Origin of the sequence: Bacillus sp. DB-2 (assembly GCF_003315125.1) — a bacterium.
Classification (GTDB): Bacteria; Bacillota; Bacilli; order Bacillales; family Bacillaceae_G; genus Bacillus_A; species Bacillus_A mycoides.
In genome coordinates this window covers 57,672-115,342 of the sequence record NZ_QNRN01000015.1, presented here as the reverse complement: position 1 = coordinate 115,342, position 57,671 = coordinate 57,672, and the positions used below count along the sequence as shown (strand labels likewise).

Annotated in this window: 48 protein-coding genes, 1 pseudogene, 3 riboswitches and 1 other annotated feature (2 of these 53 cut by a window edge); of the genes and pseudogenes, 36 read left to right on the top strand and 13 right to left on the bottom strand. The window is 35.5% G+C overall.

The features are described from left to right. The 4 genes from DET63_RS23415 to DET63_RS23400 form a co-directional block, all read left to right on the top strand. Positions 1-354, top strand: the end of a protein-coding gene (locus DET63_RS23415; RefSeq protein ID WP_113937999.1) for a glycoside hydrolase family 13 protein. The gene continues 1,311 nt to the left of window position 1, outside the view; the window shows 354 of its 1,665 coding nt (coding positions 1,312-1,665); its start codon lies beyond the left edge, outside the window; it ends in the stop codon at positions 352-354. A 202-nt stretch (positions 355-556) separates the two neighbouring features. Continuing rightward, positions 557-2,194: a PTS transporter subunit IIBC gene (locus DET63_RS23410; RefSeq protein ID WP_113937998.1), complete on the top strand. Its 1,638-nt coding sequence runs from the start codon at positions 557-559 to the stop codon at positions 2,192-2,194. Positions 2,195-2,198: 4 nt separating this feature from the next. Continuing rightward, positions 2,199-2,990, top strand: a complete 792-nt coding sequence (locus DET63_RS23405) for an endonuclease/exonuclease/phosphatase family protein (RefSeq protein ID WP_113937997.1) — start codon at positions 2,199-2,201, stop codon at positions 2,988-2,990. Between the two features lie 305 nt (positions 2,991-3,295). Further along, positions 3,296-6,121: a YhgE/Pip domain-containing protein gene (locus DET63_RS23400; RefSeq protein ID WP_113937996.1), complete on the top strand. Its 2,826-nt coding sequence runs from the start codon at positions 3,296-3,298 to the stop codon at positions 6,119-6,121. A gap of 41 nt (positions 6,122-6,162) precedes the next feature. Here DET63_RS23400 and topB read toward each other — a convergent pair whose 3' ends face one another. Beyond that, positions 6,163-8,352 carry a DNA topoisomerase III gene (gene topB, locus DET63_RS23395; RefSeq protein WP_113937995.1) on the bottom strand — a complete coding sequence of 730 codons (2,190 nt, stop codon included), beginning with the start codon at positions 8,350-8,352 and terminating at the stop codon, positions 6,163-6,165. 228 nt (positions 8,353-8,580) lie between these two features. Further along, positions 8,581-8,690, top strand: a riboswitch (TPP riboswitch). Positions 8,691-8,762: 72 nt separating this feature from the next. On the opposite strand from topB, the gene thiM reads away from it, so the two are divergent. Both thiM and thiE read left to right on the top strand, forming a co-directional pair. Beyond that, positions 8,763-9,572, top strand: coding sequence for a hydroxyethylthiazole kinase (gene thiM / locus DET63_RS23390; RefSeq protein WP_113937994.1), 810 nt, complete (start codon positions 8,763-8,765; stop codon positions 9,570-9,572). Between the two features lie 13 nt (positions 9,573-9,585). Continuing rightward, on the top strand, positions 9,586-10,245 hold the full coding sequence (thiE, locus tag DET63_RS23385; protein WP_113937993.1) for a thiamine phosphate synthase: 660 nt from the start codon (positions 9,586-9,588) through the stop codon (positions 10,243-10,245). 117 nt (positions 10,246-10,362) lie between these two features. Here thiE and DET63_RS23380 read toward each other — a convergent pair whose 3' ends face one another. Then, a complete protein-coding gene (locus DET63_RS23380; RefSeq protein WP_113937992.1) occupies positions 10,363-11,676 on the bottom strand; it encodes an anaerobic C4-dicarboxylate transporter family protein in 1,314 nt (437 codons plus the stop codon). A 282-nt stretch (positions 11,677-11,958) separates the two neighbouring features. Further along, a riboswitch (cyclic di-GMP riboswitch) is annotated at positions 11,959-12,043 on the top strand. 140 nt (positions 12,044-12,183) lie between these two features. On the opposite strand from DET63_RS23380, the gene DET63_RS23375 reads away from it, so the two are divergent. From DET63_RS23375 to DET63_RS23345, 7 genes are all read left to right on the top strand, one after another. Then, complete coding sequence (locus DET63_RS23375; protein ID WP_113937991.1) at positions 12,184-13,926, top strand: methyl-accepting chemotaxis protein; 1,743 nt, start codon at positions 12,184-12,186, stop codon at positions 13,924-13,926. A gap of 141 nt (positions 13,927-14,067) precedes the next feature. Next, on the top strand, positions 14,068-17,649 hold the full coding sequence (locus tag DET63_RS23370; protein WP_113937990.1) for a non-ribosomal peptide synthetase family protein: 3,582 nt from the start codon (positions 14,068-14,070) through the stop codon (positions 17,647-17,649). Between the two features lie 51 nt (positions 17,650-17,700). Next, positions 17,701-17,802, top strand: a riboswitch (TPP riboswitch). A 102-nt stretch (positions 17,803-17,904) separates the two neighbouring features. Beyond that, positions 17,905-18,225 (top strand): MTH1187 family thiamine-binding protein, encoded by a 321-nt coding sequence (locus DET63_RS23365; protein WP_000082898.1) that lies wholly within the window; start codon positions 17,905-17,907, stop codon positions 18,223-18,225. Next, positions 18,197-18,970, top strand: coding sequence for an ABC transporter permease (locus DET63_RS23360; protein WP_113937989.1), 774 nt, complete (start codon positions 18,197-18,199; stop codon positions 18,968-18,970). The genes DET63_RS23365 and DET63_RS23360 overlap by 29 nt, the downstream gene beginning before the upstream one ends. Beyond that, positions 18,967-19,965 carry an ABC transporter substrate-binding protein gene (locus tag DET63_RS23355; protein ID WP_002124979.1) on the top strand — a complete coding sequence of 333 codons (999 nt, stop codon included), beginning with the start codon at positions 18,967-18,969 and terminating at the stop codon, positions 19,963-19,965. The genes DET63_RS23360 and DET63_RS23355 overlap by 4 nt, the downstream gene beginning before the upstream one ends. Next, entirely contained in the window at positions 19,962-20,711 is a 750-nt protein-coding gene (locus tag DET63_RS23350; protein WP_002139487.1) for an ABC transporter ATP-binding protein, read from the top strand. The genes DET63_RS23355 and DET63_RS23350 overlap by 4 nt, the downstream gene beginning before the upstream one ends. A gap of 445 nt (positions 20,712-21,156) precedes the next feature. Next, entirely contained in the window at positions 21,157-22,689 is a 1,533-nt protein-coding gene (locus tag DET63_RS23345) for an ABC-F family ATP-binding cassette domain-containing protein (protein ID WP_113937988.1), read from the top strand. Positions 22,690-23,162: 473 nt separating this feature from the next. Here DET63_RS23345 and DET63_RS23340 read toward each other — a convergent pair whose 3' ends face one another. Further along, a complete protein-coding gene (locus DET63_RS23340) occupies positions 23,163-25,187 on the bottom strand; it encodes a glycosyl hydrolase family 18 protein (RefSeq protein ID WP_113937987.1) in 2,025 nt (674 codons plus the stop codon). Positions 25,188-25,708: 521 nt separating this feature from the next. Between DET63_RS23340 and DET63_RS23330 the strand changes: the two genes are divergently transcribed. From DET63_RS23330 to DET63_RS23310, 5 genes and pseudogenes are all read left to right on the top strand, one after another. Then, positions 25,709-26,080 (top strand): DnaJ family domain-containing protein, encoded by a 372-nt coding sequence (locus tag DET63_RS23330; protein WP_002140246.1) that lies wholly within the window; start codon positions 25,709-25,711, stop codon positions 26,078-26,080. Between the two features lie 10 nt (positions 26,081-26,090). After that, positions 26,091-26,405: a thioredoxin family protein gene (locus DET63_RS23325; protein ID WP_113937986.1), complete on the top strand. Its 315-nt coding sequence runs from the start codon at positions 26,091-26,093 to the stop codon at positions 26,403-26,405. Positions 26,406-26,418: 13 nt separating this feature from the next. Continuing rightward, a complete protein-coding gene (locus tag DET63_RS23320) occupies positions 26,419-26,673 on the top strand; it encodes a hypothetical protein (RefSeq protein ID WP_113937985.1) in 255 nt (84 codons plus the stop codon). 129 nt (positions 26,674-26,802) lie between these two features. After that, a pseudogene (locus DET63_RS23315) lies at positions 26,803-26,886 on the top strand (histidine kinase); the annotation flags it as partial. Positions 26,887-27,048: 162 nt separating this feature from the next. Continuing rightward, positions 27,049-27,300 (top strand): helix-turn-helix transcriptional regulator, encoded by a 252-nt coding sequence (locus DET63_RS23310; RefSeq protein ID WP_088031697.1) that lies wholly within the window; start codon positions 27,049-27,051, stop codon positions 27,298-27,300. Between the two features lie 75 nt (positions 27,301-27,375). On the opposite strand, the gene DET63_RS23305 is transcribed toward DET63_RS23310, so the two are convergent. After that, positions 27,376-28,659, bottom strand: coding sequence for an MFS transporter (locus DET63_RS23305; protein WP_078204724.1), 1,284 nt, complete (start codon positions 28,657-28,659; stop codon positions 27,376-27,378). Between the two features lie 108 nt (positions 28,660-28,767). Next, positions 28,768-30,081, bottom strand: coding sequence for an alkaline phosphatase family protein (locus DET63_RS23300; protein ID WP_113937984.1), 1,314 nt, complete (start codon positions 30,079-30,081; stop codon positions 28,768-28,770). A gap of 154 nt (positions 30,082-30,235) precedes the next feature. Between DET63_RS23300 and DET63_RS23295 the strand changes: the two genes are divergently transcribed. Together DET63_RS23295 and proS are read left to right on the top strand one after the other, a co-directional pair. Then, a complete protein-coding gene (locus DET63_RS23295) occupies positions 30,236-30,529 on the top strand; it encodes a YesK-like family protein (protein ID WP_113937983.1) in 294 nt (97 codons plus the stop codon). A gap of 93 nt (positions 30,530-30,622) precedes the next feature. Further along, positions 30,623-30,830, top strand: a binding site (T-box leader). Positions 30,831-30,875: 45 nt separating this feature from the next. Beyond that, complete coding sequence (gene proS / locus DET63_RS23290; protein WP_044444318.1) at positions 30,876-32,306, top strand: proline--tRNA ligase; 1,431 nt, start codon at positions 30,876-30,878, stop codon at positions 32,304-32,306. 268 nt (positions 32,307-32,574) lie between these two features. On the opposite strand, the gene DET63_RS30805 is transcribed toward proS, so the two are convergent. Further along, positions 32,575-33,684, bottom strand: coding sequence for a cell wall anchor protein (locus tag DET63_RS30805; RefSeq protein WP_113937982.1), 1,110 nt, complete (start codon positions 33,682-33,684; stop codon positions 32,575-32,577). 207 nt (positions 33,685-33,891) lie between these two features. On the opposite strand from DET63_RS30805, the gene DET63_RS23280 reads away from it, so the two are divergent. The 7 genes from DET63_RS23280 (at position 33,892) to DET63_RS23250 (ending at position 40,473) form a co-directional block, all read left to right on the top strand. Beyond that, positions 33,892-34,770 (top strand): ROK family protein, encoded by an 879-nt coding sequence (locus tag DET63_RS23280; RefSeq protein WP_113937981.1) that lies wholly within the window; start codon positions 33,892-33,894, stop codon positions 34,768-34,770. Between the two features lie 128 nt (positions 34,771-34,898). Further along, positions 34,899-35,495: a TerD family protein gene (locus DET63_RS23275; RefSeq protein ID WP_113937980.1), complete on the top strand. Its 597-nt coding sequence runs from the start codon at positions 34,899-34,901 to the stop codon at positions 35,493-35,495. A gap of 26 nt (positions 35,496-35,521) precedes the next feature. Next, entirely contained in the window at positions 35,522-36,106 is a 585-nt protein-coding gene (locus DET63_RS23270) for a TerD family protein (protein WP_002010225.1), read from the top strand. A gap of 80 nt (positions 36,107-36,186) precedes the next feature. Continuing rightward, the gene (locus DET63_RS23265; protein ID WP_002091197.1) at positions 36,187-36,765 is read left to right on the top strand and encodes a TerD family protein; all 579 of its coding nucleotides are present in this window, start codon (positions 36,187-36,189) and stop codon (positions 36,763-36,765) included. 73 nt (positions 36,766-36,838) lie between these two features. Beyond that, positions 36,839-37,630 carry a TerC family protein gene (locus DET63_RS23260; RefSeq protein ID WP_113937979.1) on the top strand — a complete coding sequence of 264 codons (792 nt, stop codon included), beginning with the start codon at positions 36,839-36,841 and terminating at the stop codon, positions 37,628-37,630. 110 nt (positions 37,631-37,740) lie between these two features. Next, complete coding sequence (locus DET63_RS23255) at positions 37,741-39,372, top strand: YceG family protein (RefSeq protein WP_113937978.1); 1,632 nt, start codon at positions 37,741-37,743, stop codon at positions 39,370-39,372. 18 nt (positions 39,373-39,390) lie between these two features. Beyond that, positions 39,391-40,473 carry a toxic anion resistance protein gene (locus tag DET63_RS23250; RefSeq protein ID WP_002029585.1) on the top strand — a complete coding sequence of 361 codons (1,083 nt, stop codon included), beginning with the start codon at positions 39,391-39,393 and terminating at the stop codon, positions 40,471-40,473. Between the two features lie 138 nt (positions 40,474-40,611). On the opposite strand, the gene DET63_RS23245 is transcribed toward DET63_RS23250, so the two are convergent. Both DET63_RS23245 and DET63_RS23240 read right to left on the bottom strand, forming a co-directional pair. Beyond that, entirely contained in the window at positions 40,612-43,278 is a 2,667-nt protein-coding gene (locus DET63_RS23245) for a cation-translocating P-type ATPase (protein ID WP_113937977.1), read from the bottom strand. Between the two features lie 192 nt (positions 43,279-43,470). Next, positions 43,471-43,695 (bottom strand): DUF1128 domain-containing protein, encoded by a 225-nt coding sequence (locus tag DET63_RS23240; RefSeq protein WP_113937976.1) that lies wholly within the window; start codon positions 43,693-43,695, stop codon positions 43,471-43,473. A 175-nt stretch (positions 43,696-43,870) separates the two neighbouring features. Here DET63_RS23240 and DET63_RS23235 point away from each other — a divergent pair, with 175 nt between their 5' ends. The 3 genes from DET63_RS23235 to DET63_RS23225 are packed head-to-tail and all read left to right on the top strand — an operon-like array spanning position 43,871 to position 45,779. After that, a complete protein-coding gene (locus tag DET63_RS23235) occupies positions 43,871-44,335 on the top strand; it encodes a low molecular weight protein-tyrosine-phosphatase (protein WP_002139513.1) in 465 nt (154 codons plus the stop codon). Between the two features lie 53 nt (positions 44,336-44,388). Continuing rightward, positions 44,389-44,904 carry a DUF4075 domain-containing protein gene (locus tag DET63_RS23230; protein WP_002139514.1) on the top strand — a complete coding sequence of 172 codons (516 nt, stop codon included), beginning with the start codon at positions 44,389-44,391 and terminating at the stop codon, positions 44,902-44,904. A 5-nt stretch (positions 44,905-44,909) separates the two neighbouring features. Next, a complete protein-coding gene (locus DET63_RS23225) occupies positions 44,910-45,779 on the top strand; it encodes a YihY/virulence factor BrkB family protein (protein WP_002063656.1) in 870 nt (289 codons plus the stop codon). A gap of 182 nt (positions 45,780-45,961) precedes the next feature. Here the strand turns inward: DET63_RS23225 and DET63_RS23220 are convergent, their stop codons facing one another. After that, positions 45,962-47,887, bottom strand: a complete 1,926-nt coding sequence (locus DET63_RS23220) for a heavy metal translocating P-type ATPase (protein WP_113937975.1) — start codon at positions 47,885-47,887, stop codon at positions 45,962-45,964. A 426-nt stretch (positions 47,888-48,313) separates the two neighbouring features. On the opposite strand from DET63_RS23220, the gene DET63_RS23215 reads away from it, so the two are divergent. The 3 genes from DET63_RS23215 to lepB all read left to right on the top strand — a co-directional run bounded on the left by DET63_RS23215 (position 48,314) and on the right by lepB (position 50,892). Further along, positions 48,314-49,264, top strand: a complete 951-nt coding sequence (locus tag DET63_RS23215) for a DMT family transporter (protein WP_061676181.1) — start codon at positions 48,314-48,316, stop codon at positions 49,262-49,264. 123 nt (positions 49,265-49,387) lie between these two features. Beyond that, complete coding sequence (locus DET63_RS23210) at positions 49,388-50,068, top strand: lysoplasmalogenase (RefSeq protein ID WP_002063659.1); 681 nt, start codon at positions 49,388-49,390, stop codon at positions 50,066-50,068. A gap of 287 nt (positions 50,069-50,355) precedes the next feature. Beyond that, positions 50,356-50,892 (top strand): signal peptidase I, encoded by a 537-nt coding sequence (lepB, locus tag DET63_RS23205; protein WP_113937974.1) that lies wholly within the window; start codon positions 50,356-50,358, stop codon positions 50,890-50,892. A gap of 211 nt (positions 50,893-51,103) precedes the next feature. Here the strand turns inward: lepB and DET63_RS23200 are convergent, their stop codons facing one another. After that, entirely contained in the window at positions 51,104-53,872 is a 2,769-nt protein-coding gene (locus tag DET63_RS23200; RefSeq protein ID WP_113937973.1) for a tetratricopeptide repeat protein, read from the bottom strand. Between the two features lie 478 nt (positions 53,873-54,350). On the opposite strand from DET63_RS23200, the gene DET63_RS23195 reads away from it, so the two are divergent. Beyond that, complete coding sequence (locus DET63_RS23195) at positions 54,351-54,944, top strand: DedA family protein (RefSeq protein WP_002091181.1); 594 nt, start codon at positions 54,351-54,353, stop codon at positions 54,942-54,944. A 13-nt stretch (positions 54,945-54,957) separates the two neighbouring features. Here DET63_RS23195 and DET63_RS23190 read toward each other — a convergent pair whose 3' ends face one another. From DET63_RS23190 to DET63_RS23180, 3 genes are all read right to left on the bottom strand, one after another. Then, positions 54,958-55,386, bottom strand: a complete 429-nt coding sequence (locus tag DET63_RS23190; protein ID WP_002091176.1) for an EamA family transporter — start codon at positions 55,384-55,386, stop codon at positions 54,958-54,960. 108 nt (positions 55,387-55,494) lie between these two features. Next, positions 55,495-55,641: a BH0509 family protein gene (locus DET63_RS23185; protein ID WP_000817786.1), complete on the bottom strand. Its 147-nt coding sequence runs from the start codon at positions 55,639-55,641 to the stop codon at positions 55,495-55,497. 156 nt (positions 55,642-55,797) lie between these two features. Then, positions 55,798-56,214, bottom strand: coding sequence for a pyridoxamine 5'-phosphate oxidase family protein (locus tag DET63_RS23180; RefSeq protein ID WP_113937972.1), 417 nt, complete (start codon positions 56,212-56,214; stop codon positions 55,798-55,800). 177 nt (positions 56,215-56,391) lie between these two features. Between DET63_RS23180 and cax the strand changes: the two genes are divergently transcribed. After that, on the top strand, positions 56,392-57,447 hold the full coding sequence (gene cax / locus DET63_RS23175) for a calcium/proton exchanger (protein ID WP_113937971.1): 1,056 nt from the start codon (positions 56,392-56,394) through the stop codon (positions 57,445-57,447). An 81-nt stretch (positions 57,448-57,528) separates the two neighbouring features. Then, a protein-coding gene (locus tag DET63_RS23170; protein ID WP_002091172.1) for a YfkD famly protein crosses the window boundary here: on the top strand, positions 57,529-57,671 show its beginning. It continues 655 nt past the right edge of the window; only the first 143 of its 798 coding nucleotides appear in the window; it begins with the start codon at positions 57,529-57,531; its stop codon lies off the right edge, out of view.

Genomic DNA, 57,671 nt, shown 5'->3' with positions numbered 1-57,671 from the left:
AATCCAAATTACAAAGAAATTAATGTTGAAAAGCAAAAAAATGAAGAAAAGTCTATTTTCAATTTCTATAAGAAAATGATTGCCTTGAAAAAAGAGCACGATGTACTGAACTACGGTACGTACGATTTACTTTTAGAAGACGATCCACAAATTTATGCATATACACGTACGTTACAGGATGAAAAAGTCATTGTAATTAGTAATATCTCAAAAGAGGAAGCTGTGTATAATGCGAGTTTATTCGCATTAGAACGCAAACGTTTGCTTTTAAATAACTATAAAGTTGCGGAACATGAACAAATAACTACAATCACGTTAAAACCTTATGAAACAAGGGTTTATCGCATTTCATAATGAAAAAGGATGCTCCTTGAGCATCTTTTTTTATGAAAAAAAATAAATTTCTATTGCAATGTGAAAACGCTTTTATTAAAATAGATTTATGAAAACGGTTGCGTAAAGAGAAAAAAGTAACATAAGGAATCGTTTTCATAAGAGAAACAGAAATTATAATTTAAATCATTATGTTGTTATAAATAAAGGGGAGGAAGAACAGATGAAAATTACGTCTTTTGATTTTTGGCAAAAGTTCGGGAAAGCATTATTAGTGGTTGTAGCTGTAATGCCAGCAGCTGGTTTAATGATTTCGATCGGTAAGTTAATTGGGATGTCTGCTGGGGATATTAACGCAGTTCATACAATTGCTCGAGTAATGGAAGACATCGGTTGGGCAATTATTACAAATCTACACATCTTATTTGCAGTAGCAATTGGGGGATCTTGGGCGAAGGATCGTGCAGGTGGTGCATTTGCAGCACTGTTAGCATTCGTCTTAACAAACAGAATTACAGGAGCTATCTTTGGCGTAAACGCTCAAATGTTAGCGGATTCAAAAGCGACAGTTTCTTCATCATTAGCAGGTGATTTACTTGTAAAAGATTATTTCACTTCTGTACTTGGTGCACCAGCATTAAACATGGGAGTGTTCTTAGGGATTATTACAGGTTTCTTAGGAGCTACTTTATATAACAAATACTACAATTATAATAAACTGCCACAGGCACTAGCATTCTTTAATGGAAAACGATTCGTACCATTCGTTGTAATTGTTTGGTCTACAGTCACTGCGATTGTATTATCACTTGTATGGCCATTTATCCAAAGTGGATTAAATGAATTTGGTCGCTGGATTGCAGCATCTAAAGATAGTGCACCAGTTATTGCACCGTTTGTATATGGAACGTTAGAACGTTTATTATTACCATTTGGATTACATCATATGTTAACGATTCCGATGAACTACACAGAGCTAGGTGGAACATATACGATGTTAACTGGCTCAAAGGTTGGACAAATTGTAGCGGGACAAGATCCGTTATGGCTTGCATGGATTACAGATTTAAATAACTTATTAGCAAATGGAGATACGAAAGCATATAACGATTTATTAAATAACGTTGTACCAGCTCGTTTCAAAGCTGGACAAGTTATCGGCTCAACGGCAGCGTTAATGGGGATTGCGTTTGCGATGTTCCGTAATGTTGATAAAGAAAAACGTGCAAAATATAAACCAATGTTCTTATCAGCTGCATTAGCAGTATTCTTAACAGGTGTAACAGAACCAATTGAATTCATGTTCATGTTTATTGCACCAGTATTATATGTTGTGTATGCAATTACAACAGGACTTGCATTCGCATTAGCAGATTTAATTAATTTACGTGTTCATGCATTTGGATTTATTGAGTTAATTACACGTACACCAATGATGATCAATGCAGGTTTAACGAGAGATTTAATCAACTTTGTCATTGTTTCATTAGTGTTCTTCGGCCTTAACTTTACGTTATTCAACTTCTTAATTAAAAAATTCAATTTACCAACGCCAGGGCGTGCAGGTAACTATATTGATAATGAAGATGAGTCAACAGAAGGAACAGGAAATGTACAAGATGGTTCATTAGCAACAAAAGTTATTGATTTATTGGGCGGAAAAGATAATATTGCTGACGTGGATGCTTGTATGACACGTTTACGTATAACAGTAAAAGATTTAGATGTTGTTGCACCAGAAGCACAATGGAAACAAAATGGTGCTTTAGGACTTATTGTTAAAGATAAAGGTGTACAAGCCGTATATGGCCCGAAAGCTGACGTATTAAAGTCAGACATTCAAGATATGTTAGGTGCGTAATAATATGAATTTGCTAACTTTAAATTGTCACTCTTGGCAAGAAGAGAATCAAATTGAAAAAATAAAGTATCTTGCTAAAGCAATTCAAGAAGAAGATTATGATGTGATCGCATTGCAAGAAGTAAGTCAGTCTATACAAGCTGAAAATGTATGCGGTAACAAGAAAAAAGATAATTTTGGGCTTTTACTGCTAGAAGAGTTAAGAGCACTAAATGTAAAAGAATACAATATTATTTGGGATTTCTCTCATATTGGATATGATGTGTACGAAGAAGGATTAGCAATTATAACAAAGCACAACATTGTAAAGGAAGATACGTTCTTTGTCTCAGAAAATAAGGATACAACGTATTGGAAAACACGCAAAATTGTAAGTGCAACAATTGCTTATAATGATAAGAATATAACGCTTTATTCTTGCCATCTCGGTTGGTGGAATGATGAAGAAGAATCATTCAAAGACCAAGTTGATCGTTTAATGGAGCGTGTAAATAGCAATGAACTTTCCTTCTTAATGGGTGATTTTAATAACAATGCTCGTTTGGAAGGAGAGGGTTATGAGTATACGATGCAAAAAGGTTTATATGACACATATGAACTAGCGATAAAGAAGGATGAAGGAACAACTGTCCAAGGTGAGATTGCTGGTTGGGATGAAAATAAACAAAACTTACGAATCGACCTAATATTAAGCAATCAAAGTAAAACAGTTACTTCTTCAAAAGTCATTTTTAATGGAACAAATCGAAATGTAATTTCTGACCATTTCGGTGTAGAAGTACAATTAGATATATAATAGAAGAAACCCTCACAGATAATGAAAAGCTGGGAGGGTTTTTTGATAAATACAAGTATTCCCAAGAGAAAATACTTGTATTTTTTATGACATTTCCTATATATTTGTTATTATTGAATGTAAAACTAATTTGGTCATTTTGTATGCATACTTTTTTTACTTCGTTATATAATGAAGTAAGTGAAATATTTAATGGGAAAAATAGTATGTTTTCGTTTAATCCACGATGTAGAAAGTGATATAATTACAAAATGTATGTATCATTTTCTAAAGAAGGAAAAATATATAATTAGGTGATAACTTTTATGAAACAAATTTGGCGTATTTATAAGACAGATTTACGGAATGTAGCCAAACATTGGGCTGCAATTGTTATTGTTTTAGGGTTAATGATTTTACCATCGTTATATGCATGGTTTAACATTAAAGCTTCTTGGGATCCTTACGGAAATACGAAAGGAATCCAAATTGCAGTTTCTAACCAAGATGTTGGATCAAATTTAAGAGGGAAAGATATTAACATCGGGGAAGAAATTGTAGATTCACTTAAGAAGAACAAAAATTTCGGGTGGAAGTTTGTTGATGAAAAGCAAGCAATTTATGGAGTAGAGCGTGGAGATTATTCCGCAAGTATTACTATTCCAAAAGATTTTTCTGAAAAGATTGCAACGGTCTTGAATGAAAATCCACAGAAACCAGAACTTGATTACTATGTAAATGAAAAAGTAAATGCGATTGCACCGAAAATTACAGCTAAAGGTGCATCGGGTCTTACAGAAGAGGTTAGTAAAAACTTTGTTAAAACAGCAAACGGTGAGATTTTTAAAATCTTCAATGACCTTGGAATCGATTTAGAAACTAACTTACCGAGTATTGAGAAGGTCAAGGATCTCGTATTTAAGTTAGAAGCACAGTTCCCAGAAATGAATACACTTGTGGATAAGGCATTAGATGATGCGACTCGGGCAGAAGATGTTGTGAAAGTAGCGCAGAAAGAGTTGCCAGTTGTAGAAAGTGTTATTAATGATGGGCAAGAAGCGTTAGGGAATTTAGATAAGTTCTTTGCAAACAACGATCAAACATTGCAAAATGCACCTGGGACGATACGAAATCATTTAACAACGGCTAAAGATGTAATGGACAAAGCAAATGCTGTTACGAACTTTTTAATGAACCCAGGGGTAGACCTTTCTGGTATGAAGGGATTACCTGAGTTTCCAGCGCGTCCGGATCTTTCAAAGTTGAATGATGAAGGTTATAAAAATATTGCAAGAAATCTTAATCAAACAGTGAATAATGTTTTAAACTCGGCGCGTGCAGGAACATCATACGGGAAAAGTGTTGTAAACGGATTACAAAATGGCCAGTTCGATCCAGAAAAGGCAAAGCAAGATCTTAATGCGGTTTCTGAGAATCTTCAAGGTCGTACGGATAGTATTGTGTATCTTATTAATGTATTTACTGAACTTCAAAAATCAGCGACGACTGATTTTGGTCAAAGCTTCTTCCAAGGGCGAGTGGATCGCTTAACTAGTCTTAAAGGCAAAATGGAAAATGCAAACAACGGTATTAAAGATATTGTAAATGTTATTGGCACAGGACAAGAAGTAAAGAAAGATGTAACAGATGCAGCAAATCAAAAATTAGATGCAGCAAATGGATTAATTGATCAAGCTGAAAAAGATTATAATGAAACATTTGTAGCAGATTATAAAAAGGCAGTTAGCACAGTTGATCAAGCGAAAGCTGATGCAAATGAAACATACGATACTGTGAAAAATGAATATGATAAGGCAAAAAATACTTTTGAAGGTGTTATAGCAGACGTAAATAATAGAGGTGTTAATGGATTAGATAGCACAAAAGTAGCTTTAAACGATTTAAATGGTCAATTAAAAGCTACTAAGAATCTAATTGGTGATGCGATTCCGGTTCTAGAAAGCACAAATAAGGTATTAGCAGATGTAAATAGTGGCAAAAACCTTAATAATGGAATTGCAAAATTGAATAAAGCACAAAATACTGTTCAAAAAGGTATAGATGCAACGAATAAGGCAACTACACTAATTAACAATGGACAGAAGCCTACAAAAGAGGTTGTAGAAAGTATTAATGAAGCAACTAAAAATGCTTCAGCTCAATTAGGAGATTTCTTAGCAACATATGATTCAGAAATTGTTCCAAACTTTAACACAGCAATTGCTCGTACAAAAGAGATGTCTAAAAATACATCTCAAATTTTAGGCGAGGCAGATAAGAAGCTTCCAGATGTAAAAAAATTACTTGAAGATTCATCAAAAGGCTTAGTAGATGGTCAAAAGAAAATTGCAGACATTAAAGCTGAAATGCCGGAGACTGAGAAAAAGATTAAAGAATTAGCAGATAAAATTCGTGATTTTGAATCTGAAGAGGATATAAAAGACATCATACGCTTATTAAAGAATGATGTTGAAAAGCAAAGTGACTACTTTGCAAATCCAGTAAATTTAAAAGAGAATAAATTATTTGCAATGCCGAACTACGGTTCAGCAATGTCACCATTCTATACAGTGCTTGCATTATGGGTAGGCGCATTATTAATGGTTTCATTATTAACGGTAGAAGTACACGAAGAGGGCGCGAATTATAAGAGCCATGAAGTTTACTTCGGACGTTTATTAACATTCTTAACGATAGGTCTTTCACAAGCGTTTATCGTATCAATGGGAGATATATTCTTACTCGGTACGTACGTAGTCGATAAGTTCTGGTTTGTGTTATTTAGTTTATTTATTGGGGGAGTCTTTGTTTGTATCGTATACTCACTCGTTTCTATTTTCGGAAACGTTGGGAAATCGATGGCGATCATTTTACTTGTACTGCAAGTAGCAGGATCAGGCGGAACATTCCCAATTCAAATGACACCACCGTTCTTCCAAGCGATTTATCCGTTCTTACCATTCACATATGCAATTAGTGCAATTCGTGAAACAGTTGGCGGAATGCTTTGGGATATAGTAACTAGAGATTTACTTGTGTTAAGTGTTTTCGTAGTAGTTATGATTGTTGCTGCGTTATTACTGAAAACACCAATTAACAAATCAAGTGAAAAGTTTGTTGAGAACGCAAAAGGAAGTAAAATTATTCATTAAAAATAAAAGGTTCCTACCGATAGCGGTAGGAACCTTTTTGTTTAATCAAATTTTAATTTCTTTAAAGCTTCTGCGAACGGATTATTTAATGGTTCTTCTTCTTTGTTCTGCTGTTTCATATATTTTTGAACGTCGCGTTTATCAGCTTTGCTGCCGGATTCTTTTTTACGTCTCTCTTGGAATGTAGAAAGTTTCTCACGATAGCCACATTTACATGCGAAAATTTGGCCTGCTCCTTCACCACGAAGTTCTAGTTTCTTTTTACACTGAGGACAGCGTGCATTTGTAGTGCGGGATACATTTTTACGGTGACCACATTCGCGATCTTGGCATACAAGCATTTTACCTTTTTTACCGTTTACTTCTAACATTGGTTTACCACAGTCTGGACAAGACTTCGTTGAAATGTTGTCGTGTTTATATTTCTTATCACTCGATTTAATTTCAGCAACAATTTCTTTCGTATAGTTCTTCATTTCTGAAATGAATACTTCTTTCTTTAATTTTCCTTTAGCGATAGCTTCTAACTTTTGCTCCCATTCACCAGTTAGTGTAGGAGATTTCAGTTCTTCCGGCACTAAATCAAGTAACTGACGGCCTTTTGAAGTAATGTGAATATCTTTACCACGTTTTTCAAGCAAGAACGAATTGAATAACTTGTCGATAATATCAGCTCGTGTAGCTACAGTACCTAATCCACCAGTTGACTTTAACGTGTCAGCAAGTTGTTTGTTTTGCGTATCCATGTATTTTGTTGGGTTTTCCATCGCTGAAAGTAATGTTGCTTCATTAAAACGTGCAGGTGCTTTCGTTTGCCCTGATGTTTGGACAATTAGTTTTATGTTTAATGTATCGCCTTTTTCGATGCGAGGTAAGATTTGTTCTTTTACATCATCGCTTGCATCATCATCTTCAAATCGATTTTCATAAACCTCTTTCCAACCAGCATGTAAAATCGTTTTTCCGCGTGCGATGAACGTTTCATCACCAATTTTCGTGCGCAATGTTAGTTGTTCATATTCAAAGGCTGGGAATAAAACAGCTAAGAAACGTTTTACAACTAAGTCATAAATTTTACGTTCTTTATCTGTGAAAGCTGAGAAGTTTACATAGCTCTCTGTTGGAATAATTGCGTGATGATCGCTTACTTTACTATCATCAACAAATGATTTGTTAGATTTTACAGGTTTCTGCAATACTTTATGTGCTAAAGGACGGTATTCTCCAACTCCGCAAGCCTTCAGACGCTCTGGAAGTGTGCCGACAATATCAGATGAAATATAGCGTGAATCTGTACGAGGGTACGTTAAAACTTTATGCTGTTCATATAATTTTTGCATAATGTTTAATGTTTCTTTCGCAGAATAACCAAATATTTTATTCGCATCACGTTGTAGTTCAGTTAAATCGTAAAGACCAGGGGCGAACGATTTCTTTTGTTTTTTATCAATGTCTACAACAGTAGCATGTTGCTTACTAATTTTGTTCACGATTGCATCAGTTTTTTCTTTATTAAAGCTACGGCTATTTCCTTTTGTATCTTGCCAAGTTAGCTTTAATCTCTCAGCTGTTTGAGCTTCGATACCATAGTAAGTTTGAGCTTTGAAATGTTTGATTTCATCTTCACGGCTTGCAATCATGGCTACAGTAGGTGTTTGAACACGACCACAATTTAGTTGGGCATTAAAGCGAGTAGTTAATGCTCGAGTCGCATTAAGTCCGATATACCAGTCAGCCTCTGAACGTGCGACAGCTGAAGCGTATAGATTGTCATATGCTTTTCCTGGTTTTAAATTTGCGAAGCCATCTTTAATTGCTTTATCGGTAACAGATGAAATCCATAGACGTTTAATCGGTTTCTGCATTTTAACTTTATCGATAATCCAGCGTGCGACCAACTCCCCCTCACGACCGGCGTCAGTAGCTATAATGATTTCATTTACATCTTTTCTAAGAAGCTGACTTTTTACAGCGTTAAACTGTTTCCCTGTTTGTTTAATAACGGTTAGTTTTAAACGCTCCGGTAGCATTGGTAAATCTTCTAAATTCCACTGTTTATATTTCACATCATAGCTTTCTGGATCAGCTAATGTAACAAGGTGACCTAAAGCCCAAGTAACAATATATTTACTACCTTCAAGATAGCCGTTCCCTTTTTTATCACATTTCAGTACACGTGCGATATCACGTGCAACAGAAGGTTTTTCAGCAATTACAATACTTTTTGCCATGTTTAAAAACATCCTTTCAAATTTCCATACGTTAAATATAGCATACATCTTTGTTCTATTCAGTCTTGCTGACGGTTTGAGTTATTTGTGGTGAAATATACGTGTGAGAGTTTTACTTATATAAAGGCGAAGAATGGTTGAACCAGGAGAGTTATGATCTCTATCATTTTATAAAAGTAAAGAACTTGTTATTTTACTAGAATAAGAGTAGACTTTGAAGTAGATGAATAATAAACACATGGGAGTTTGTGGATGCAAACTGAGAGTATGACTAATCCGTCATTGACCATTTGAACCTGTTGGATAATGCCAGCGTAGGGAGAGTGTAAAAGCACATGTTCAGGCACTTTGCGTACGCGCAAAGTGCCTTTTTGTGTATCTCCCATCATTAAAGTTAGGAGATGAAAAGGATGAATATGAAAGAAATTAGTAAAGTAGTGGATTTGGTGAGAGAGTCTAATCCACTCGTGCATAATATTACAAATGCTGTTGTAACAAATTTTACAGCAAACGGTTTGTTAGCATTAGGAGCATCACCTGTAATGGCGTATGCAAAAGAAGAAGTAGCAGAAATGGCTAGCATTGCGGGAGCCCTTGTTTTAAATATGGGTACACTTCGTCCTGAAGAGGTAGAAGCGATGTTACTTGCTGGTAAATCAGCAAATACGAATGATGTACCAGTATTGTTTGATCCAGTTGGGGCAGGAGCAACTTCTTATCGAACAGAAGTCGCGAGATATATTCCAGCTGAAATCGATTTAGCTGTTATTCGCGGAAATGCAGCTGAAATAGCTAACGTTATTAATGAAAAATGGGAAATTAAAGGTGTAGATGCTGGTACTGGAAACGGTAATGTTGTAAATATTGCAAAACAGGCAGCGGATGAATTAAATACAGTTGCGGTAATTACTGGAGAAGAAGATGTTGTTACAGATGGAGAGCGAACTATTCTTATTCGAAATGGCCATCCTATTTTAACGAAAGTTACTGGAACAGGTTGTTTACTAACTTCTGTAATAGGAGCATTTGTAGCGGTAGAAAAGGATTATGTAAAGGCAGCAGTAGCCGCATTAACATTCTATGGAGTAGCAGCAGAAATAGCGGCTTCGAAAACAGTAGAGAATGGACCAGGAAGCTTTCAAATTGAATTTTTAAATCAGTTAGCGAATACAACTTCAGATGATATTGAGAAGTATGGAAAGATTGAGGTTATACAGTAAGGAGGGGAACTAGATGTCGCGCATTACAATGGATGAAATGTCTAGGTTATTACGAGTATATTTTATTATGGGAAGTAACAATTGTACGAAGGAGCGACTACAAGTATTGAGAGATGCACTTGAAGGCGGTATAACAATTTTTCAATTTCGTGAAAAGGGGGAAGGGGCTTTAACGGGAGAGAAACGTATTGATTTTGCGAAAGAACTGCAAGCGCTTTGCAAGGAGTACGATGTACCATTCATCGTAAATGATGATGTGGAACTAGCCCTCGAGTTAGATGCAGATGGCGTGCATGTTGGACAAGATGATGAAGGAATTACATCTGTTCGTAAAAAAATGGGAGATAAAATTATTGGAGTATCTACACATACAATTGAAGAAGCACGCTGGGCGATTGAAAATGGAGCCGATTATTTAGGAGTTGGTCCAATTTTTCCGACGAGTACGAAAAAAGATACAAAAGCGGTTCAAGGAACGAAAGGTCTAAAGTATTTTAGGGAACAAGAGATTACAATACCGATCGTTGGGATTGGTGGGATTACAATTGAAAATACAGCTTCTGTTATAGAAGCGGGTGCGGATGGTGTTTCAGTTATTTCAGCGATTAGCTTAGCGGAATCTGCGTATGAAAGTACGAAGAAATTAGTTGAGGAAGTAAATAAGAGTTTGTAGAAAAAGCCCATGTAATATTTTAAATGCTATATGGAGGAATAGACTGCCAAAAAAGTTTAAACAAACGTTTGATTAAAAAAGCACAAACCTTTTTAAATAAAGGTTTGTGCTTTTTCTTTAAAACATAATTGAAATTAAGAGCATTCCAATTCCAATAGAAGTAAAGGTTGCGATCAGGCCCGGAATCATAAAGCTATGATTTAAAACATATTTACCAATTCCTGTTGTACCAGTACGGTCAAAGTTAATTGCAGCAACGATTGTCCCGTAGTTTGGAATGAAGAAATATCCATTTACTGCAGGGAACATCGCAATAAGTAATGCCGGCGGAATACCAAGTGATAGTCCAAGTGGCACTAAAGCACGAACTGTTGCTGCTTGGCTATACAGTAAAATAGATAGAATGAATAGTGCAATAGCAAATAACCATGGTGTACTTGTCACTAAGTGTTGAATTGATCCTTGAATTATATTTAAGTTTCCGTTGAAGAAAGTATCTCCCATCCAAGCGATACCAAAAATAGCAACAACTGCTGTTGCGCCTGCTTTAAAGACGTTACCAGTTACAATGCTTTCCACATTTGGTTTACAGAAAATAATAATAAGAGCAGCAATGGTTAACATGACCATTTCAATTGTGTTTGGCATGGAAAGACGAGCTAATTTCCCGTCAACCATCCATCCCGGACGAAGGGCTTCAAATGAACCAAGAAGTACGACAAGGAAAGTTCCTACTAGGAAAAGGATAACTGATAATTTAGCGCCTTTTACACCCGAAAATTCTTTTTTCTCTTCAAGTTTAGGGATCATTCCCTCTTTTAATCGCTTCAAGTATTCAGGGTCTTCATTTAATTCTTTTCCCATTTTACTAGCAACGAATGCAGCTACCATACAAGCAATAAAAGTAGAAGGGATACTGACTTTTAAAATATCTAACAAGGTGATTTTATAGTCGGCTAACATTGCTAAAAGCGCAACTGTTGCAGCCGATATTGGACTAGCTGTAATTGCCTGCTGGGAAGCGATAACGGCAATTGACATTGGTCGTTCAGGTCTAATTCCTGATTCGCGAGATACTTCGGCGATAACGGGAAGTACAGAATAAGCGACATGACCAGTTCCCGCGCATAGCGTGAATAAATAAGTAACAATAGGAGCAAAAAATGTAATACGCTTTGGATTTTTTCGTAATGCTTTCTCAGCAAGGTAGACAAGGTAATCCATTCCTCCAGCAGCTTGCAAAGCACCGGCAGCTGTAATTACTGCTAAAATCATAAGCATTACATCAATAGGAGGAGCTGTAGGTTGTAAGTGGAAGACGAAAACAAGTATTGCCATACCAACGCCACCCATTACTCCTAGACCAACTCCGCCTAGGCGTGCACCGATAAAAATGCAGAGTAGTAACGTAAGAAATTGTAGCCAAAACATGATAAACTACCTCCGAAATTCGTAAGTTAAGATATATTCGAATAATTTAATTTGAATGAAAATTAAATAAACATCCGTAATAGTCCTTATTTTATATACATTTTTTATTATATAACACAAGAAATGTAACATTCACGTACTTTGTTAAATTATTTCGAAAAAATAATCCGTTAAAACTTTATATTTATATGTACAAATGGGTGGACATTTTAATTTTTATGTTGTAATCTTTGAAAGAGAATATTGTAATTCTCATAGAACTCCCATATCGTTCAACTCGTTCAGCGAGAAAGGCAAACTTATGGAAACATGAGGACGCAAAACTACAGGAGCTAAGGTCGAAAGGCTATGCTAGCCAGTTACCGGACGGATAGGGTTGGTCTTGGCCAATGTTTTTACATTGGTCTTTTTTTATTCTCGAACATATTGAGAATCATTTTCAAGCAAAATATTCTTATATTTTGTTTTTTTGCTTTTAATTTTGATAATTAAGGAAGGTGAATATTAGTGAAAAAGTATTGGCATAAGTTATCATTTCTTCAAAAGAACGTCCTATTAACTGTCTTAGTTATTTTGACGCTTGTTGGAAGTATGGGGGCATTAAGCTTCAACATGTTTCAAAATAGTATGATGTCTTTATTTGAAAGACAGTCTATTGAAACGGGAGAGATAGTGCTAAAAAAACTGGATGTAGAATTAGTTAGAGACATGACGAAAGATCCTACAGCCGAAAGAGTGAAAAAAGAAAAGTTAACAGAGCAATTAGATGAAGTGTCAAAAGAGTTGAAAAGTGTTGGACAAACGTATGTTACAGGAGCAAAAGCGAATGAAAAGCGAGAGCTACAACTCGTTGGTTTGACTACAGAGTTAACAAATGCAGTCCCTGTAAAGCCGGGAGATTATTATGAACAACCCGCTCATTGGATGAATGCATACGATAAAGTGATGGATACGAAAAAGGCTCAGATGACAGAAGTATATGAAGATGAATTAGGTTCGTGGGTGACAATATTAGAGCCAATTACAGATGGAGAAAACAATATTGTTGCAATTGTTGCGGCTGACTTAGACGCTTCTATCGTTCCTAGTACAAAGAAGAATTTTGTGCTACAGGGTATACTCTTTATTATTATTTCATTAGCAATTGCAACTATTACTCAATTCTTTATCGTACGTCACTCGTTAGCTCCATTAAAAGATTTACGAGAGGGATTACGTAAGATTGGTGAAGGTGATTTAAGTATTAAATTAAAAGAAAGACCAGATGATATTGGAATTATTAATGTATATTTCAATAATACGATTGATAAATTTAAAGGAATTATAGATAAAGTAAGGCAGACTGCTGAGCAAGTTTCTTCTTCTTCACAAGAATTGTCGGCAAGTACAGAGGAAAACAGTATGGCAGTTCAAGAGATTGCAAGTTCTATTGAAGGTTTAAGAGTAGGAGCGCAATCTCAAGAAACTTCAGTACAACAATGCCTAGGAATTGTACATGGAATGGAAAATAAGGTAGAAGAGATAACTGGGGCCGCGAAACAAGTTGCAGTTGCTTCAGAAGGTATGGAGCAACATTCAATTGAAGGTAATGAAGTCATTGGACAAATTATTAATCAAATGAGTTTAATCCAAAATGCAGTACAAGATTTATCTTCTATCATCTATTCGTTAGAAACAAGGTCAAAAGAAATTAGTGATATTGTAACTGTAATTACAGGTATTTCAAATCAAACAAATTTATTAGCCTTAAATGCTTCTATTGAAGCTTCACGTGCTGGAGCAGCTGGAAGAGGGTTTGCAGTTGTTGCTGATGAAGTGCGCAAATTAGCAGAACAAACTGAAACGTCAGCGAAAGATATAGCGAAATTAATTAGTGAAACGCAGGCTGAAACAGAAGAGGCTGTAGTTTCAATGCAGAAAGGTTCAAAAGAAGTAGAATCTGGAATTACTCTTGTTCAAAGTAGTGGTGCGTTCTTCGAGAAAATTTCAAAGTCAGCACAGTCTGTTACAGATCAAGTTAGGGCTGTTTCTAGCAACTCAGGTGATATTTTACAAAATAGCCAGAATATCGTTCTAGTCGTAAATGAATTATCACATATTGCGAATACTTATGCGAATAGCAGTAGTAATGTTGAAGAAAGTATGAAGGAGCAAGAAATATCAGTACAAGATATTGCAGAATTGGCGACTTCTTTAAGTTGGCTTTCTCAGGAATTACAAGAGCTAATTGGTGAGTTTAAAAGTGAATAAGGAGAAAGTGAAATTCTAATCAGGGGTTGGTTTATCCAGCCCTCTGATTATGAATTGAACCAATCTGCCTGTAAATACGGGATGAAAAAAGGTGTGGATTTTCACACCTTTATTATATTTAGGAAAGGAATTTACATAAATATGAAATTAACGATTTCTTATAATGAGATGGTAAAAGAATTTTTAGGAAAAGTAGAAGGAAGTATTAAAATACCTAAAGATGCGCAGGAGATGGAGTTTAGAATAAAAGGAAAAACTATGCCATTCCCAAAACTGACTCATATTGTAGATTTAATAGGAGCAACTGCAACGTGGTTATATCATATTTCTAAAGAAAAGCACATTATCGTGCTCTATCATACAAGAGGAAGTTTATTTCCTATTACTATTGAAGTTTCTAATTATCTCTCCTATGAAAGTTTGAATTTGCAGATTGTAGAGCAAGTGGAACAAATCCAAGAAATGAATGAGGAAGAAATAGGAGAGTTTCAAAACAGTAATAATTCATCTGAAATTTCACCTATTATTATTGGTGAAACGTATTATGATTTACAAGACAAGAATACGTTACAATTTGTATTGAATAAAAATATGCAAAGTGTAGAAGTGATATTTAATAGTGTTAATTGGAAAGAGACAACAATTATTCGTTATGCACAACAAATAAATGGTGTTTTAATTGATGCATTACAAAATACAAGTAAGTATATAAAGCATTTTAATATTATTACAGAGGCCGAGATGGCACTTTATAATCTAGTGAATGACACGACAGCAGTATACCCTGAGAAAAGTATTGTCGATATGTTCTACAAAACTGTTACTCAATTTCCGAATTGTACAGCTTTATCTTCAAAAGAGGGTACTTTAACATATGAGGAACTAAATAAAAAAAGTAATCAAATAGCCCATCTGTTAATTAAGAACGGTGTGCAGTTAGGCGACTATGTTGGAATATTTATGAAACGTAGCATAGACACAGTAGTAAGTATGGTGGCCATATTGAAAGCTGGTGCAGCGTATGTTCCAATTGATCCAGATTATCCAGAAGATAGAATTCAGTACATTATTCAAGATAGCCAAGCGAAAGTTATTTTAATGAAAGAAACACCTATAACATGTGATGAGGTTCAAACTGTCTCAATTTATGATAGTGAAACTTGTGAGGCTACAGATGTAAAGTTGTCTATTCATTGTGATGATGTAGCATATATGATCTATACATCTGGTTCAACAGGAAATCCAAAGGGAACGATGTTAGCACATAGAGGTGTTATTAACCTGTACACTTGGATGCAAAGGCAATATGAATTGACAGAAGAAGATGTATTTGCACAATTTCCTTCCTTTAGCTTTGATGCTTCTGTATGGGAGTCATTCGCTTCTTTATTTTGCGGAGGAAACTTGTATGTATTATTAGAGGAAGAGCGATTGTCTGTAGAAGCATTTGCAACTGCAATCCATAAAGTAAAAGCGAATTCAATCTTGGCGTTGCCGACAATTTTTGTTCGACAAGTAGCAACTTATTTAGCAAAAGAAGATGTATATAAGCTAGCTTCCTTAAAAAGAATTGCTATTGGCGGTGAAATGTTGCCTGTAGAGGTTATTAAAATGTGGAGAGAAAGAATAGGTACAAATGTTGAAATTCATAATGTATACGGACCAACAGAATGTACTGTAGTGACGACAACCTATCAAATACCTAGTCAGTTGAATGAGGATGATGCGAGTATCCCAATTGGTAAGCCATGTGCTAATTATCAAGTTATAATTTTGGATGAGAATATGAATCTTTGTCCAATTGGTGTACCTGGTGAATTGTATATAGATTCAGTAGGATTAGCAAAGGGGTATTTTAATAAGCCTGAAAAAACAGTTGAAGCTTTTATTCCAAACCCTTTTAATCCTATAGTCAATATATATAAAACAGGTGATATTGTTAAACTATTAGAAGATGGAAATATAGAGTTTTTACATCGGAAAGATGATCAAGTAAAGATTAGAGGACATCGTATTGAATTAGGAGAAATTCAAAGTAAAATTTCTCAAGATCATAATATAAAAGAAAATGCTGTTTTTGCTAAGAAGAGTAAGGAAGGTAGCCAATATTTAATTGCATTCTATACAACTTTAAACAAAAAGGAAATACCAGAATTAGTTTATCAGCTACAAGAGCAGTTACCGGATTATATGGTGCCATCTAAACTAATTTATATTAATGAACTACCACTTACACCAAATAAAAAGATTGATGTTAAGAAGTTAGCCCAGTTAGAAGAAAAGTACGAGCCGATTCGTCTACAAGAATATGTTGCGCCTTCTACTAAAGCAGAAAAACAGATAGCGAACGCTTGGGCGGAGGTATTAGGGGTTTCAAAAATTGGAGTGCATGATGATTTCTTTACAATTGGTGGACATTCATTGAAGGTATTACGAGTCTTAACATTGTTAAAAGAAGATTTTTCACACTTAACAATTCAGGATTTCTTTAAAGAAAGAACGATATATGGATTAGCTAGAATTGAGAGAGAAGTAAAAGTAGAGACAGAAGAAGTATTCCGTGAATATAAGGTGATTCATGAACCGGATACCATTACTTATTCAAATGCTTTGGAAGACATCCACATTTCAAATGTCTTTTTAACAGGAGCTACTGGTTATTTGGGGTCGCACATATTATATGAATTACTGAGAGATACATCTGCTACTATTTATTGTTTAGTAAGGCCGACAAAAGATGTGCAGCAAAGAATTATCGATACATTAGCAAGTTACTTTAATGATATATGTGAAGAGTGGTTACAGCGTATACAGGCTGTACCTGGTGATCTCGGAGAAGAGTATCTTGGGATGAGCGAAGAGGAATTCACTTTAATTAGTTCCAAGATTGATACGGTAATTCATTGTGGTGCAGATGTAAGACATTTTGGAGATGTAAAACAATTTGAAAATGTGAATGTCCAAGGCACGGGCCGTATGCTAGCATTAGCTGAGAATGGTGCTACATTCCACTTTATTTCTACAATTGGTATTCCAATAGATTTAGCGGTAGAGCAATGGGATACATATATGGAAACAGGTGATTTCAATTATAATGTAGAGTTAGAGAATGTGTATTCCGATAGTAAACTACAGGCGGAAAATCTTGTTCGTGAAGCTTTGAAGAGCGGCATACAAGGGAATATTTATCGTGCAGGTAACCTAGCATGTCATTCAGAAACGGGTTCGTTCCAACAAAACATTGAAGGAAATGCATTTTATCGTCTTATTAAAACGATGCTTCTAATTGGAAAGGCACCAAATGTGAAGTGGAAGGTTGATTTTACACCAATTGACTTTGCCAGTAAGTCGATTGTATCGTATTTACAAGATCAAAAAATTGTAGGAGAGACGTTACATATTTGTCATCCACATCAAATTGAATTTGAACATTTTATAAAGCTAATTGAGGAATGTGGATACAATCTTGAAATGGTTCCACTCTCGCAATATATAAATAGGGGGCTTATATTAGCGAAGGAAGATGAAGTAATAGCAGAGCTAATTGCTTCTCAAGTTGCAGGAGATGGAGCACAGCAATCTGAAATTGTAATGGGTACTCGTAGAACGAATGAATGGATTAAGAAAAAAGAACTGGTAGTGCCAGCGATTAATAAAGAATTTATTCAGCAATTATTAGCTCATGGTGAAGAAGTTGGATATTTTCCGAAAATAATGAAATGATATGTACGCTTTTGTTTGTTCAATAAAATAAATCATGCTACAATGAAAACGAATTAAGAACCGGGGAGCCAATTGGCTGAGAGGATGTAAGTATACATCGACCCTCAACCTGATCTGGATAATGCCAGCGTAGGGAGTTACTTTAAAGTGATGTAGCATAAGTTATTATAGAATAACTTGTATACAAGGCTTTCCTACATGGTAGGAAAGCCTTTTCTTTTTTTTGAAACCATATTTTGTAAGGGGGATTTTATTATGTCACAACAAGTTACAATTTCATTTTCAGTAGTACCACAAGCGAAGAACAAAGATGTGTATTCCGTTGTTGATAAAGCAATTGAAGTTGTACAACAGTCGGGAGTTCGTTATGAAGTAGGGGCAATGGAAACAACGTTGGAAGGAGAATTAGATGTACTTCTTGACGTCATTAAACGCGCGCAACAAGCTTGCGTCGATGCTGGAGCAGAAGAAGTAATCACTTCTATTAAAATTCACTATCGTCCAAGTACAGGCGTAACGATTGACGAAAAAGTTTGGAAGTACCGTGATGAATATGCAAAACCAGAAGCGATCTAAAATAATCACAACAATTTGGCTTATCCTTCTCATTGCTATATGGGAAGGATCTGTTTCACTATTTAAAATTGAGCCGTGGATTTTACCGAAGCCCTCTGCAATTGTGCAAGAGTTAATTGGAATGAAAGATTTACTATTACCGAATACAGTGCAAACGTTACAGGAAGTAATAATTGGGTTGTTTTTTGCAATTTTACTTGGGACGAGCATTGCTATCATTATGGATGTCATCCCTTTATTTCGGATTTTAATGAATCCGTTGCTCGTTATTTCGCAAACAATTCCAATCGTTGTGCTCGCACCATTATTTATTATTTGGTTTGGATACGGAATGTTGCCAAAAGTAATGGTTGTTATTCTTGTTTGTTTCTTCCCAATTGCGCTTAGCATTTTAGAAGGTTTCCAAACGGTAGATAAAAATATGCTGAAACTGTTACAAACAATGAAGGCAACGAAAGGGCAAGTTTACCAGAAAGTAAAGTTTCCAGCAGTACTCCCATACTTTTTCTCAGGTTTAAAAATTGCTGTTACATATAGTGTGATGGGGGCGATTATTGGGGAATGGCTTGGTGCCAGTGAAGGATTAGGAGTTATGCTTACAAGAGCAACAAAATCCTTTTTAACGGCTCGAGTATTTGGTGTTGCAGCGATTATCGTCATGGTGACATTATGTCTGTACTTTATTGTTGAATTTATGGCAAGAATAACAGCACCATGGATATACAGAAAGGGCGGCAGAAAATGAAAAAAGGTTTAAAAATTATGTTAGCTGCATTATTAGCAGTAACTGTTGCCGGATGTAATCCGGCGAAGAAAGAAGAAAGTTCAAGTAAAGATAAAAAAGTAAAAGTCGTTTTAGATTGGTTTCCAAATACGAATCATACTGGCTTATATGTAGCGCAAACGAAAGATTATTACAAAAAGCAAGGGCTTGATGTAGAAATTATCCAGCCTGGTGATAATGTAACGGCAGAGCAGATGATTGCTTCTGGGAAAGCAGACTTTGCGATAAGCGCACAAGAAAATGTAACATTAGCTCGTGTTGAAGGAATCCCAGTTGTTTCTGTTGGTGCAATTATTCAGCATAATACCTCTGCTTTTGCATCTCTAAAAAAAGATAATATGACGTCACCAAAAGATTTTGAAGGTAAACGTTACGGCGGCTGGGGGGGACCAGCAGAAGAAGCGACGTTAAAGACGATTATGGAGAAACATCAAGCTGATTTTAATAAAGTTGAAAAAATTATTCTTGGACAAACAGATTTCTTTAAATCAATTGGTCGTGATGCAGACTTTGAATGGATTTATTATGGATGGGATGGAATTGAAGCGAAGCGTCAAGGAAAAGAGTTAAATACAATTATGGTAAAAGACTTAGATCCAGCGCTTGATTTCTATAGTCCTGTTATTATTACAAGTGAAAAACATACGAAGCAAGATAAAGATTTTGTGAAAAAATTTATGACGGCAACGACAGAAGGTTATGATTTTGCAATTAAAGAACCGAAAGAAGCTGCGGATATTTTAATTAAAGCTGTTCCAGATGTGAATAAAGAATTAGTACAAGAAAGCCAAAAGTGGTTAAGTACAAAGTATCAAGATGATGCAAAAGCGTGGGGAGTACAGAAGGAAGAGATTTGGACAAATTACATGAATTTCTTATATGACAACAAAGTTATTAAAAAGAAAATCGATGTAAAAGATGCCTTTACAAATGAATTCCTTCCAAGTGAAAAATGAGTGGATTACAAATAAAAGATATTGTAAAAGCTTTCGATGGAAAGAATGTATTAGCAAATATTAGTGCTTCTATACAAGAGGGAGAGTTTGTCTCTTTTGTAGGTCCGAGTGGTTGTGGAAAAAGTACATTATTAAATATGATTGCAAGTGTTGAAGAGCCAACGAGCGGAGAAGTGTTTTATAACGAAGAGTATGTAAAAAAACAAGATGTTGTTAGTTATATGCCGCAACAAGATTTATTACTACCGTGGCGATCGGCTTTGCAAAATATCGTTCTTCCATTGGAAATTGAAGGGAAGCCTAAAAAACAAAGGCTGACAGAAGGAATGGAAGCATTAAAGCAGTTTGAGCTAGATGAATATGCGGACCATTATCCAGATGAGTTATCAGGTGGAATGCGTCAAAGAATTAGTTTCCTTCGCACATATTTATGTGAAAAGCCAATTATGCTACTTGATGAGCCTTTTGGAAAATTAGATGCATTTACAAAAATGGAAGTACATAGTTGGCTCTTAAATTCTTGGCATCAAGAAAAGCAAACAATTGTTATGGTTACACATGACTTAGATGAGGCAATTTTACTTTCTGATCGCGTATTTATTTTATCTCAAAGACCAGCATCAATAGTTGGCGAGGTCCAAGTGGAATTACCTAGGCCGCGAACGATGGATATGTTAACATCTCTTGAGTTAAAGAAGGATAAGGAAGAAATTTTAAGAGTATTGGCTCCTTACATGAAAAAATAGAAAAAAGTCTTTTAACAGTTTTTTGTATAATTGCTGTTAAGAGGCTTTTTTCTATTGAAGGAGAAAGATGAAATCTATAGGGGAAATAGTGGGTTCATTAACATCGGATAAATTGGAAGAAGGAACAAAAGAAAAAGTAGAGAATAGAATATAACAGAGTAGTTTATACTCTTAATATAACAAATGTTAAAGGAGTGAAAGGATAAAATGACTTTATCAACTGTTCTTCAAATGGTTTTAGCTTGATACGGGAGAAGTCTGCCCATTTTTAACAAATAAGCTAAATTGAAGACAGCAGGTAAAGAACCTTAATCCTTTTTTACGATAATATGTAATGGGTAAGGTGTATTCACCTTACCCATTTTTATATGTATAACTAAATAAGGCTTTATACTGTTGTTCTCTCTATTTAGCTTATGGATCATAAGAAAAGGAGAGAAAAAAGATGAGTATATTAACAGTAGAAAATGTAAGTCATTCATATGGTGAGAAAACCATTTTATATAATGCGTGCTTTCGATTATTAAAGGGCGAACATGTTGGGCTAGTAGGGAAAAATGGAATTGGAAAATCCACATTATTACGCTTGTTAACAGGAGAACTTATACATGATGATGGCAACATTGAATGGTTTTCACATGTGAAGATTGGCTTTTTACAACAGCATATAGATTTACAAGAAGGCATAACAATTGAAGAATACTTGCAAAGTGCGTTTTCTAACCTGTATGAGTTGGAACGTGACATGTTAAAACTTACAGAAGAGATGGCTGGAGCAGGAGAAGTAGGAAAATTGTTAGTAAGGTATGGAGAGTTACAAACTATATTGGAGAATTCTAATTTTTATCAAATTCATACAGAAATTGAGGAAGTAGCAACCGGCTTAGGCTTGTTTGAAATAGGATTGGAAAAGGATGTTTCAAAGTTAAGTGGTGGTCAGCGGACAAAGTTGTTACTTGGGAAACTCCTTTTAGAAAAAGCGGATGTTTTATTATTAGATGAGCCAACTAACTATTTAGATACAGCTCATATAGAATGGTTGCAATCGTATTTACAAATGTATGAAAAAGCTTATATTATCATTTCGCATGATGAAATATTTTTGAACAATATTACGAATGTTATTTATCATCTAGAAGAACGAAAGGTTAAGCGCTATGTAGGAGATTATGAAACCTTTTTGCAAAGTTATCAATTACAAAGGAAACAATTACAAGCGGCGTATGCGAAACAACAAAAAGAAATTGCACATTTAGAGGGTTTTATTCAAAAAAATAAAATTCGTAAAGCGAAACAAGCGAAAAGTCGTGAAAAAGTATTAGAGAAAATGAAAAAGGTTGAAAAGGTTAACGATGTACCTCGCGCCCGTTTTGATTTTAATGTTTATACTGAGCCAGTGAGTCGTATATTACAGGTAGAGAAACTGAAAATTGGTTATGGTGAACCGTTATTTCCGGAATTGGATTTTCAAGTGAAAAAAGGGGAAAAGATTGCGATTATTGGTCATAATGGGATTGGAAAAACAACAATGTTAAAAACATTACTAGGACAAATAAAACCGTTAGGCGGCTCAGTTTCTGTTGGGGAACGAGTAAAACCCGCTTATTTTGCACAAGAGGAATTTTCCTCAGAAATAACTGCACTAGAAAGAGTATGGGCAGGGAGACCAGATATGACAAGAAAAGAAATCCGACAAGCATTAGCAAAGTGCGGATTGAAAGAAGAACATGTATTAAAATCTATCCAGTTATTAAGTGGAGGAGAACAAACAAAAGTACGATTATGCGAACTTATCGTAACTAAAAGCAATGTTTTAATTTTAGATGAACCAACTAACCATTTGGATACAGAGACTAAGAAGGCTTTACAGAAAGCGTTAAAACAATATAAAGGTACAGTTTTAATTGTTTCACATGAGCCATCTTTCTATGAAGCATGGATAACGAAAATATGGAATATCGAAAAATGGAACGTTTAACAATACTCACAAAGAAAAGGCATTAGCTTTTATGAGCTAATGCCTTTTCTTTGTGAGTAACATGATTTTCAAGAACTCTTACGTGAGAATTTTAAGAAAAAGAACTCTTATGGTGCGCTTATAAGCGCACCATAAGAGTTCTTTTTCTTTGGTTATATTTATAATAATACTAGATGCCTTTCCCTAATAGGCCACTATCTTTGTATCTATATATAGATAGTTTGAAACGGAATGGAAATGATTCCTATATGTAAAGGATAATGTGATTAGTATGGGAAGACAATAGAACTTAAAGGGAATTCATGTGAAATTCAGATGAACTTCACATAAACTTCATATTAGAAATTAAATATAATTATAATAGGTTATTATAATATAAATTGTGATTTTTCATAAAATTAAAAGTTTGAATTTAGGATAGAGCACTCAAACCTAAATTCAAACTTTAGTGAAATAATTAATGGAGGTTACGTTTAGTTTTCATTAATGGATGCATTTACAAGTTCGGCGGGATTACCTGTTCCTGCCCCTCCGATTGTAACTGATCCACCAGGAGGAATTTCACCATTCCATCCTGCATTCGTAATTACGTAATGATTATTTATTTTACTACTAATTTTAGAATCCCAAACTTGTGTTAAATTGCCGTTATAATCAAATTCTAATTTCCAGTTTTTAATAGGGGTCGTTCCGCTATTTTTAAGTATAATTGAGAAGTTGTAACCACTTCCCCAATTTGAAGTGACTGAAAAGGTAGCATTGCCATTTCCACCAGGAGGTGTTGTGTTAGCATCATCTGTTTTTATAAGAATAGAAGTAGGTTGTGATTTGTTACCAGCAGCATCTTTTGCTAATACTGAAAATGTGTATTCTGTATTAGGTTTCAAGTTTTTAATTGTAATGCTATTTGTTGTTGTACTCCATTTCTCTTCTCCGGCAGTAATTTCATATTCAGTAACGCCTACGTTATCAGTAGATGCAGTCCAGTTTAATTGAACTGAGTTTGAATTTTTATTTGTAACAGTAATATTTTTTACGTTTGTTGGTGGTTCAGTATCTTTTTGAGTAATAGGTCCACCAAGTAATTCTTTTACTAGCGTATCAAGTAATTTTGGTCCACTACAACTATATTTTGGGCTTGTACGGCAATCCCCGCTTAGTTCCCAAAACATTGCGCCACTTAAACCCTTTGTCTTTATATAGTCTGTTTTATATTTCATAGATTCATTGTCATCATAGCTAATAAAGGTTCCTGTAGTCGCATTATATAAATAAGGTACTTTCGCTACATCGTTCCATCCGCGAACAAAACCATTTTTATTCACATAATTAGATGCTAAATCACCATAATCGTACACACCTGTGTCACCGGTAGAATAATCATCCCAAGTGCCTTTAGAAGCGAGCTTTCCGTCACTACCTGGTTTACAAGGTTGGTATTGCCCATTATTTTCTTTTCCGCAACTTTTCCATCCACGTCCGTAAAAAGGTACACCTAATACGAGTTTATCCGCTGGAACCCCTTCATTTGTATAAATGTCTATCGCACCATCTACGTAAAATTTCGTATCCGCTGCGGGGTCATTTGGATCTTTGTATAGTGCAGCATTATGGTTAGAAGTAGCTTCCCACCCACCGTGGAAATCGTATGTCATAATATTAATCCAATCCAGTATTTGAGAAATCTTCTTTAGCTCTGTATGATCCGCATAACGTTGGCTTGCACCTGACGCGATTGTTAGTAAATATTGTTTACCATCTTCTGCACCAGCTTTCGTTAATGCATTTCGAACATCTTGAAGCAGAAGGGTGAAGTTTTGTTTATCTTCAGGACGATAACTACCACCAGGAATCGTTTCAACACCCGGGTATTCCCAGTCTAAATCAACGCCGTCAAATCCATATTCGCGAAGAAAAGCTATTGTAGATTCAGCGAATACTTTTCTTGTTTTTTCATCAGCGGCCATATCAGAAAAGCGGTTAGACCAAGTCCAGCCACCAACTGAAATAATTGTTTTTAAGTGAGGATACTTAGCTTTTAATCGTTTCAGTTCTCCGAAATTTCCACAGCGGGCATATTTATCACAATCTTCCCAAGTTGTACCCGATCCCGGATAAGATTTTGTGACATCAGCCCATGGTTCACCGAGTACGAGAGTGCCATTAGGGACCTCTTTATTTTGCAGTGGTACACCAGATTCTTTACAGTTCCACGTTTGTTTATTTGGATTATCGGGGTGAGTAGAAGGGTTTCCGTGTTTTCCATTCCAGCAAATATCAGCGAAAGCATAGTTTAAATGAGTTAGCTTTGATGCATCAATGTCTGCAACTTGATAATTACGTCCGTAAACGCCCCATGAAGGAAAATACCCAACAATTTTTTGACCTTGCTTTGGTGAATCTGCTAATGCGAAATTTGGAGTAATAAAGTTTGTGAGAAAAAGAGGTAAGAAAAGTAGTAGGGATAGTAATAGTAGCGTGAATTTTTTTGATCTCATAGTCATTTCTCCTTTCAAAATAAAAGATATATTTAAAGGCATGCGCCAATAAACCAAAGTGAATCTAGACGTATGAAACGTCTAGATAAAGTGAAACTTTAATCAGTGGGGGGCTTCATCCCCCACTGATTATTAGTTGAACCAATCGGACTTTAATGGGCAGTTGATCCCCCACCTAACTTCTTTGCTTTCGCTAAATTTTGAGGTGGGGGTCTTACTGCCCATTAAAGCGGGATAAAAATGATCAGACATCACGAAGTCTATACAAGGGAGCTGAGGGTGATTAAATCGTAGCAAATGCAAGATTTGGTGTAAACGCTTTATTTGATTCGCAAAGATTTTCTCAATATTAAATGGCTCTAATACAGACTACACATGAAAATAAAATATTGATTAGGGAGGAAAAGGCTCCTTGTAATTAAATTTGAGAAAAAATTGTATAAAGTCAATTTGTAATAGCGTAGCAAGATGAGAAAATATCATGTAAAATAATAGTAAAAATATGTAAAGGAGCGAATGGTGTGGATGTCTTTTTGAACATTGCTGAAGAAAAAATTCGACAAGCAATACGGAATGGTGATCTCGATCATATTCCGGGGAAAGGAAAACCACTACAATTAGAAGACCTTTCAATGGTACCTCCAGAACTTAGAATGAGTTATAAAATCTTGAAAAATGCAGGTATGATTCCACCAGAAATGGAACTACAAAAAGATATATTAAAAATAGAAGACTTAATTGCGTGCTGTTATGATGAAGTAGAGAGAAAAGAATTACAAGAAGAGTTAACAGCAAAAACGCTGCGTTTTCAGCAAGTAATGGAAAAGAGAAAGATTAAAGATAGTTCAGCTTTTCGTATGTATCAGGATAAAGTATTTCGTAAATTACGCTAAGAGGGATAAGATGAATACATTTGAAACGATAGAAGAATTAGCGACATATATTGAAGGACAACAATTAGTACTGCTGTTTATTAAAACGGAAAATTGTAGTGTTTGTGATGTTATGTTAAAAAAAGTAAATTGCGTATTAGAGAATTATGATTACGTAGAGAAAGTAGAAATATTACTGCAAGACATGCAAGAGATTGCAGGGCGATATGCGGTATTTACAGGGCCGACAATTTTATTATTTCATAATGGAAAAGAGATCCTTCGTGAATCGCGCTTTATTTCGCTTGAAAATATTGAGAGAGTACTTCAGTTGGTAAAAAAATAAGGGAGGTTTTTATATGGGGTTTGTTATAGCAGCATTACTATTTTGTGCTTTAATTTGGATGATTGCAGCATCAGTTAAATCAAATAATCGAAGAGTAAACCTTACTAAAAAGAGTAATACACATAGTACGTCTAACACCTCCTCACCATCATTTTTCTTTGCTGGATCTGATAGTAATAGTTCACATGATGGCGGGCATTCACATGATTGCGGAGGGTCTTTTGGCGGAGATAGTGGAGGTAGCTGTGGTGGAGGCGGCGGTGATTGATGAGAATACGCCCTATAGGGGGCGTATTTCTTTTTAAACAAACGTTTAATTAGTTGGCTTACATATGCATAAAAACAGTTAAACAAACGTTTGATTAAATATTTTTAACATGCTAGGGGAAATGAAAAGGGAACCGTATCTCTTACTAAATTAGGATTTAAATTTGGAATAATACATATGATTCGAATGTGGTTTGAAAGTACGTTTTCTTAAATAAGGAGTATAGCCTCTTGCGATAGGCCCGGTTTTACGTATGCAAATAAAGAAAGAAGATATTGTGAATCGAGAGGAAATGACGAATTGATTAGTTTCGAAATAGCTATTGTAAGGGAGCAGAATTGCTCCCTTTTCTTGCGGCAATCTTTTGACAATGACATGTACCAACTATATACTGATGATGTAAAAACGATTTTACAGGTTAGGAGAAACGGTGTGAAAAATCAAATCTATGAATTGCGCACTGCAAATAGTATTTCACAAGGTGCATTAGCGGATAAGTGTAACGTATCAAGACAGACGATAAATGCAATTGAGAATAATAAATATGATCCAAGCTTAGCACTAGCATTCCGGTTAGCAGAAGTATTAGGAACAACTGTCGATAAACTATTTTTGTACAAGCTTTAGAGTTTTTAATTGTAGGGCGTTATCGTTAAAAATATAAGAGAAAGATCCCCTTCTTGTGTGAAGGGGATCTTTCTCTTATATTGTTTTAGTTTTCGGATTAGGTGGTGTAACGGACGTATTATTTTCGGGTACTCTAGTTAATAAGAATCCACCGATAATAAATAAGACAATAATACTAAGGACACCAGCGTTTGTTTTTCCTGTTAATTGGGTTGTGACACCAACTAATACCGGACCCATAATTGCCGCGAATTTACCAAAGATATTATAAAATCCGAAGAATTCATTTGCAGATTCTTTCGGTACTAGTTTTGCGAAATAAGAACGGCTAAGTGCTTGAATTCCGCCCTGAGAAGTAGCAACTAACATTGCTAAAATCCAGAAATCAAACGTCGTTTTTAAGAAATAAGCATATGTGCAAATAATGATATAAATGATAATGCCGACATATAGCATTTTTTTACCGGTAAATGTTTCCGATAGTTTTCCATATAATAAAGCAAATGGACAAGCGACAATTTGTGTTACAAATAAGATGATTAATAGATTGGTTGCACTAATACCGAGATCTGTTCCGTAAGCAGTAGACATAGTGATAATTGTATCTACCCCATCAATGTAGAAAAAGTAAGCTATTAGGAACATAAATACAGTTTTATATTCTTTAATATTTTTAAACGTATTAGCAAGGCGCTTGAAGCTCATTGCAATTGGTCTTGGATGACGTTCAATATAGTGTGTTTGCTCTACATTTTTTAGCATTGGTATCGTAAATAGTCCCCACCAAAGAGCTGTTATTGCAAAGGAAATTTGACTAGCAATTCCGACTGATAAGGGGATAGTTCCTTTTTGAGCAAGAATAATAAGAGCAATACAACCGATAAAAGGAATTGTGCTCCCAATGTAACCTAATGCAAAACCTCGCGTAGAAATTCGGTCCATTCTATCTCCAGAGGTAACATCTACTAGAAATGCATCATAAAAAATATTTGCTCCAGCAAAGCCAACTAATGCGAGCATATAGCATCCTAGTAATAAGTACCACTGAGATGTTGGAACAACTGCTAGCATACTTGTAAATACGATACCGAGTCCAAAGAAGAATGTGAAAAATCGTTTTTTAAATCCCTTATAATCAGCAACCGTGCCGAGAATAGGAGCGAGTATAGAAATTAAAAGTGTAGCGAACGAGTTTGCATATCCCCAATAGGCTGTTGAAGTTGCACCAGATAGTCCAGCTTCTTTTGCAGCTGCTTTAAAGTAAATTGGAAATAATGCAGTTGTAATGACGAGCGAATATACCGAGTTCGCCCAATCATATAATATCCAGCTTTTTTCTTGTCTGGACATTTTTTTCATATAATGTTCCCCCTTAAATTTGTTCTACTAACAGTGTACAAAAATAAAAATTGTAAAAAGAGAAACAGTGATGATTTTTACATAACTTTTACATATATACACAGTTCTTTACAATTGAAGTAAATCCTCTACAATTGCTCCGTCTGTTTCACCTAAGTGTAAACCGAGTAACCTAGCAATAGTGGGACCTTCATCAATCAGTCTCATATACGGGATTGTAACGCCACTTTGAATGCCTTTCCCAGCAGCCATAAAAATTGTTTCATAGTTAGGTTTTGTTGGGGAATATCCATGTGTTCCAAATGTATATTTCTTACTAGAAGTAACATCTTTTTTAGTAATTTCTTTTATGAAATCACCTGTATAATTTTCAATGAAGTAATAACCTTCCATGGCTTCTAGCATAAATAAGCAATTACCATCAGCACCACGTTCTTTTGCATCTTCATCGTGCAGAATAAATTCAATTCCATTTTGTTTATCCTGAAGAAGTCCTTCAAGAAGAAGTTGAATCTCTTTAATCGTTTCAGTATCATTTTTATCTCTTACATGTACGTAGGCAGATCCATCACAGCTTTGGCAATAAGCTTTCCAATCTAGTAACTTGCCACTTTTATTTACGGATATAAGTCCTTTTTGACGAAATAGGACATTTAATTGGATTGCTTTGTTTTCACTTAAAGCGCTATGATCGCCAAGTGCAATAATTGTACTTTCTTCGTATATCCCGCTTTCTTTTAATGCATGAATAATTTTTCCAAGGCGTTCGTCGTGTCTATGGATTGCAGCTACTGTTTCCTCGGACTCGAAGCCATGGTAATGTCTTTGCGTATCTAAATCAGTAAAATGTACAAACATAACATTAGGCTTTTTCGTCTGGATTGTATGTACGGCAGAAGCAAGGACGAAATCATCAAGCTCAGGCTGTGACAATCCATTTCGTATATGGCCGAAACGACGATTTAAATCTAATTGATATAGCGGGCTACCGCTAAATAATGAAACTAAAATTTGATTTTGCCACGCTCTATTTGGAAAAATTTCTGGTAAATTGTAATTGATATTTGCTCTTCCAGTAACAGGCCATAGAAGGGCTGCTGTCGTTAAATTTGCTTTGCGTGCTTCATCATATAAAGTTGTTCCTTTAATGGACTTTCGATACCAATGCCAATCTGGTGAATCACGTCCTGGTTGAAGTAATGTATTGCTGACAACGCCATGCTTATTAGGATAATTACCGGTTACGATTGTTGAGTGGCTTGGATATGTTACAGAAGGATAAATTGGCTCCACTTTTTTCGCAATCGCGCCCCTGTTTATTAAAGTTTGGAAATTAGGTAGTTTTTGTAATATAGGAAAATCTAAAGCTGATAAGCAGTCGAAAGATAAAATAATGACGCGATTTGTTAATGCTTTATCCATAAAGTTTCCCTCCTGATTATATAAAACCTATTTTTATATATTACTATTAATACCTGGTAATAAAAATATATTTTTGAATGAAATTTTGTTATTTATTTTCAGAAAAATTAAACATATAATAAGTATAAGGGAATGAATGGAAGGAGGGAATACTATGGATTGGCTAGATGGATTTGGTATCTTTTACATCATTGGTGGAGTCACCGTTCTCCTTGTATTTTTTATGTCATATTTACTAAAGAAACGTTTTCCAGACAAACAGTTTGATATTATATTTGCACTTAGTTTAGTACTTCTTTGTTTAGCTCTCTTTCCTGTAACAATGATCGCTATTGGTGGTTGGGAAGGAATGGGATACGGATTTATTTGTTTCTTCGTTTTAATTGGTACACTAATTGGTATGGTTGCTCATCAACTTGTAAAAATAGTTCGGAAAAGTTACGTATAAAACAGTGATAATTGAAAATAATGTATAAAAATAAGAAAATTGGCTCTTGTTTTGAAATAAAATTTATATTATGATATTCAACAAATTTATTTTGTTATAACGATGAAAAAGGAATAGTACATGTCTTACCTTTTTGCAGAGAGAGAATCCTTTTGGCTGGAAGATTCTTAAAGAGGCGATATGGAACCTACCTTTGAGTTCTGCATATGCAGCGGGAAATTCCCGTTATCAAAAAGAGAGCATACTCAATTTTTTTGTGTATGAATCAGGGTGGTAACGCCGACAAAGCTCGGTCCCTATTTGGGGACGCGGGCTTTTTCTATTTTCTAAAGGAGGAAGAATAACTATGGTAAAAGAACAAGTACAAGCCATTACGAAAATGGAAGAAGACTTTGCTCAGTGGTATACCGATATTGTAAAAAAAGCGGAGCTTGTTGATTATTCAAGTGTGAAAGGTTGTATGATTTTACGTCCATACGGTTATGCATTATGGGAAAATATGCAGAAAGTGATGGATGAAAAATTAAAAGAATCTGGTCATGAAAATGTGTACATGCCAATGTTTATTCCAGAGAGTTTATTACAAAAAGAGAAAGATCATGTTGAAGGATTTGCTCCTGAAGTAGCGTGGGTTACTCATGGCGGAGATGAGAAATTGGCGGAAAGACTTTGTATACGCCCTACATCTGAAACTCTATTCTGTGAGCATTTTTCAAAAATTGTTCAATCATATAATGATTTACCAAAGTTATATAACCAGTGGTGTTCAGTAGTTCGTTGGGAGAAGACGACGAGACCATTCCTTCGTACAACTGAATTTTTATGGCAAGAAGGTCATACGATTCATGAAACGGCAGAAGAATCTCAAATTGAAACATTAAATATTTTAAATCTATATGCTGCTTTTTGTGAAGAGTATTTAGCGATTCCGGTTATTAAAGGGCAAAAAACAGAAAAAGAAAAGTTTGCAGGAGCGAAGGCAACTTATACGATTGAAAGTTTAATGCATGATGGAAAAGCACTTCAAACAGGAACATCTCATAACTTTGGAACGAATTTCTCTGAAGCATTTGATATTAAGTTTTTAGACCGTAACGGTAAATGGCAATACGTACATCAAACATCTTGGGGTGTATCAACAAGAATGATAGGTGGACTTATTATGGTTCATAGCGATAATAACGGACTTGTAATGCCACCGAAAGTCGCTCCAGTACAAGTTGTTATCGTTCCGATTGCTCAGCACAAAGAAGGTGTGTTAGAAAAAGCAACAGAGTTGCAAGGACGTATTCAGAAGGTTGCACGTGTAAAAATAGATGCTAGCAATAAAACACCTGGCTGGAAATTTAATGAGTATGAAATGAAGGGTGTTCCAATTAGATTAGAAGTTGGTCCAAAGGATATTGAAAAGAATCAAGTTGTACTTGTAAGGCGAGATACGAAAGAAAAAGAATTTATATCAATGGATCAATTAGAAGAACGCATTCCAGCACTACTTGAGGAAATTCACCATTCTTTATTTAGCAAAGCAAAAGTATTTCGCGATGAGAATACGTATAGTGTGACGAATTTCGAAGAGATGAAAAAAGCGGCTGATGAAAAGCAAGGTTTTATTAAAGCGATGTGGTGTGGAGAACTAGCTTGTGAAGAAAAATTAAAAGAAGAAGTTGGAGTATCTTCACGTTGTATTCCGTTCGAACAAGAAAGTTTAGCTGACGAATGTATTTGCTGTAGTAAAAAAGCGAAGCAGATGGTGTATTGGGGAAAAGCGTATTAATACTTTTTCTACTAGATGACAAAAAGGACTTTGATTGCATAATAAAATGCAATCAAAGTCCTTTTTAGTTTTATCCCGCTATTTGCCAGGCAGTAAAACTCCCACTTCAAAATTCGGCTGGAGCTAAGAAGTTAGGTGGGAGCCCTGCTGCCCGTAAAAGCCCGATTGGTGAAGGCTAATAATCAGTGGGGGATGAACAAAATCCCCACTGATTAAAGTTTCATTTTATAATCTGTTTCATGTATTTTTAGATGGAAGGATGATTTTTTTATTTTGCGTTTTTACGACGAATAAATAGTAACACACCAATTAGGAATGTCGAAAGACCAATTAAAATAGATGCAGGATAATGCGTTGCAGTATTAGGCAGCTTATTGCCTTGTTTTGTTGCATTATCTTTTGCGTTACCGCTTTGAGAGCCGCTATCGCCTTTAACACGGTTGCCACCCTGAGAGCCATTACCACCTTGAGAACTACTGTCGCCTTTAACACGGTTGCCACCCTGAGAACCACTGCCACCAGAACCATTGCTACCGGAGCCACTGCCACCAGAACCATTGCCACCAGAGCCATTGTCACCAGAACCACTGCCACCAGAACCGTTGCCACCAGAACCGTTGCCACCGGAGCCACTGCCGCCAGAACCGTTGCCACCAGAACCATTGCCACCAGAACCGTTGCCACCAGAACCATTGCCACCAGAGCCATTGTCACCAGAACCACTGCCACCAGAACCGTTACCACCAGAACCGTTGCCACCGGAGCCACTGCCACCAGAACCACTGCCGCCAGAACCGTTGCCACCAGAGCCATTGTCACCAGAACCACTGCCACCAGAGCCGTTACCGCCAGAACCGTTGCCACCAGAGCCATTGCCACCAGAACCGTTGCCACCAGAACCGTTGCCACCAGAACCATTGTCACCAGAACCACTGCCACCAGAACCATTGCCACCAGAACCATTACCGCCAGAACCGTTGCCACCAGAACCATTACCGCCAGAACCGTTGCCACCAGAACCATTGCCGCCAGAACCGTTGCCACCAGAACCACTGCCACCAGAACCGTTGCCGTCAGAACCACTGCCGCCAGAACCGTTGCCACCAGAACCACTGCCACCAGAACCGTTGCCGTCAGAACCATTGCCGCCAGAACCACTGCCACCAGAGCCGTTGCCGTCAGAACCACTATCGTCCTGAGAGCCATTGTTTCCTGGAGGTTTATTATTATCTTTTGAATTACCTTCTGCTAAATTATCGTTATTTTGTACAATAGCGTTTGTTATTGGATTGAAGTTTTCAGTTGCAGCATTACCAATATTTAAGCCACTAAAAAAGGATAAAGAAAGTGTTGATGCTAAAATGAATATTTTTGTCATTGTTTTCCTCCTGAAGAAAAAATTATTGTTCCATCTAAAATACACCCCTTTGTAATATTTCATAGGAAAAAGAGTTTTATGCAAAAAAAACTATATATAGAAAAAGGTGGTGTATTTCTAAAGGGAGAAAAGAGTTAATGTAAATTCCTTGCAAACAGTAGAGTGATGGAGAATTTACACTCATAACAGTAGAGGAAGTGGCAACGGATGAAAGAATATATTGCATTTGATATTGGTGGTACGCAAATTAAATATGGAATTGTTTCAGAAATAGGTGTAGTACTAATACATAAAAAGGCCCCGACAGAAATTCACTTGGGCGGGGAACAAATTGTTCAAAAGCTTATATATTTATCAAAAAAGTTAATGACTGAATATACTATTTCCGGAATTGGTATTAGTACAGCGGGAATTGTTGATATTGATAAAGGAGTTATAACGGGAGGTGTGGATCATATTCCGCGTTATGCTAATATTTCTATTGTTGAGAGATTACAAGAAGTATTAAAAGTTCCTGTATCTATTGAAAATGATGTTAATTGTGCAGCCTTAGGAGAGAAATGGAAAGGTACAGGAAGGGGAGAAAGCGATTTTATTATGCTTACGCTTGGAACTGGCATTGGTGGAGCAATTGTTATAAATGGAGAGTTATACCGTGGACATTTGTTTGGCGCTGGGGAATGGGGGAACATGTTAATAGAAGGGAAAACTTTTGAGGAGGTTGCCTCAATTTCGGGATTAATTCATCTTGTACGAAGATATAAAGGTAAAAAGGAGTGGGATGGTAAAATAATTTTCGAATTATATGATAAGGGTGATAGCGGTGTTACTCAAGCCGTGAAGATTTTCTTTAAACATTTGGCGATTGGTATTAGCAATCTTGCTTATATTTTTAATCCGAAAATGATTATTATTGGTGGGGGAATTACTGAAAGAGGCGATGATTTCTTAAATGAAGTGAAGGAAGAGATAGGAACATACTTAAATCAAGAGATTTATAGTAATTGTGAGATTAAACTTGCGCAAAGCGGTAATTGTGCAGGAATGATTGGCTCTATTTACCACTTATTACATCAGTATAAATAAATATAGTATCTGTTTTCATATAATTGAGAATTTATCCTTTTTCTCATTAGATAAATAATGCTACAATATAAGAGAAGAATACAATGTTTTCCGAGTTGGAAAATGCTTTGTAGAAAGGAAGAAACTTCATGCCTATTATTTTAGAAAAAGGACAAAAGATTGATTTAACGAAAGGACAACCTAGAGTAGCGAAAATGCAGGTTGGCTTAGGCTGGGATCCAATTGGGCAATCAGGTGGATTTCTGTCTTCATTATTTGGAAGTAAACCAAATGTAGATTGTGATGCATCAGTTGTTATGTTAGAAGGGGATCGTTTTTTAAACAAAAATGATTTAGTTTACTTCGGCAACAAACTTTCTACTTGTGGTAGTATCATTCATTCAGGAGATAATTTAACAGGTGAAGGCGCTGGTGACGACGAAACAATTTTCGTAGAATTACATAAAGTTCCGAGCCGTATTAATCGTCTAGTATTCGTTGTAAATATTTATGACTGTGTAAATCGTCGTCAAGATTTTGGGATGATTCGCAATGCATATATTCGTATTCAAAACCCACAAACAGGTGAAGAATTAGCGCGTTATAACTTGTCAGATAATTATGCTGGCAAAATGACTTTAATTGCAGGTGAAATGTACCGACATGGAAACGAATGGAAGTTTTCAGCAGTGGGAGAAGGAACACAAGATAAAAACTTAAGTGAGATTGTATCACGTTACCAATAAAATAAACCAAGGAGGAATAGTATAATATGGCATCTATTTCATTGAAAAAAGGACAAAAGGTAGACTTAACAAAAACAAATCCAGGTCTTTCGAAAGTTCTTGTAGGACTTGGTTGGGATACGAATCGTTATGATGGACAAAACGATTTCGATTTAGATGTTAGTATCTTCTTAGTAGGTGCTAACGGTAAAGTTTCAGGAGCAGAGGATTTCGTCTTTTATAATAATCCAAAAGGTGCGAATGGTGCTGTAGAGCATTTAGGAGATAACCGTACAGGCGAAGGTGAAGGCGACGATGAAACAATTAAAATAGACTTAAAAAATGTTCCTGCTAACATTGAGCGTATTTGTTTCACAATTACAATTTATGATGGAGAAGGCCGCAGCCAAAACTTCGGACAAGTTTCTAATTCTTTCGTACGTATTATGGATGAAGAAAAGAATGCAGAATTAATTCGTTACGATTTAGGAGAAGATTTCTCTATTGAAACAGCTGTAGTAGTAAGCGAATTATACCGTCACGCAGGTGAATGGAAATTCAATGCAATCGGAAGTGGATTCCAAGGTGGATTAGGTTCTCTATGTAATAACTTTGGTTTAGATGTAGAGTAATAGATTTATATATCCATCAGTGAAACGCGTATTTACTGATGGATATATTTTTGAAAATTAAAATATAGAGGTGAATATATATGGTTATTCAATTGCAAAAAGGACAGAAAATAGATTTAGCTAAAACAAGCCCAGGTTTATCAAGAGCAGTAATTGGTCTTGGATGGGATATTAAATCTTATGATGGTGGATCTGATTTCGATTTAGATGCATCTGCCTTTTTATTAGATGCGAACGGGAAATGTACGAAGGAAACTGATTTTATTTTCTATAATAATTTACAGTCTCCTTGTGAATCAGTTTTACATACAGGAGATAACCGTACAGGTGCAGGTGACGGTGATGATGAGCAACTTGTTGTCGATTTGAAAAAGGTTCCAGCAGATGTTCATAAAATTGCTATTACAGTTACAATTTATGATGGTGAAGGTCGTAATCAAAACTTTGGACAGGTTGCAAATGCATTCGTTCGTTTAGCAAATGAAGAAACAAATGAAGAAGTTCTTCGTTTTGATTTAGGGGAAGATTTCTCCATTGAAACAGCAGTTGTCTTTTGTGAATTATATCGTCATAATGGACAGTGGAAGTTTAGTGCAGTAGGAAGCGGATTCCAAGGTGGATTAGGTGCGCTTGTAAAAGCGTATGGCTTGGATGCATAAGAAGGGAAACGACATTCGTTTCCTTTTTTTGACCTTTCTATAAATCTAGCAAAGAATAGGGGATAAAGGTAAGATGAGTATTTTGCAAGGAATCCTTGATACGTATGCTCAGTTTTTCGACTTGGACATGTGGATTAAAGTGTTACAAGATCCAGTATCTTGGGGGTTAATAGGTACACTTGTTGTACTTGAAGGCTTATTATCTGCCGATAATGCACTCGTATTAGCAGTAATGGTAAAACATCTTCCAGAAGAAAAACGAAAAAAAGCATTATTCTATGGACTGATTGGAGCTTATGTATTCCGTTTTATTGCAATTGGAATCGGAATGTTCTTAATTAAATTGGCCTGGGTAAAAGTGTTAGGTGCGCTTTACTTAGCTTGGCTATCAATTAAATATTTCATTGATAAAAGAAAAGGCAATTCAGAAGAAGCGGAAGCCCATGGTATGAACCAAAACAGTATTCTCTTCAGAATGTTCGGTGTTTTCTGGGGGACGGTTGCGATGGTTGAATTAATGGATATCGCATTCTCTGTAGATAGTGTACTTGCTGCATTTGGTGTATCGAATGAAGTTTGGATTTTACTATTAGGTGGAATGCTCGGTATTTTAATGATGCGTGGTATCGCTGGCGTATTCTTAAAATTGTTAGAGCGTATTCCAGAACTTGAAACGACAGCATATATTTTAATTTTAATTATTGCAGCAAAAATGCTACTGTCTGTCATTCATATTGAAGTAAGTCATACGCTGTTCTTTATTATTTTAGTTATAGCGTTTGGAGCAACGTTTATACTTCACTACATGAAGAATTCTGGACAAGCTAAAGAAGAAGTTGCAGCTACTAAAAGTGAACATAAATAATTGAAATGGGTTTGCTCGTTATGCGAGCGCCCATTTTTTATAACTAAAAATAGTTTATAATAGAAGAGAAACTTTAGAAAAAACGTAAATGTTTTTGGAGGTGAACTGTTGTGTTTTCACGTTTTACACTTCAACCATGTGCATTAAAAGAAGAATCAGATTTAAAGCAATTTGAAGCGCTTTTAGAAAAACGTCCACAATATGAACTGACAGAGAATGAGATGAAATTTAGTTACATAGCAAGTCGCATTCTTGGTGTACCTAATGATGTAGATGAATATTTCAACGGGCTATTTGATTATAGTGAAGCAAAAGGGATCGAGGTTTTGCATGAACAAAATTTAAATAAGGTGATTGATCCCGAAAAACTGCGCCATATTCAAGAAGTTTTTGCATTACATCAAGAAGCGCCGAATGGACTTACCGTCAATAGGCTTGTAGCACATTTGTCTGGAAAACAACTATTACCACAAGTAGACAATCCTGATTTACAGCATTATATACATACGACGTTTATTTCTGCATTGAAATTGTATGAGAAACAACATAATCAATCTTTAAAAACAGAAGGATTCCGGCGTTTCTTAATCGATATGATTAAATTAAGTGAAAATTACGTAGCAAAGTGGTTTTCTACAATTAATTATAAGAAGCAAATGCCACGTATCGTTTGGTACGGTGATGCGACGGAGAGTCGTATATATTTCTTATACTTTCTTATTATGCTCGGCTGTGATGTGCTTTATTATCACCCAGAAGGAAAAGATGGATTTGAGAGTGTAGATGAGGAAGGAAAGACCTTTGTCGTATCTCATTCAGGACGTATTTCATTGGAACCATTTCCTGATCGGCGTCGTGAACGCGTCGCAACAGTAGCTTATCAAGCTTCAAAAGAAATCGAGCAAGTACTTCACCATGATAATTCATTATTATACAAACCGTGGCAATTCCGTTCGTATACACCTGTAGCCCGTACGCTCAAAACGACGTACGATGAACTCTTTTTAATTACGAAAGAAAAGGCATTTGTACGTCCAACATTCTTTGTTGAAAATAAGCATATTTATATTCCTTCTTTATTTGCAAAAATATCAGGCGTTTCAAAGAATGATAAAGAATATTTTCAGCGATTAAAGGCTATTACATCATTTGATAACAGTTTATTAATTAATACATTCCCGTTTACGAAAGAACAAAAAGCGAATTTCCAATATCATTATCGAGATGCATTGGACCGCGGGGGAAAGTTACATCCGGATTTAATTATGAACAGCCATTGGTGGCCGCATAAGCGTTTACCAGAAGGATTACAACATGGTATTGCAGAAGCAATGATCCATACGTGTGAAAGTGAAATGTGTAAACCAATTGCGAAAGAGACGAAACAAGATGTAGCGCTGTATGTTTTCGCACAACTCTCTCAAATACCACCGAACATTTTAGAGCAGCTTGAGAAATTTGATTATTCGCAAGAAGTACCGAAAATTGTTATATTTAATAATGAGAAGAGCGGAGAATTAAGTCGTTCTGATGCTGTGTTATTACTATTTTTAAATCAAATTGGAGTAGATGTATTCCACTTTAATCCAACGGGGAGAAACGATATTGAACCGTATATTCAATCAGGAGCATTTGATTCACATTGGCTTGAAGAAGTTAATTTCGATCTTGAATTTCATGGTTCATCAGCCTATAAAAATTTATCACAAACAATAAAAGGACTATTTCGTCCATTTTTATAAGGAAAGGGAGAATACCATATGAATAACCCAGTCGTACTAGATTCGAAAACAGAATTGAATGAGCAAACCGCACAAGATGTTCGCTTGCAACTTAGACAAGATGCAGAAGTGCAACGTATTTATAATGCAGTAGACATTAAAGATCAATTAGAATTAATTGAACTCGGAAAAGAACCTTCTATGGAAATTTCACGTTTCGCTGATCAAATTTTACATACAATGTCTTTATCGAAAGTAGAAGACTCTGGTGAATTATTAAAGCAGCTCGGTAAAATTATGGACAGATTTGATAGTAAAGACTTTGCGGAAGAGAAAAGTGGTTTCTTCTCACGTATGTTCAAAAAAGCAGATAAAATGATTGAACAAATCTTTAGTAAGTATCAGACGATGGGTCGCGAAATGGATAAAGTATACGTAGAAATTACGAAGTATCAAGATGAAATGAAAAAATCAATTGGTACGTTAGATGGTTTATATGAGCAAAACTTAAAGTATTATTTAGACTTAGAAAAATACGTAGTAGCAGGGGAAATGTTATTAGAGCGTTTAAATACAGAGTTAGTTCCGATGTACGAAGAGCGCATACGTAATAATGATCAGTTAGCGGGTATTGAATTAGAATCGCTTAAAAACTCTGTTGAAATTTTAGAACAGCGTATTGATGATTTAGAAAAAGCACGTATGGTTGCTCTATTAACAGCACCACAAATTCGTATGATTCAACGCGGTAACAATAAATTAATCGGTAAAATCAATACAGCATTTATTACAACGATTCCTATCTTTAAAAATGGTATCATTCAAGCGGTAAATGCGAAACGTCAAAAGCTTGTTGCGGACTCTATGGCGGAACTTGATCGCCGTACAAATGAATTACTTAAGAAAAATGCACAAAATATCGCAACTCAAAGTGTGGAAGTAGCGAGATTATCAGGTTCTTCTAGTATTAAGATGGAAACACTTGAGGAAACTTGGAACATTATTTCAAGAGGTATGCAAGAAACACAACAAATTGAAGAGCAAAATAAACGTGAGCGTGAAGAAAGTCGTAAGCGTATGGCTACATTAACAGAGAATATCAAAAAAGAATTACAAGGATAAAGTGAAACTTTAATCAGTGGGGGATGTTCATCTCCCGCCTAACTTCTTTGCTCTAGCCGAATTTTGAGGTGGGAGTCTTACTGCACGGCAAATAGCAGGATAAACAAAAGGGCAATGAGGAATATTCCTCATTGCCTTTTATTTTCTCTTAAATAATTTAATGATTTCATTCACAACAAGCGGAATGATACTTAACAAGAGAACAAATCCCCAATCTCGCATTGTTAATGCATGCACACCGAATATATTGGCAAGAGGTGGGATGGAAATGATACAAACTTGCATAAGAACACCGATAAGAAGGGAGAAAACTAAATATTTATTTGTAAATATCCCAATTGAAAAAATTGATTTCGTTCTTGAACGTAAGTTAAATGAATGAACGAGTTGAGAAAAACTAAGAACGACAAATGCCATCGTTTGAGCGTGTAATAGAGCGTCTTCATCAATTTGATCTGGGAAGAGAGGAAATAAATTTGTATCTCCTGTATAGAGCTTTGCCCCAACGATAAAGGCTGTTAAAGTAAGAAGTCCAATTACAACCCCATTGAAAATAAGAAAAGGAACGCTGCCGCTAAATAAGCTTTCTTTCGCATGTCGTGGTTTTTCCTTCATCACATCTGGATCTTCAGGATCAACACCGAGTGATAATGCAGGCAGTGTATCTGTAATTAAATTTACCCACAAAATGTGAATAGGGCGTAGTGGTGTTGCCCAGCCGAGTAAAATAGCTAAAAAGAGAGCTATAATTTCGCCGAAGTTACAAGAGAGTAGGAAGAGAATAGACTTTTTAATATTACGATAAATATTTCTTCCTTCTTCAACAGCTTTCACAATAGATGAGAAGTTATCGTCTGTTAAAACTACATCTGCTGCGCCTTTTGCGACATCTGTTCCTGTAATTCCCATTGCTACTCCAACGTCTGCTTGTTTTAAAGATGGAGCATCATTTACACCGTCACCAGTCATGGAAACGATATTTCCTTTAGCACGTAATGCTTTTATAATCTTCACTTTATGTTCTGGAGAGACCCTAGCGAATACATTTAAGTGATTAATTTTACTTGCTAGTTCTGTATCTGGAATGGTATCTAATTCAGTTCCAAGCATAATTTCAGATTTTTCTTCAGCGATACCAAGTTCTTTGGCAATTGCAAAGGCGGTATCCTTATGATCGCCAGTAATCATAACTGTACGAATACCAGCTTTTTTACACTCTGTAATGGAATCTTTTACTTCTGTACGTGGTGGATCAATCATACCGACAAGACCGATAAAGATGAGATCTTCTTCGAGATGATTTATATCCACATCGCTTGAATTGTATTGTTTAAATGCGAATGAAAGTACTCTTAAAGCTTCTTGAGACATTGACCCGGCAGCGTCTAATATTTGATTTTTATCAGAATCTGTTAGGACCTCGATTTTGTTATTTATAAAGATATGGGTGCAGTGAGGTAAGAGTTTATCAATAGCACCTTTCGTCATGCTATAGTAGCTTTCATCGTATGTATGCACGGTTGACATCATTTTACGATCTGAATCGAAAGGGAGCTCGTTAACGCGTTCATGTGCATTTTCTAACTGATCTTTTTGAATGTTAAAAGAGCTTCCGGCAACAAGAAGGGCAATTTCTGTAGGATCCCCTGTTTGTGAGTCGGCACCGTAAGAGGCATCGTTGCATAAAACCATATTTTCTAATAATAGACGGTGTGCATCATTATTTACATTCAAATTTTCTAGCTGGTCGTATGTGCGATCACTATAAAAGTGAGTAACGGTCATTTTATTTTGAGTTAATGTACCTGTTTTATCTGAACAAATAATTGTGACAGAACCGAGAGCTTCAACAGCTGGTAGTTTACGAATGATAACGTTTTGTTTAATCATACGCTGAACACCAATTGCAAGAACGATGGAAACGATAGCTGGTAAGCCTTCTGGAATGGCTGCAACAGCTAAACTAATTGCGGTCATAAACATTTCTAACGTATCCCGGCCCTGTAAAAAACCGATGAGAAACATAGTAGTGCAAATAGCTACAGCGACAAATCCTAAATATTTTCCTACTTGTGCTAAGCTTTTTTGAAGTGGTGTCATATCATCGTCTGCTTCATGTAAAAGGGTAGCAATCTTACCAATTTGTGAGTGCATCCCAGTTTCAACAGCAACGCCGACGCCACGTCCGTATGTTACTAGCGTCGACATAAAAGCCATGTTTTTTTGATCGCCTAACGGTACTTGTTCATCACTTTGCATGGAAGGATGGTAGACTGCATCTTTATCAACGGGGACAGATTCACCAGTTAGAGCAGATTCTTCAACCTTTAAATTAGCAGTTTCGATAAGCCGTAAATCACATGGTATATATCGTCCGGCATCAAGCATAACGATATCACCTGGAACGACGTGCTCAGATGGAATCTCTTTTAGTTCACCATCTCGCTTTACGATAGCTTTAGGTGTTGCCATCTTTTTCAATGCTTCTAAAGCCTGTTCCGCTTTCGATTCTTGGATTACACCAATAACAGCATTTAAAACTACAACGAGCGCGATAATACTTGCATCGGCCCATTCACCTACAAAGGCGGAAATAAGGGAAGCGATAATAAGGACATATACGAGGACGTCATTAATTTGGGCGAAAACGCGCTGCCATAAAGTACGTTTTTGCTTGGTAGCTAATTCATTAGAACCATATTGCTTTAAACGTTCATTTACGATTTTATCTGTTAAACCGTGTTGTTCATTTGTTTCTAGGTCGATTAATGTTTGATTTTTCGTCTTACTGTACCAATTGCTCATAAGTAAGCACCTCCAGTAAAAACAGTTAGCAATGGTAGTGTGGCAATTTTTTTAGAGTAGTATGTATGGAGAAAAAATCTAAGGTGAGGTTCTACTTTCATTGTACAGTAATTTAGAATGTGAGGAGGAAAAGAGAAGAGTTGTCATGAATTTGTTGAAATTAAAAGAGCCTCGAATACGTGAGGCTCTTTGTCATTTTTTAATTAATGTACCTAATTCCTCAGTAATAGCTTGCATTTCACTAATACTGAATGTTTCACGTTTCATAACGTGCTCATAAATGTCACGTAAGTCCTCGTACATTTCTTCGTTAAAACTAGCAGCTCTCATTGCTCCAGCATTAACCATGCGTAATTTTTCTTTAATAGCTTCTACCATATATTCAACGTTTACTTCTGATTTTACGGATAAATCCACCGAAGTGTCCCCCTTTAAAATAACATAAGGCTATCTTAACATTTTTTTATCATTTTCGTTAATGAAACTTTTCAATCCTATTAAATTAGTAGGGATTTCCTTTATAATTAATAATTGGTTGTTTATACTATAGATATATATTAAGAAATGCACCAAGAAGGGAAGAGACAAAAATATGGTCCGAGTATTGTTTGTTTGTCTTGGTAATATTTGTCGTTCTCCAATGGCAGAAGCAATTTTTCGAGATTTTGTCGTAAAAGAGGGACTCGAAGAGAAAATTGTCATTGATTCTGCAGGAACTGGAGATTGGCATATTGGTCATCCACCACATAAAGGAACAAAAAAAATTTTAAAAGAAAATGAAGTCTCTTTTGAAGGAATTAAAGCACGGCAAGTAGAAAAAGAAGACTTAACAAAGTTTGATTATATTATTGCCATGGACAACAAGAATATAGCGGATTTAAAAAGTTTTGGTAAAACTGGAGGCTATATTGGTAGACTGTCCGATTTTGTTCCAGACGGTGGCTGGACAGACGTTCCTGACCCTTACTTTACAGGGAACTTCCAAGAAGTGTATGACCTTGTAACAGAAGGGTGTGCAAAGCTAGTAGCTTTCATTCGAAATGAACAAGGAATATGAGGAAGCTTAGAAAGTAATACTTTCTAATATAAGAAATGAAAGGGTGAAGGAATATGGCAAAGAAAAATAATATTGCTCGAAACATTGCGCTTGGTGTAGCTGCAGGTGTAGCTGTATCTATGTTGAAGAAAGAAAACCGTGAAAAAGTAAAAAACACTGCTGAAAAAGCAAAAACAAAGATGATTGAAATTGGTGAAAATGCGAAGATAAAAGAAAAAGTGCAAACTGTTACAGATAAAGGACGCGAACTTGCTGATTTCAATGTAGTGAAAGCGAAAGTAGCAGAAATTAAAAAATTGACGCCGTCTGTTGTAGAAACGTTAAAAGAAACGAAAGAAATTTTTAGTAAGAAAAAAATCGTGCCAGTAGAAAAGCCGGAAACGATTGAAATTCAAGCTGTATCTCCAAAGGTAGATGAGCTTAAAGCAGAAGAAGAGCCAGTGGTAGCTGAAGATGGTGGTATGAAAGAAGCGCGTGAATTATTTATGAAAGACTCAAATGCAGAGGAAAAAAAAACTGAAGCATACATTGAGCTAAAGCAAAATAAAGAAGAGAAGAAAAGCGTCTAAAAAATATGAGGAAATTTCTAGAAAAAGCAAAAAGAAATCGCACTTTTTCGTTTGGGAAAGATTTATATGACCGGACGATGCGCGATGATGTAGCGGGCTTAGCAGCACAGCTCGCTTATTTCTTCTTGCTTGCGATTTTCCCTGGGCTTGTTTTCTTAATTACGCTTCTTGGCTTTATTGACCTTCAAACAGAAAGTGTGCTCAATTTATTAGAACCGTACGTACCAGAAGATGCGATGAACTTAATTGAAGTAAACGTAGATAAAGTTGTAAACGAACAAAATGGTGGTTTATTATCATTCGGTTTACTATCGATGTTATGGTTTGCTTCAAACGGGGTGAATGCGGTTATGAACGCTTTTAACCGTGCTTATGATGTAACAGAAACCCGTTCTTTTATTAAAACAAGAGCTTTATCTATCGTGTTCACGTTAGCGATAATTTTTATGATTGTGTTTGCACTAATCGTTCCAGTATTTGGACAAGTGATTGGGGCAGCCGTGTTTAAAGCAATTGGTTTATCGGATAGTTTTTCTTATGTTTGGAGTATTACGCGTTTAGTAGCAAGTTTCTTTGTCTTAATCGCTTTGTTTAGCTTTTTATATACATTTGCGCCTGATCGGAAATTAAAGCGAAGAGAAGTCATATCGGGAGCAATATTTGCTACTGTAGGATGGATTGTGGTATCGTACTCATTTGCCTATTATGTAGATAAATTTGCAAATTACGCTAATACATATGGTGGTCTCGGTGGTATCATTATTTTAATGTTATGGTTTTACTTAACTGCGTGGGTAATTTTACTTGGCGGTGAAATTAATGGTTTACTCCATCATTATAGAACGGGTGACAATAATTCCCGTAATGAAAAATGAGCTCTTGTTCCATAATAAAAGGGAACAGGGGGGATATTTCATGAGTAATAATAAAAAGAACCACAATAATAAAAGTAATAATAAACAAAAGAGCAGTTCGCATCCAAAGCATAAAACGAGCAGTAGTGCGAACGGTCACAATAGCTACCATTAAAAAAAACGGGTCCTTTATCAGGGACCCGTTACTTATTTCCTTTTAATAATCGTAAGCCATTCAAGATTACAAGAATGGTACTTCCTTCATGTCCAATAACACCGAATGGAAGAGCTAAAAACTGCAAGAAATTAGAACAAATCAGCATTGCAATGACAGCTAAAGAGAAGATAACGTTTTGCCTCACAATACGGTTCATTCGTTTTGATAAACGGATTGCTTGAGAGAGACGAGATAATTCGTTTTTCATAAGAACAACGTCTGCAGTCTCTAATGCTACGTCTGTTCCTTCACCCATTGCAACACCAATACTAGAAGTAGCGAGTGCAGGTGCATCGTTTATACCATCTCCAACCATGGCGACTATGCCGTACTTTTCTTTTAACTGCTTTATCGTTTCAACTTTTGTTTCCGGTAAACATGATGCGTAATATTCTTTTATATTACTTTCATTGGCAATTGCTTTTGCTGTTTCTTCATTATCACCAGTAATCATGATTGCTTCGACACCAATGCTTTGCAAATCACGAATAGCCGCTATCGTTTCTTGGCGAAGGGTATCTTTTAAAGCGATCAGTCCAAGAATACCATCCTCATCACTAATATAAACGACAGTTTTCCCCTCTTTTTCAAGTGAAGCAGAAATGCCATTATGAAATGTCTTTGTTTCTTCTCCAATAAAATCAGCTTTACCAATTTTATAAGATTTGTTTTCTAATATTCCTTTTAATCCAAAACCAGTTACATCTTCAACGTTTTCTGGTTTTTTTATCGTAATGTCGTAAGCATGTTTTGCATATTTAACAATCGCTTCTGCTAAAGGATGTGTAGAGTGACTTTCAATCGCTGCTGTAATAGAAAGTACTTCACTTTCTGCTATGCCTTCTCGAACATATACATCTGTTACAGTAGGTTTTCCTTGTGTTAATGTTCCTGTTTTATCAAAGGCAATCGCCTTTACTGAAGCTAGACGTTCTAAATGAATACCACCTTTAAAGAGAATACCGTTTCTCGCTCCGTTTGAAATTGCTGATAAAGTTGCCGGTGTAATGGCTGCAACTAGCGCACAAGGAGAAGCGACTACAAGTAAGATCATCGCGCGGTAAAACGTTTCATTCCAACTCCAATCAAGTAAGAAATGAGGAACAAACATCATAAGCGCAACAACAAGTAGTACACCTTTTACGTATGTTCCTTCAAATTTTTCGATGAATAGTTGTGATGGGGATTTTTCGCTTTGTGCACTTTGAACGAGACGAATAATCTTTTGGAATAATGTTTGATCGCTCGGCTTCGTAATTTTAACTTCAATAGCACCACGTAAATTTACAGTGCCGGCAAATACTTCATCGCCGAATTTTTTCTCATTCGGAATGGGTTCTCCTGTAATAGCAGCTTCATCAATATTTGTTTCACCAGTATGAATTGTGCCATCAGCAGGAACACGCTCACCTGGCTTAATTAAAATAATATCGTTAATTTGTAATTGTTCAACTGGAACACGTTCCGGAGTTCCGTTTGAAATACGTAATGCTTCTTCAGGTTGTAGATCAAGAAGCGCTGAAATTTCTTTTTGGCTTTTACTTAATGTATAAGATTCCATTGCTCCGCTTAATGCAAAGATGAAGATTAAAATAGCACCCTCTGCCCAGTAACCAATAACTGCGGCACCGATAGCTGCAAAAATCATGAGCATTTCAACATTTAGCTCTTTCTCTTCAATTGTGTCTTCAATACCTTCTTTTGCTTTTGCAAATCCTCCAACTACATAAGCAAGGATATATAAAGTAATACCTGCACTTATTGCATCATTTTTTGTGAATAACCAACCAGCTAAAATAAAAATACCAGATGCGATTGCAAATATAAGTTCATAATGTTTCTTTAATGTATCCCATAAAGAGGGATGAGAAATATCTTTTTGTGCTTGTAATGTTTTTACTTCTGAGTTCATTAATACTCGCTCCTTCCGAATTCTTATTGAGAAAAAGAATCAAAATCGAAACCCCTATAAAACGACGAAAGCTGCCATCCATAATGGATAGCAGCATTTCTGTTGAATCTGGTTTTAATAGTTATTATATTGTAATTATTCTATAGTATAGCATATGTTTTTCTTAGATGATATGTTTTTGTTTTAGTATAAAGTGAAACTTTAATTAGTGGGGGTTTTGTTCATCTCCCGCTGATTATTAGCCCTCGCCAATCGGGCTTTTACGGGCAGCAGGGCTCCCAGCTAACGTCTTTGCCCCAGCCGAATTTGGAGGTGGGAGTTTTACTGCCCGGCGAATAGCGGGATAAACTGAAAACTTGTGTTTTCGTATTTCCTTTGGTATATATGAATATTGTTCATAAAAAGGTCGGAAAGGAAGACATCAAGTTGAAGACAGAGAAATTTTTCACCCATCCGATTGGTGTGTTTATTGCTGCAATAGTAGCAACATTTTTATGGGGAAGCGCATTTCCCTTTATTAAATTAAGCTATGCTGAACTTGGAATTCAGCCACAAGAAGTCGGGGAACAAATATTATTTGCTGGCTATCGCTTTTTCTTATCTGGTGTAATGCTCTTATTATTTTTTAAAGCGTTAGGAAAAGATATGAAGTTCAAAAAAGGAACAGGAAAGCAGTTAGTTCAAATTGGCTTGTTTCAAACTTTTCTTCAATATATATGTTTTTATATTGGAATGAGTTACAGCTCAGGAATTGAAGGAGCGATTATTTCAGGAACATCATCATTCTTTCAAATTTTACTCGCACACTTTTTATATAAAGATGATGCTCTAAATAGGCGAAAAGTAATTGGAGTAGCTATTGGTTTTTGCGGTGTGATTTTAGTGAATGTACCGAGTGATGGAAGTTTATCATTTCATTTTGGAATAGGTAGCTTATTACTTCTTGGGGCAGCCATGATGTATTCGTATGGAAACATATTAGCGAAAGAAGGTAGTAAAACATTAGATATTGGGTATATGACAGCATATCAGATGATTTTCGGATCAATGGGGCTGCTATGTATAGGTGCATTTCAAGTTGGAATGATGCCATTCATATTTAATCTACATGCAATACTTATGCTCATATATTTATCGTTCTTATCAGCAGCCGGATTCTGTATATGGAATACAATTATGAAGTATAACAAAGTAGGGAAAGTCTCAATGTATATGTTCTTTATACCAGTTTTTGGTGTACTACTATCAAGTCTAATTTTAGGGGAAGCAATCCATTCCTTTGTACTATTTGGTTTAGCGTGTGTCGCAGCTGGAATTATTGTAGTAAATCGTAACCCGGTTAAAAAGAAAGTTGAGCAAGAAAAACAAGTAGCATAGAGAACAGAAAAACGATTAAAATGGAAGAACAGTATTGTTCTTCTTTTTTTACATAGAAAAAGGAGAATGTGATATATGTAACGAAAAAAGATAGAATAAAGCATTTATTGAGGAGAACATATTATGAATGTACTTTACATTGTGTTAGTCGGGCAAATTATTCTTTTTTTAATGGGAGCAATTTATGCAATAGGACAGACGAAGAGAACGAGAAATAATATGCCGTTACCTTTAGCCGTTCGTCTTATTCTTAGTTTTTCTTTAACAGGAAGTGCAATTTGGATATGGTTACAAGATCCATCGGCTGAGTACAGTACGTGGGTTGCACTCGGTATGACTTTATCAACTGTAGGGGATTTATTTATGGCAGGATTAATTCCAATTGGTCATCGATTAATTGGAGGAATGGTTACTTTCGCTCTTGCACATTGTTTCTATGTGAAAGCATTTTTACAAACAGGTATTTCATGGAATGGTTTTTGGATCGGTTTACTCGTATACGGACTCTTTCTAATTATAGGGTGGTTTTTCTTTATTCGAAATGAAAAACAAGACAAACTTTTTACAATAGGCGCTCTAATTTACGGTTTGTGGGTTGGAGGAATGGCATGTTTTGCATTCGCCTTATATTACGAGAATATAGGAATATGGTGGATACCAGCACTTGGTGGTTTACTGTTTGTGATTTCTGATTTTATTATCGGCGTGACAGATATCGGAGGGCGCAAACTGAAGTATGAACCGCTTTGGATTTGGTTTACATATGTCGCAGCGCAGATGTGTATTGTATATGTAGGATTATAAAAAGATACTCTCAAAAATAGTTGATAGACTATTTTGAGAGTATCTTTTTTATTGCTATGTTATTATATTTGTTTGTTTAATTTGTGTAGTAATTTATACTTTCTAAGCATAAATTTCATAGGAAAAGTCCTGTTTGATAGATGGAAAACATAGTATATAAAAATAGTGAATTTATAGGGAATGTTATTTTTATATTTGTAATATTCTAATGTTACAATTCAGAATTTTGTAGAAATTAACTAGTCGGAGTACTTATAATAAAAATAAAAAGATGATGAGATGGTGGAATGATGCAAAAGAAAAAACATTTGCGTGAATTCTTTGAAATAATTGCAATTGCATGTTTATTAGTGTTTTTGGCAAAAATCTTTTTGTTTTTCCCTACGACTGTAAAAGGAGCATCGATGAGGCCGACGTTACAAGATGGAGATAAAGTAATTATTAATAAACTTGCAAAGAGATTTGAAAGTTATGAGAGAGAGGATATTATTGTCGTGAAGACAGATAATTTCTACGTGAAGAGAGTTATTGGATTGCCAGGAGATGTAATTGAGATGAAGAATGATCAATTATATGTTAATCATCAAGTGAAAAATGAAGAGTATTTAAAGAATAATAAAAAACAGGCAGAAAAATTACTTATCAATTTAACTGAAGATTTTGGACCGATTACAATTCCTAAAAATAAAATTTTTGTGATGGGAGATAATCGTTTAGTTAGTAGGGATAGTAGGAACGGCTTAGGGCTCATTGATAGAACAGAAGTATTAGGAAAGTTCATGGCGATATATTATCCATTTGAACATGTGAAAATTGTAGATTAAAAATAAGAAAAACCAAGCGAGTTAGTTGCTTGGTTTTTCTTATTTAAACAGTTGGTGTTTTATTTATCCCGCATTAACGGGCAGTAAAACTCCCACCTCAAAATTCAGGTGGAGCAAAGAAGCTAGGTGGGAGTGGGGCTGCCCGTAAACGCCCGATTGGTGAAGGCTAATAATCAGTGGGGGATGAACAAAACCCCCACTGATTATAGTTTCACTTTATTGTTTCTTGTGAAGCAATATGTTCATTATTTTGGTCGATATTTAACATGAATTTTCGTTGTAACAATTGCAATTTAAAGAGTGTTAAAGGATCATGATAAGTTTCTGGGTTCGTTCTTAGCTTTGTTAATGTTTGCTCATCTTCTTGTATTTCAAGTTGGGCCGCTTCTACGGTTTGTTTCAATATGCTAAGAGGGTCTTTAAAGAACATCATGATATCCCGTTCTAGCGCACCTTCAAACACTTCAAATTGTAGGAAGAATTGTTTTGAAATCATCTGAGCAACTTCTGTATAATCTTCTGTTTCAATATATTGTTTATATTTATTTGATAGCATAGATTGATTTTTTTGCATATTACCGAATAACTTTCCTGCACTTTTTAAGAAAAATTGTGTCGGTGTAAAGCGTAATAAAATATTGATGTTAGCTACTGTAATTCTATTCGTCATTCTTGCAACATCTCTATCCCAGTCATCTAGTAATTTGAAATCACAAGGAAGTTTAATACGCTCTTCCTCATAGAGCTTATTAAAGGTATCGCTCATTTCATCTAAATAAGCCTGAGCTTGAATGAATTCATTATGAGCAGTTTCAATCCATTCTTGAATAGACCCAGTAAACTTAGGAAGGAGCACTTGCTGTACATGTTTTTGAATTCTTTCATTCATTGCTACATTTAGTTCTTCATGAACCAGTTTGAAATCACTATCTTCTTGAACGAGGTCAGAGCAACTCTGCAACAATTCAGGAATTTGAGAATGTATATCCTGCGTAATCTCTTCTTTCGTTAAGAGATAAGATTCTGTAATAGAACGAATTTTATCTTTTTGAATGGCAGTAAGATTATTAATAAAACCATCAAGTTTTACTAAAATATGTTTATTCCAGCGAACGGATTTCACTAACGTATTTTCTAATTCCACACGTTCATTTACAAGGTATGCAATTGTTTTTTGGATAAACCATAATAATTTTTCAATGCGTTCTTTTTCCACGTTACGCTGAGTAAGGTTAGAAAGAATAGAGTCTGTTACGTTACCTAGCTGTTCACTACTCTCTTGTGAAGGAGAGTAAGGGAAAAAGTGTGCTTCTGGGAAATGTACGAGTATTTTCTTTTTAATGCTGTTCGTGATATTTTCACTAGTATTCGTATCAATTGTTTGTAAGACGAATTTAATTTGTAAATTTGGTACTTGCTCACGAATATATAATAATGTATCGAGCTCTTCATCATGTAATGGTGAAGCTGAATTTAGTACATAGATGAGACTATCTGCTGCCTGTAAGTATTCAAAGTGAGAGCTGTTTTTGTCAAGTTGTCCATGCACAGTAGGTGTGACAAGGAATGAAAACTTATTTTTTCGTAAAAATCTACTTGGTAATTTAACTTCAATACATTTTCTTTCTAGTTTTGACTGAGAAGGTACCGCTAGTATGTTATGAAGTTCGTCAAAGTTTGGTATATTTCGTATATCTAGTTCTGTAAGCTCAGTTATTTCAGTTTGACTATCATCTTTAAATGTAATTGAAGTTGTTATAGCCTCATTTAATATATTTTCTCCTAGTATAGAGTTAATAAAGGCTGATTTATCATAATCGCTAGCTCCTGCTACTAGAAGTTGTGTAACAGTTAAATCGTATAACTCACGAACAAGTAGTGTGAATTGATGACCTAAATCTACATCATTCTTCTCAGCCCATACAGCAATCGTTTCAAATAATGCTGATACGTCTGCCATATCAACATTTGCATGAGCTGATGCATTTGAAAGTAAGGCAAATGCGCTTTTTACGAGTAATGATTCTAGAGTTGTCGGTGAAACTTCATTCCATGCTAATACTGCTGCGGAGACAAGTAAAGAATCTTCCGCTTTCGTTAAACTAAACCAATTTGTTAATAAATCTGGTACAAGTCCTTGTAATTCGTGCATGAAATGTTGTCCAGTAATCAATTCGAAGTACGTCTCTTGATAGCGAGTAGAAATTTCATTCCAATCATCATTAGCATCTACTTCAATATGTAAGAATAGGTGATTTATTGTTTGAATCCAAGGTAGGTGGAATGATTCATTTTCATAGCTGTTCCAAAGTGAAATAACAAGTTCTTTAAACTGAACTTGATCAATAGTATATAAGGCTTTTAAAGATTCATAGAAATACTCAGGTTTTATCTTGTTAGTAAAGCCTCTGTTTACATAATTGATTAAAGTATCAAACCAGTGTAAAGATTTAGTTCGAATTCCTTCTTGAACCGCTAGTTCAATAGCATTATTCCAATCTTCTTGTTTTTCATAGAACGATCGAGCGATTGCAGTAATATTTGGATAGTCCGGTTGAAACGCAACAGCGTCACTAATCGTCTTAAATGCTAGACCTAAACGATTTTGCTCGATATAAAGAGAAAGAAGTTGTAGGGAAACTTCCATCGTAAGAGTTGTATCTTCTGTTTGGATAGATTTATAAATTTCTTCTGCTTTTGGTAAGAAATCTAATTCGAAATAAGCATCTGCAATATTCTTCATAGCCCAGAGAGCAAGTTCATTATTTACTTTCTCCCATTTGAATATAGCGGCTTCAAAGTCGTTAGTTTGGAAATAAACTTCACCTTGTGCAAAGCGAATATTAGATATGTTGGAGAATTCATTTTTTGATTCATTTATATATGCTTCACCGAGTACTTCCGCTACCGGAATGGAAGAGTCTTCTGTTAAAAATGTTTTATAGTAAATCTTTTGGATAAATTGTTTTTCAATGGTCATGTTCGTTCCCCCTGTATAATTTAGAAAAATGATGTTGTATGTAAAAGGGTGCATGTTACTCTAATAGGTAGAAGTTGCATTATATAGACCAAACTATGTTTTTGCTAGATATATCATTTTTCTTGAGAGTTAAACCGTTGCAAAAAGTAACTTCCCTTTATTGTAACAAAAAAATAAGCCTATGAATTTTTATTTTTTTATCTCGCTATTTATAGGCAGTAAGACTCCTACACCAAAATTTAGCGAATGCAGGGAAGCTAAGTAGGAGCCCTGCTGCCCGTAAAATCCCGATTGGTTCAGGCTAATAATCAGTTGGGATGGATAAAAAAACCCACTGATTAAATCTCTGTTTAAGGAATGGAATAGAAGTAGAGTTCATTATAAAAACAATGTATAGTGAATATGTATACCATGTTTGTCTTAAAGATAGAATGGGCACAATATGGAATAACGATCGTGTATAGGATGTGTCTTCCGAATGGAACAACATATTGGCGAGTTAATCGCACATTATGGATATTTTGGAATTATTATAGCTTTAGCTGGCGGGATTGTTGGATTACCTATACCGGATGAGTTTTTATTGACTTTTATCGGATATAACATTTCAAAAGGAGTTATGTCAGGAACAGCTGCTTTTTTAAGTGGAATGGCAGGTGCAATGCTTGGCATTACATTAAGTTACATATTAGGTTTAAAACTTGGGCTCCCTGTTTTAAAAAAATATGGTCCGAAAGTTAGAATTAAGGAACATCATATTGAAAAAACACATATTTTATTTGAAAAATACGGTCCATTTCTTTTAATGATTGGCTACTTTATACCGGGAGTACGTCATTTAACAGCATATTTTGCTGGAGTTTCAAATTTAACATTGTGGCGGTTTTGTTTGTATGCTTACGGTGGTGCACTAATTTGGATAAGTGTTTTTATTGGATTAGGTTGGAAACTGGGAGAGAAGTGGCGCTTTGTTGAATATAGTTTCCATCATTATGGAATATGGATTTTATTAGTTTCGGCAATTGTAACATTTATTGTGTGGATTTACATAAGGAAAAGAAAAAACCGCTAATAATAGCGGTTTTTTAGCTGAAAGCAACAAATAATACACCAGCTGTAATAAAGACTACACCAATACCAGTCATAAAGTTTAACTTTTCACCTAATATAATCATCGCGAGAATAATGGAAAATACTACGCTTAATTTATCGATAGGTGCTACTTGTGAAACTTTTCCTGTTTTTAATGCAAGAAAATAAAATAGCCATGACGAAGCACCAGCGATTCCACTTAATGTGATAAATAGCAGTGCTTTTTTATTTAGGAGGACATCACCGATATTTTGAAATTTACCTTGTATAATAATAACTCCTACCATAAATAATGCCATAATAATAGAGCGAATCGTTGTTGCAACGTTGGCATCGATTCCATCTAAGCCAATCTTTCCAAAAATAGATACGAGGGCAGCAGCAATTGCTGATAATAGTGCGAATAATAGCCATGAACTCATAGTGAAATTCCTCCAATCTTACATTATTATACATGAAAATCATTCTCATGTATAAAAAACGAAATAAACCCCCGCCCTATATTTTTAATAAGGTGGGGGTTTATTATACTACTCTGCTATTTCTTCATATAAAAAGTACGTTACATTATAAATATGCTCTACTTCATCGTCTGTCATAAATAATAATTCGTCACGTTCAATCCCTTTTTTCTTTTCAATAAACTCAATCATGTTTTTTCGTTCTTCTCTTTTCATCAATTTTTATTTCTCCCCTCAATCTGTTTTAATACAGTTTATTTAAGTTACTGCTATTATATAACAGGATCTTTAGAAAGTTCCACCTATTTTATTGTTTTTTTCAGAAGAACCTTTCGACAAAACAAGCCCACCTAAGGTGGGCTTATTTTTATTTTATAGTCGTAAAAACTCGGGCTCGGTCGCACCAGCACTATCGATGTAATAAATTGTATCAGGATTGATTTTTATTAGTACGTAATTAGGATCTTCCGAACCGAGTAACCAGCGTTTTAAGCTATTAGTCCAAAATTTATTTTTTAATGTTTGATCTTCTTCGATGGAAGCGATACCTTCAACTTCAATGTAATCTTCATCTAATTTCTTTCCCTCTCGTCCAAGTAGTACGTGCACATTTGGATTCTTCTCGATATCTGTTATCTTTTTTGAATTTCGATCTGTTGCAACATATAGTACAAAATCTTCGTGGAAAAACATCATAAAGGCACCATGTGGCTTATCGTTACGTACAGTAGATAATATACCTGTTCGTTGACCTTGAATAATAGTTGCGATTTTTTCTTTTAAGTGCATGCTTTTAACCTCTTTTCAATTTTTAATTCTTTCTGTCTAAACAAGACAATTTAAATATCTTTCATACTGTTTTCTTCAATTCGATTTTTTAAACGTAATTGTGATGAAATCGGACAAGTTAGGAGAAGAATAATAATAATATTGAGGAGAAATACAGAAGATGGAAGGATGGAAAGCATGTTTAATAAAATATTTCTTATAGTAGCGCTTATAGGTGTACCACTTTCTGTACTCGGAAAAACATTGCATTGGCCTCAAACAATTATGTTTGCTGTATATTGCATTACGATTATCGCATTAGCGGGGTTTATGGGGAGAGCAACAGAAAGTTTAGCAATTGTTTCTGGACCTCGGATAGGTGGATTATTAAATGCTACTTTTGGTAATGCGGTTGAACTTATCATTTCAATTTTCGCACTTCAAGCAGGATTAATTGAAGTAGTGCTAGCATCTTTAACTGGTTCTGTACTTGGAAACTTACTATTAGTAGGAGGGCTATCCTTCTTTATAGGAGGCCTTAAATATAAAAGACAAAGCTTTAATGTTTACGATGCAAGGCATAATTCAGCTTTATTAATATTTGCTGTTGTCGTAGCTTTTGTTATTCCAGAGATTTTTTCAATGAAAATGGATGCTGGAAAGACGTATCAATTAAGTATTGGTGTTTCTATTATTATGATCATTATGTACCTTGCTGCATTGCTATTTAAGTTAGTTACACACCGCGGTGTATATCAACATAAGAGCGATGAAGAAGTACATGAGGAGGAGCCTGAGTGGTCGAAAGGTAAAGCGCTACTCGTTTTAGCGATAGCAACAATTGCGGTAGCTTATGTTTCAGAGGCACTCGTACATACTTTTGAAACGGTTGCAAAGTCATTTGGCTGGTCAGAGTTATTTATAGGGGTTATCATCGTTGCGATTGTTGGTAATGCAGCAGAACATGCATCTGCAATTATTATGGCGTATAAAAATAAAGTGAATATCGCCGTTGAAATTGCAGTAGGTTCTACATTACAAATCGCCATGTTTGTTGCTCCTGTGTTAGTACTTCTTTCGATGTTTTTTGCACAAAAGATGCCGTTAGTATTTACAATACCAGAGCTTGTTTCCATGATTACAGCTGTTTTCTTAACTATTGCTATTTCAAATGATGGGGATACAAACTGGTTTGAAGGAGGCACTTTATTAGCTGCGTATGTCATTATGGGAATTGGTTTTTATTTATTATGAAAAATAGGGATAACAATGTGTTTGAGGGAAAACAATAAATACAGTAATTTATATACCTTTACGTAGGAAGGAGCCTGACAGGTGAAACGAGTGTACAGCATATGTCTTTCAACTATGGTCTCGTTTATTTTATTATTTCCTAACAGTAGTTTTGCAAAGACGACAGTAGAAGTAAAAATGCCTTCATCTGTTTTAAATATTTCAAAAGATAATACATTTCCAAA

Excerpts from the sequence above, each read along its gene's own strand:
- DET63_RS23250 (WP_002029585.1), top strand. The coding sequence starts at position 39,391 with ATGAATAACCCAGTCGTACTAGATTCGAAAACAGAATTGAATGAGCAA.
- DET63_RS23370 (WP_113937990.1), top strand. The coding sequence starts at position 14,068 with ATGAAATTAACGATTTCTTATAATGAGATGGTAAAAGAATTTTTAGGA.
- DET63_RS23300 (WP_113937984.1), bottom strand. The coding sequence starts at position 30,081 with ATGGATAAAGCATTAACAAATCGCGTCATTATTTTATCTTTCGACTGC.
- DET63_RS23265 (WP_002091197.1), top strand. The coding sequence starts at position 36,187 with ATGGTTATTCAATTGCAAAAAGGACAGAAAATAGATTTAGCTAAAACA.
- DET63_RS23405 (WP_113937997.1), top strand. The coding sequence starts at position 2,199 with ATGAATTTGCTAACTTTAAATTGTCACTCTTGGCAAGAAGAGAATCAA.
- DET63_RS30805 (WP_113937982.1), bottom strand. The coding sequence starts at position 33,684 with ATGACAAAAATATTCATTTTAGCATCAACACTTTCTTTATCCTTTTTT.
- DET63_RS23410 (WP_113937998.1), top strand. The coding sequence starts at position 557 with ATGAAAATTACGTCTTTTGATTTTTGGCAAAAGTTCGGGAAAGCATTA.
- DET63_RS23365 (WP_000082898.1), top strand. The coding sequence starts at position 17,905 with ATGTCACAACAAGTTACAATTTCATTTTCAGTAGTACCACAAGCGAAG.
- DET63_RS23310 (WP_088031697.1), top strand. The coding sequence starts at position 27,049 with ATGTACCAACTATATACTGATGATGTAAAAACGATTTTACAGGTTAGG.
- thiM (WP_113937994.1), top strand. The coding sequence starts at position 8,763 with ATGAATATGAAAGAAATTAGTAAAGTAGTGGATTTGGTGAGAGAGTCT.
- proS (WP_044444318.1), top strand. The coding sequence starts at position 30,876 with ATGGTAAAAGAACAAGTACAAGCCATTACGAAAATGGAAGAAGACTTT.
- DET63_RS23190 (WP_002091176.1), bottom strand. The coding sequence starts at position 55,386 with ATGAGTTCATGGCTATTATTCGCACTATTATCAGCAATTGCTGCTGCC.
- thiE (WP_113937993.1), top strand. The coding sequence starts at position 9,586 with ATGTCGCGCATTACAATGGATGAAATGTCTAGGTTATTACGAGTATAT.
- DET63_RS23280 (WP_113937981.1), top strand. The coding sequence starts at position 33,892 with ATGAAAGAATATATTGCATTTGATATTGGTGGTACGCAAATTAAATAT.
- DET63_RS23270 (WP_002010225.1), top strand. The coding sequence starts at position 35,522 with ATGGCATCTATTTCATTGAAAAAAGGACAAAAGGTAGACTTAACAAAA.
- DET63_RS23225 (WP_002063656.1), top strand. The coding sequence starts at position 44,910 with ATGAGGAAATTTCTAGAAAAAGCAAAAAGAAATCGCACTTTTTCGTTT.
- DET63_RS23230 (WP_002139514.1), top strand. The coding sequence starts at position 44,389 with ATGGCAAAGAAAAATAATATTGCTCGAAACATTGCGCTTGGTGTAGCT.
- cax (WP_113937971.1), top strand. The coding sequence starts at position 56,392 with ATGTTTAATAAAATATTTCTTATAGTAGCGCTTATAGGTGTACCACTT.
- DET63_RS23260 (WP_113937979.1), top strand. The coding sequence starts at position 36,839 with ATGAGTATTTTGCAAGGAATCCTTGATACGTATGCTCAGTTTTTCGAC.
- DET63_RS23245 (WP_113937977.1), bottom strand. The coding sequence starts at position 43,278 with ATGAGCAATTGGTACAGTAAGACGAAAAATCAAACATTAATCGACCTA.
- DET63_RS23380 (WP_113937992.1), bottom strand. The coding sequence starts at position 11,676 with ATGTTTTGGCTACAATTTCTTACGTTACTACTCTGCATTTTTATCGGT.
- DET63_RS23320 (WP_113937985.1), top strand. The coding sequence starts at position 26,419 with ATGGGGTTTGTTATAGCAGCATTACTATTTTGTGCTTTAATTTGGATG.
- DET63_RS23185 (WP_000817786.1), bottom strand. The coding sequence starts at position 55,641 with ATGAAAAGAGAAGAACGAAAAAACATGATTGAGTTTATTGAAAAGAAA.
- DET63_RS23325 (WP_113937986.1), top strand. The coding sequence starts at position 26,091 with ATGAATACATTTGAAACGATAGAAGAATTAGCGACATATATTGAAGGA.
- DET63_RS23350 (WP_002139487.1), top strand. The coding sequence starts at position 19,962 with ATGAGTGGATTACAAATAAAAGATATTGTAAAAGCTTTCGATGGAAAG.
- DET63_RS23340 (WP_113937987.1), bottom strand. The coding sequence starts at position 25,187 with ATGAGATCAAAAAAATTCACGCTACTATTACTATCCCTACTACTTTTC.
- DET63_RS23220 (WP_113937975.1), bottom strand. The coding sequence starts at position 47,887 with ATGAACTCAGAAGTAAAAACATTACAAGCACAAAAAGATATTTCTCAT.
- DET63_RS23195 (WP_002091181.1), top strand. The coding sequence starts at position 54,351 with ATGGAACAACATATTGGCGAGTTAATCGCACATTATGGATATTTTGGA.
- DET63_RS23295 (WP_113937983.1), top strand. The coding sequence starts at position 30,236 with ATGGATTGGCTAGATGGATTTGGTATCTTTTACATCATTGGTGGAGTC.
- DET63_RS23275 (WP_113937980.1), top strand. The coding sequence starts at position 34,899 with ATGCCTATTATTTTAGAAAAAGGACAAAAGATTGATTTAACGAAAGGA.
- DET63_RS23305 (WP_078204724.1), bottom strand. The coding sequence starts at position 28,659 with ATGAAAAAAATGTCCAGACAAGAAAAAAGCTGGATATTATATGATTGG.
- DET63_RS23200 (WP_113937973.1), bottom strand. The coding sequence starts at position 53,872 with ATGACCATTGAAAAACAATTTATCCAAAAGATTTACTATAAAACATTT.
- DET63_RS23360 (WP_113937989.1), top strand. The coding sequence starts at position 18,197 with ATGAATATGCAAAACCAGAAGCGATCTAAAATAATCACAACAATTTGG.
- DET63_RS23235 (WP_002139513.1), top strand. The coding sequence starts at position 43,871 with ATGGTCCGAGTATTGTTTGTTTGTCTTGGTAATATTTGTCGTTCTCCA.
- DET63_RS23180 (WP_113937972.1), bottom strand. The coding sequence starts at position 56,214 with ATGCACTTAAAAGAAAAAATCGCAACTATTATTCAAGGTCAACGAACA.
- lepB (WP_113937974.1), top strand. The coding sequence starts at position 50,356 with ATGATGCAAAAGAAAAAACATTTGCGTGAATTCTTTGAAATAATTGCA.
- DET63_RS23400 (WP_113937996.1), top strand. The coding sequence starts at position 3,296 with ATGAAACAAATTTGGCGTATTTATAAGACAGATTTACGGAATGTAGCC.
- topB (WP_113937995.1), bottom strand. The coding sequence starts at position 8,352 with ATGGCAAAAAGTATTGTAATTGCTGAAAAACCTTCTGTTGCACGTGAT.
- DET63_RS23355 (WP_002124979.1), top strand. The coding sequence starts at position 18,967 with ATGAAAAAAGGTTTAAAAATTATGTTAGCTGCATTATTAGCAGTAACT.
- DET63_RS23345 (WP_113937988.1), top strand. The coding sequence starts at position 21,157 with ATGAGTATATTAACAGTAGAAAATGTAAGTCATTCATATGGTGAGAAA.
- DET63_RS23210 (WP_002063659.1), top strand. The coding sequence starts at position 49,388 with ATGAATGTACTTTACATTGTGTTAGTCGGGCAAATTATTCTTTTTTTA.